We start from the raw sequence: 56,118 nt of genomic DNA on the forward strand, positions 1-56,118 counted from the left end.
CCCTTGTCCGGGACGCTGCGGCCGCCGACGCGGACGACGAGCTCCTTGTGCTCGCCGCCGACCTGGGCGGAGCCGTACACGTAGCCGTCGGCGCCGAGCTCCTCGACGACGTTGACCGAGACCGCGAGGCCGGCCGGCGCGTCCTTGGAGAGGGTGCCCGCGGCGGTGCCGCCGTGCTCGACGACGTCGAAGTGCTCGGGGCGGACGCCGACCGTGACGGTCTTGTCGCCGCGCTCGGTGGCGGCGGTCAGGGCGTCACGGGTGACCGGGACGACGCTGTTGCCGAACTTGACGCCACCGTCGGTGATCGGGACCTCGACCAGGTTCATGGCGGGGGAGCCGATGAAGCCGGCGACGAAGAGGTTGGCCGGGCGGTCGTACATGTTGCGCGGCGAGTCGACCTGCTGGAGCAGACCGTCCTTGAGGACCGCCACACGGTCGCCCATCGTCATGGCCTCGACCTGGTCGTGGGTGACGTAGACGGTGGTGATGCCGAGGCGGCGCTGCAGGGACGCGATCTGCGTACGCGTCGAGACACGGAGCTTGGCGTCGAGGTTCGACAGCGGCTCGTCCATGAGGAAGACCTGCGGCTCACGCACGATGGCGCGGCCCATGGCCACACGCTGACGCTGACCACCGGAGAGCGCCTTGGGCTTGCGGTCCAGGTACTCGGTGAGGTCGAGGATCTTCGCGGCCTCTTCGACCTTCTTGCGGATCTCGGCCTTGTTGACGCCGGCGATCTTCAGCGCGAAGCCCATGTTGTCCGCGACGGACATGTGCGGGTAGAGCGCGTAGTTCTGGAACACCATGGCGATGTCCCGGTCCTTCGGCGGCAGGTGCGTGACGTCGCGGTCACCGATGCGGATGGCACCGCCGTTGACGTCCTCGAGCCCGGCGAGCATGCGCAGGGAGGTGGACTTTCCACAGCCGGAGGGGCCGACGAGGACGAGGAACTCGCCGTCCTCGATCGCGATCTCGAGCTGGTCGACGGCGGGCTTCTCGGAACCCGGGTAGACACGGGTCGCCTTGTCGAACGTGACTGTAGCCATGCTGATGCTGCTCCTTCACCGGCAGGAACGTGCCGGACGATCCGAGTAAGAGGAGTGGTGTAGTCCAACGGAGTGAACCTGCCGTGACGCTACCTGGCGAACCGGGTTCTGTCAGCAGTTGCCGGCCGTCGAAATTTTCGGCCGGCGCGGGGTGGGGGTTGGTTACACTGCTCTCGCTGCCTCCTTAGCTCAGCTGGCCAGAGCACCGCTCTTGTAAAGCGGGGGTCGTCGGTTCGAACCCGACAGGGGGCTCCAGCGCGAAAGGCCCCCGGCCGTGAAGGCCGGGGGCCTTTGACATGCCGTGTTGCCGGCGTCTCCGGCCGGACAGCGACGGCAGCGCTCGGGGACGTCCGGGCCCGAGGGGGCGGGCGGCGGTGCCGCTGCCGGTTGGGTCTCCTTGTGTCCGGAGTCGGTGAAAGTGTGACCAACATCCCGTCCTTCCGGGAGACTTGAGTGCTACGGGGGTGTTTCGGAGGACCTGGGGAGAGGTGCGTCGGATGGGGCGGCGTTCGGGTGGGTTGATTTCGTCGTGGGCTGAGGCGCAGCGCCAGCAGCAGCGACAGCGCGAGGCCCAGCAACTGGCGGTGTTGCGGCAGCAGCGTGAGCACGACCGGAGGCAGCGGGAGCATGCCCGCGACATGGCGCGGATGCACCGGGAGCAGCGGGCCGCGTACCGCAGTCGGCGGGAGCAGGAGGTACTGGTCCGTACACAGGAGATCGACGCGCAGGTCGCCGCGCTGGAGGGGCTGCTGGCCGAGGGGTGTGCGGCGGCTCCGTTCAGAACGGAGACCCTGCGGCGTGAGGAGACCATCGAGCCGTTCGCGCCGGGTGCGCTGGCCCAGCCCGTGGTGATGCCGGACCCCTCCCGGTACCAGGCTCACGGGGGCGCCTGGACCGCCGCCGGCAGGGCGCAGGCTCAGCAGGAGGCGCGGGCGCGCTACGAGCACGACTGGTACGCGGCGCAGGCGGCCGAGTCCCGGCGGCTCGCGGACCTGGAGACTTATCGCCGGCAGTACGACGCATGGGCCTCGGCCCGTCTCGCGGAGATACGGACGCACAACGCCGGAATCGCGGAGATGGTGCGGGCGCTGCGTGCGGGCGAGCCGGACACCGTCGTCGAGTACTTCTCGGCCGCCCTCTGCGCGTCGGCTGCCTGGCCGGACGGGTTTCCGCGCCAGGTCTCGGCCGCGTACGACCGTGCGGCCCGCCAGCTCGTCCTCGACTGGGAGCTGCCGGCCTACCAGGCGGTCCCCGAGGCGAAGGGCGTGCGCTACCTGGTGGGGACGGACCAGGAGAAGGTGGTGCCGCGACCGGTCGCCCAGCGCCGCGCGCTCTACCGCGACGTCCTCGCCCAGAGCGTGCTGCTGGCCGTGCGGGAGCTGTTCGCGGCGGACGAGCACGGCGTGCTGGACGGGATCGTGCTCAACGGCTTCGTCGACGACGTGGATCCGGCGACCGGACGGGCGGGGCGGGTCGTGGTCGCGTCCCTGTCGGTCGGCCGGGCGGAGTTCCAGGCCGTGAACCTCGCCCTGGTCAGCGCGGTGGACTGCCTCACCGGCGGACTGGGCGGGCACCTCTCGGCCCGCCCCGATCAGCGCGCCGCCGTCCGTCCCGTCCGCTCCCCGGCGCAGGTCGGGTCCGGGGTGGTGTCCCACGGGGACGGGGAGGAGCCGGATCTTCTGGCGATGGACCCGATCGCCTTCGAGGGCCTGGTGGCCGAGCTGTTCCGCGCGCGGGGCTTCCAGGCGATGACGACGCAGCGGTCGAACGACGGCGGAGTCGACGTGGACGCCGTCGATCCCGATCCCATCAGCGGCGGAAAGATCTTCGTGCAGGTGAAGCGGTACCGCAGGACGGTGCCGGTGGCGGCGGTCCGGGAACTGTTCGGCACGGTGCAGGCGGGTGGCGCCAACAAGGGCGTGCTGGTGACGACGTCGGGTTTCGGGCCGGGGGCCTACACCTTCGCCAACGGCAAGCCGCTGACCCTGGTCTCGGGTGCGGAGCTGGTGGAGCTGCTGCACACGCACGGCCTGCGCGGACGGCTCGGGGACGGTACGGGCCCGGCTCCCTCCACCGTTGCGGTGCCGGATCCGGACGTGCCGGATGTCTCCGACGGCTCCGACGACGCGGGTGAGGGGGACTTCGACGAGGACTTCAACGTCCTCGGGATGTCCTGGCAGGGCGGCGTCGCACTGGACGTGTGTGCGCTGGTCTGCGCGGGCGGACGGGTGCTCGGGGACGAGCACTTCGTGTTCTTCAACAACCACGCGACGCCCGAGGGTTCGGTGCGCATGATGCGGTCCTTCGCCGGGGACCGGGCGGCTATCCGGGTCGCCTTCGACCGACTGCCCGCCGCCGCGGACCGGCTGGTGCTGGTCGCGGCGATAGACCCCGAGGTGAATCCGGAGGCCGACCTCGCGAGTTTCACGGATGCCGGGATCCGGCTGCGGGACGCTTCGGGTGCCGAGCTGGACCGGCTGGTCGTGTCGGACGGGCGGCCCGGTGAGACGGCCCTGGTGCTGGGTTCGTTCCGGCGCCGCGCGAGCGGGGACTGGGACTTCGTGCTCGGCGGCAAGGGGTACGGCGGAGGGCTGGAGGAACTCGTGGGGGACTTCGGCATCGAGGTGGCGTGACACCCGCCTGAGCGGGCCGGGCGGCTGCGGCAGGGTACTTCCGCGCCGCCCGGCGGTCCCTCGGTCAGTGGCGTCCCGAGATGCGGTCGGCCCAGGTCGCGAGGCGCGGGGTGGTCGGGGTGTGGGTGGTGGATTCGCGGTGGTCGGCGTGGCGGTAGGCGGTGTAGAGGGTGCGGACGCCGAGCCAGCGCAGGGGTTCGGGTTCCCAGGTGCGGACCTTGTGGCCGACCCAGGGGAGGGCGGTGAGGTCGGTGGGGCCGGACTGGCCTGAGTCCTGCTGGATGAGGTCGCGCAGGGTGCGGGCGGCGAGGTTGGCCGTGGCGACGCCGGAGCCGACGTAGCCGCCGGCCCAGCCGAGGCCGGTGGAGCGGTCCAGGGTGACGGTGGCGCACCAGTCGCGGGGGACGCCGAGGACGCCCGACCAGGCGTGGTCGACGGCCGTGCCGGCGAGGCGGGGGAAGAAACGGACGAGGATCTCGCGCAGTTCGGCGACGGTCGCCGGGTGGGTGCGGCCGTCGTTGTCGGTGCGGGAGCCGTAGCGGTAGGGGACGCCCCGGCCGCCGACGGCGATGCGGTCGTCCGCGGTGCGCTGGGCGTACATGTAGGCGTGGGCCATGTCGCCGAGGGCCTCGCGGCCCTCCCAGCCGATCTCCGCCCACACGGACTCGGGCAGCGGCTCGGTGACGATCATGGAGGAGTTCATGGGGAGCCAGGTGCGGCGGTGGCCCTTGAGGGAGGCGGTGAACCCCTCGGTGCAGCGCAGGACGTAGGGCGCGCGGACGGTGCCGTACGGGGTGACGGCGTGCTTCGGGCGGATCTCGGTGACCGGCGTGGACTCGTGGACCGTGACGCCGAGCGCCTCGACGGCCGCCGCGAGGCCCTTGACGAGTTTGGCGGGGTGCAGCCGGGCGCCGTGCGGGGTCCAGCTCGACGCCACCGCGCCGGTGACGCGGATGCGCTCGGCGGTCTCGCGGGCGCCGAGGAGCCGGCGTTCCTTCTCCCCGAAGGCGATCTCCACCGCGTGGAAGGCCTTGAGGCGGGCGAGCTGGGCCGGGGTCTGTGCGATCTCCAGGACGCCGCCCCGGTGGATGTCGGCGTCGATGCCCTCGGCGTCGGCGACGCGGACGACCTCGCCGACGGTGTCGTTCATGGCCTGCTGGAGGCGGACCGCCGCCTCGTGGCCGTGCAGCTTGGCGTAGCGGTCGCGCCCGGCGATGCCGTTGTAGAGCCAGCCGCCGTTGCGGCCGGAGGCGCCGTACCCGCAGAACCGGGCTTCGAGGACGGTGATGTTGAGGAAGGGGACGGCCTTCTTCAGGTAGTACGCCGTCCACAGGCCCGTGTATCCGCCGCCGACGATGCAGACGTCCGCCGAGGTGTCGCCGGGGAGGGGTTCGCGGGGAGCGGGTGTGCCGTCCTGCGCGTACCAGAACGATATGCCGCCGTTGACGGTGTTCATGTGGATCGCCGCTTCCCCTGCCGGTCCGTTGCCGCCGGGTGGCGGCGCGCGTGTGCGCGTGGCGGGAATGTACTGCTCCCGCCCGCGGCCCGCGACAGGTGGTCCGTACGATCGGCGGGTGATCGAGATCCCCCGTGAGCTGGTCGCCTCCCTGCTGTCGTACGGCGAGGAGTCCGGGCGCGCGCTGCTGGAGGTGCTGCCCGGCCGGGCGGAGGAGTTCCTGGCGCGGTGGGGCCTGCGGGTGGACGGGCGGCCGCTGTGCGGGCGGGTGTCGCTGGTGCTGCCGGTGGTCCGCGCCGACGGCACGCGCGCGATGCTCAAGCTCCAGGGGCGGGACGAGGAGACCGAGGGCGAGTGGCTGGCGCTGCGGACCTGGGCGGGCGACGGGGCGGCGCTGCTGCTGGAGCACGACGCGGACACCGGGACGCTGCTGCTGGAGCGGGTGGTTCCGGGGCGGCACCTGTCGTCGGTGGCCGACGCCCGCGCGGCGACCCGGACGCTCGCGGGGCTGCTGGCGCGGCTGTCGGCGGTGCCGGCGCCCGAGGGGCTGCGGCGGCTTTCGGACGTCATGGACCGGATGCTGGCGCAGGTGGCCGACCGGGTGCCGCTGCTCGCGGAGGAGGCGGAGCGGCGACTGCTCCTGGACTGCGCGGCGGCCGTGCGGGAGGTCGCGGGGGAGCCGGGGGACCGGCTGCTCCACTGGGACCTGCACTTCGACAACGTGCTGGCGGGGGAGCGGGAGCCGTGGCTGGTCATCGATCCGAAGCCGCTCGCCGGTGACCCGGGGTTCGAGCTGATGCCGGCGCTGTGGAACCGCTTCGCGCCCGGGGAGGTGCTCTGGCGTTTCGACCTGCTGACCGAGGCGCTCGGTCTCGACCGGGGGCGTGCGCGGGCGTGGACGCTGGGCCGGGTGCTCCAGAACGGGCTGTGGGCGTGCGAGGGCGCGGAGGCGGAGGCGCCGGTCCGGCTGGACGCCGCCCAGGTGGGCATCGCCCGGACGCTGCTGGAGAGGTAGCGGGGGTGCGCCGGGCGGGGCGGCTGTCGACCGGCCGGGGGCTGCCCGGGCGGGTGGCCGCGGACCGGGTGAGTGGCCGTCGACCGGGAATGCGCCGGTGCGCCGGGCGGGTGTCCACCGGGCGGAACGCGCTGGCACCGCGGGCGGGGCGCGGGGCAGGCTGTGGCCATGATTCGCACCGCGACCCCCGCCGATGTCCCCGTGATCCACGAGATGGTCCGGGAGCTGGCCGATTACGAGAAGGCCCTGGACGAGGTCCGGGCGACCGAGGACGACCTGCGCGAGGCGCTGTTCGGCGAGCGGCCGGCCGCCTTCGCGCACATCGCGGAGACGGACGAGGGGGAGGTCGCCGGATTCGCCCTGTGGTTCCTCAACTTCTCGACGTGGCGCGGTGTCCACGGCATCTACCTGGAGGACCTGTACGTGCGCCCCGATGTGCGGGGCGGCGGTCACGGGAGGGCGCTGCTGACGGAGCTGGCGCGGATCTGCGTGGCGCGCGGCTACGAGCGCCTGGAGTGGTCGGTGCTGGACTGGAACGCCCCGTCCATCGCGTTCTACGAGTCCCTCGGCGCGCGGCCGCAGGACGAGTGGACGGTGTACCGGCTGACGGACGGGGCGCTCGCGTCGCTGGGGAGCCCGGAGGCGTAGCGGCGCAGGAGGGGCAGGGCGCGCCGGCGGCCGGGAACGGCGGGCGCGGCGGACGCGGGGCGTGCGTCGCGCGCGGCCGTGCGCGGGTTCACGCGGGCGCGTGCTCCGGGACGAGGACGACCTTGCCCACGGTGCCGCGCGTCTGGAGTGCGCGGTGGGCGTCGGCGGCCCGTGCCAGCGGGAAGCGGGTGACGGCCGGACGCAGTCGGCCTGACGCGGCCTCCTCCAGGGCGCGGGTCTCCAGGGCCCGCAGGCCGCCCGCGCGCTCCAGCATCGCGGGCCCGAGGACGCTCTCGGAGGTGATGCCGCGGGCGGCGAGCTCCTCGTCGGTGAAGACCGGCGGGGCCTCCTCGAAGCCCTGGCTGGACCAGCCGAAGACGATGATCCGACCGCCCTTGCCGAGCAGGTCGCCCGCCGTGCGGGCGACCTCGCCGCCGACGGAGTCGTACAGGACGGTGGCCCCGCGGCCGCCGAGGTGGGCCCGGACCTCCGCGGCCCAGTCGTCGCGGGTGTAGTCCACGGCCAGGTCGGCGCCGCCCGCGCGGACCCGGGCGACCTTCTCAGGTCCGCCCGCCAGGCCGATGACCTCGGCGCCCGCGTGCTTGGCCCACTGCACGACCAGGGTGCCGATGCCGCCCGCCGCCGCGGGGACGAGCACGGTGTCGGCGGGGCCGAGTTCGGTGAACTGGAGGATGCCGAGGGCGGTGCGGCCGGTGCCGATCATGGCGACGGCCTCCGCCGGGTCGAGGGCGCCGGGGATCGCGTGCAGCCGCTCGGCCCCGGTGACGGCGAGTTCCGCGTAGCCGCCGGGGTTCATGCCGATGTGGGCGACGACGCGCCGGCCGAGCCAGGCGGGGTCGGTGCCCTCGCCGAGGGCGTCCACCGTGCCGGCGACCTCGCGGCCCGGGATCGTGGGCAGGTCGATCCGGGTCGGGTAGGGGCCCGGCAGACCTTCCCGCAGGGCGGCGTCGAGCAGGTGGACACCGGCCGCGGCGACGGAGATCCGTACCTGGCCGGGGCCCGGTACGGGGTCCTCGACGGTCTCGTGGACGAGGTTCTCGGCCGGGCCGAAGGCGTGCAGACGGACGGCGTGCATGGGCGGGCTCCCTCGGGTGGTGGCGGGCGCCGGTGGTGGCCGGGCCCGTGGTGCCGGGTACGCGCCCACTGTTCTTCCTCAAGTGCGCTTGAGGTCAAGGGGCCGGCCGGCACGGCCGTCCCGGCCGTCGCGCAGGGCGAGGGAGACCGCCTCCAGGCCGCTGTTGAACGCCACCTCGGAGAGCAGTCCGGGTGCCGCGACCTGGTCGCCCGCGAGGTAGACGCCGCCGCCGCGGTTGATCGCCGGCCGGTCCCGCCAGGTGGTCCCGGGCAGGTCGACCGCCCCCGTCCGGCCGGTCGCGAGGGACGCGCGCCGCCATTCGGTCCGCTCGCGCCAGCCGGGGAACCCGAGGTCGAGAAGGGTTTCGGCATGGGCCACGCCGTCGGCCTTCGCGGCGTCGGGGCCGATGGGCAACTGGCACTGGAGCAGCGACCGTCCGGACGGGGCGAGCGAGGGGTCCTGCGCGGTGAAGCGCTCCACCCAGCCCGGCGCGTCGAGGTCGCTGATCACGAACGGGTCGCCCCGGCGCGGACGGAGTGCGAGGTCGACGAGGGTGGTGCGCCCGCTCGTCCAGCGCAGGCTCTCGTCCCCGAGGAGCACCCGGGCCGCGTCGAGGGAGGTCGCGACGACGACCGGGCCGTGGTCCTCCGGGAGGGCGTCGACCCGTGACGTGGTCTCGATGCGCACGCCCAGGTCCCAGGCGCGGGCCGCCATCCGGTCGACCAGCGTTCCCCAGCCGCCGCGGGGGTAGTGCGCCTCGGGAGGCAGGGCGGTCGCGCGCCGGAGCCGCTCCTGGACGAACCGGGCGGACAGCGCGCCGGGGTCGTGGTGGAAGAGCGCGACGCCCGAGTAGTGCGCCGCGGCGCGCGCCGCGGCGGGACCGGCCACGCCGGTGGCCCAGCTCAGGAAGTCCGCGTCGACGGGCGCCTCGGCGACGGGGCGGCGGGCGATCCTCAGCATGCCGAGCGGCGGGACCCTGCGCAGCGCGCCGTCGCGGCGGAAGCGGAACCGGGCGCCGTCGAGCGGCGGTACGGAGGCCATGGGGCCGAGCAGCCCCCGCTGCCGCAGCCAGGTCCAGAGCGGGCCGCCGCTGTAGAGGGCGTGGGGGCCTTCGTTGGTGTGGTAGGGGCCCTCCGCGGTCCGGGCCCGGCCGCCGAGGGTGTGGTGCGCCTCGTAGAGCGTCACCCGTGCCCCGGACTCCGCGGCGGTGACGGCCGCGGTGAGTCCGGCGAGGCCGCCGCCGACGACCGTGATCCTCTGCATGCTGCTCTCCTCCGTGTCCAGAACGTGTCCGAAACGTCCGCCCTCGGGCTCCCGGACCTCCCGGGTGCCCCGGCCGGTCCTTCGCTGCCGGGCGGTCCGCGGGCGCCGGCCGGTGCGACCGGTGCCCGCGGGCTCCTGGTGACGGGGCGGTGTCCCGCCCCGTCCCGTCACAGGGAGGACGGATCGCGGGTGGGCGGATGTGACATCGGCCGGCCCGGAGGGCGTTGTCAGTGGTGCACGTCACCATGGAGGGCATGGCGAACGCGCGGGGCAGGACGAAGCGGGCGGCGGTGGCGGCCGCCCGGATCGCGGAGGTGCGGCTGCCGCCGCTCACGGCCTTCGACGGCGGTGAGCTGGAGCCGGACGGGGACTACGACGGGGTGGAGTTCGCCGGGCTGGACCTCGGCGGGCAGCAGGGGGCGGGCGCCCGGTTCATCGACTGCGCCCTGCGGGAGTGCGCGCTCGACGGCACGGGGCTCGCGGGGGCCCGGTTCGTGGACAGCGTGCTGGAGGGCGTACGGGGCGTGGGGACGGACCTGGCGGGGGCGTCGCTGCGGGACGTGGAGGTGCGGGAGGCCCGGCTGGGCGGGGCGCAGTTGCACGGAGCGGTGCTCACGGGCGTGGTGCTGAAGGGAGGGAAGATCGACTATCTGAATCTGCGGGAGGCGCGGCTGAAGGATGTGGTGTTCGACGGGTGCGTGCTGGCGGAGGCGGACTTCGCGGGGGCGCAGCTGGAGCGGGTGGCGTTCCGGGACTGTGTGCTGCGGCGCGTGGATTTCAGCGCCGTGCGGATGAAGGACGTGGATCTGCGGGCCGTCGCCGAGCTGGACATCGCGCGGGGGGTGGAGCGGCTGGCGGGGGCGGTGATCAGCCCGGGCCAACTGCTCGACCTGGCTCCGGCGTTCGCGGCGCAGATCGGGGTGCGGGTGGAGGACGCGGCGCCCTGAGCCCGTGCGGCGCGAGGGCTCCGGCGGCGCCGGGGCTCCGGGGCCGTCGCGACCCCGGGCAGCGCGGGACTGCGCCCGACGCGGGACTCCCCCCGGGGCGGGGGAGGGCCGGGCGAGGGGGAGGGGCTGCTTCCGGGGCGGGGAGGGTCAGGCGGGGCGGGTCAGGCGATGCGGGGGAAGCGTGCCTGGAGGTCCCAGACGACGGGGTTGTCGGCGAGGCCCCCGTGCATGTCGGTGAGGTCGGCGATCACGTCGTGGAGGAAGTCCCGTGCCTCGCGGCGCAGCGCGGTGTGCCCGAAGGTCAGGGGAGGTTCGTCGCCCGGCATCCAGTCGGCCTCGACGTCCACCCAGCCGAAGCGGCGCTCGAAGAGCATGCGGTCGGTGGACTCGGTGAAGTCGATCTCCGCGTACTGCGGCTTCGACGCACGGCTGCCGAGGGGGTCGCGGTCGAGCTGCTCGACGATGTCGCAGAGCGCCCAGGCGAAGTCGAGCACGGGCACCCATCCCCAGGCTGTGGACACCTCCCGGTCCTCCTTGGTGTCCGCGAGGTAGACGTCACCGCAGAAGAGGTCGTGCCGCAGCGCGTGGACGTCCGCGCGCCGGTAGTCGGTCTGCGGGGGGTCGGGGAAGCGGCGCGAGAGGGAGTAGCCGATGTCGAGCACGGGACCGATGGTGTCATGCCGGGCGGGCGGCCCGTCGGCCCGTACCGGGGCGGCGGCCGTGGGAGGGGCTGAGGGCGGCCGGCAGGGAGGGGGACGGCATCGGGGGCGCCGGGTGGGGCGGGCGGTCAGGGGAGGAGGCGTTGTTCCTTGGCCACGGCCACCGCTCCCGCGCGGGTGTCGACGCCGAGCTTGGCGTAGATGCGCCCCAGGTGCGTCTTCACCGTCGCCTCGCTGATGAAGAGCGCGCGGGCGATCTCCCGGTTGCCGAGGCCGTGGGCGAGCTGGCTGAGGATGTCGCGCTCCCGCTCGGTGAGGGTCGGGCCGGCCGCGCCGCGCATCCGGTCCATGACCCGCCCGGCGACGGGTGCGGACAGCGCGGTGCGCCCCTCGGCGGCGGCACGGATCGCGGCGAAGAGCTCCTCGGGGCGCTCCGCCTTCAGCAGATAGCCGGTCGCCCCCGCCTCGATGGCGCGGGTGATGTCGGCGTCGGTGTCGTAGGTGGTGAGCACCAGGACGTGCACCCGGGGCGAGGCGATCCGCCGGGTGGCCTCCACGCCGTCGATGCCGGAGCCGAGCTGGAGGTCCATCAGGACAACGTCGGGCTCCAGCTTGGCGGCCATCGCCACGGCCTCCTCCCCGCTGCCCGCCTCGCCCACGACCTCGATGCCGTCGACGCTGCCCAGCAGCGCGAGCAGCCCGGCGCGCACCACGGCGTGGTCGTCGCAGAGCAGGATCCGTACGGTCATCACGTCTCCAGGGAGAGGGGGATCGCGGCGGACAGGACCGTGCCCTCGCCGGGCGCGGACTCGATGGTGAGGGTGCCGCCGAGCTGCTGCACCCGGGCCCGGATCGCCGGCAGGCCGTGCCCGCGTACCCCGGCGGGCGCGGTGGCGGCCGGCTCGAAGCCGCGGCCGTCGTCGGCGACGTCCAGCACGACCTGGTCGTCCAGGTAGGTCAGGGTCACCGCCGCGGCGGTGGCGCCCGCGTGCTCGCGGACGTTGGCCAGCGCGCCCTGCGCGATGCGCAGCAGCGCCGACTGGACGCGCTCGGGGAGCGGGGCCGCTGTGCCGTCGACCCGGAAACCGGCCGACTCGCGGAGCGCGACCGTGCGCAGCGCCTCTTCGAGGCTGCCGCCCTCGGCGAGATCGGCGGGGGCGAGGTCGTGCACGAAGCGGCGGGCCTCGGCGAGGTTGTGCTCGGCGATCGACGCCGCCGTGCGGACGTGGCGGCGGGCGGTGGCCGGGTCGCCCTCCCAGGTGCGGTCGGCCGCCTGGAGCAGCATCCGCTGGCTGGACAGGCCCTGCGCGAGGGTGTCGTGGATCTCCATGGCGAGCCGCTGGCGCTCCGCGAGGGTGCCCTCGCGGCGCTCGGTGGCGGCCAGTTCGCGTCGGGTCCTGATGAGGTCGTCGATCAGGGCGCGCTGGCGTGCGGCGAGCCGTTCGGCGTGGACGAAGACGGCGGTGGCGACGGCGGCGACCGCGGGCGGGGCGATGACGAGGTTGGGGTCGAAGCCGCCGTGCGCCAGCCGTAGCTGGGCGGCGACGACGAACAGGGTGAGCAGCGCGACCAGCACGATCGCGGCGCGGGGCGGCAGGGTGCGCATCCCGGTGTAGAAGAGCGGCACCGCGCACCAGGCGAAGCTGGGCGCGAGCACGACGAGGACCATCCACACGGCGACCACGCCGGCCAGCCAGAACAGCCGCCGGGGGGTGGCGCGGCGGGCCCGCTGGGCGAACGCGGGGCCGAGCACGTAGAGCACGGCGAGCGCGGCCGAGAGCCCGATGATCCAGGGCGACCGCGGCTCCCAGGGGTGCCGCAGCAGATAGCGGCTGAGGGAGGCGCCGAGCAGCAGGAAGAAGGCGATGTGCATGACGCGGGCCAACCAGTGGGCGTCGGGGTCGCGCTCGTGTTCCACCGTGCACCGTCTCCTTCCCGACGCGGCCGTGACCAGCCATGACGCATCCATCCTGACCCGGCGGGACCACATCGGCATCAACCGATCGGCTGACACGCCCGTCGGCCGTCCCGCGCGGCGGACGCAGCCGCTCCGGCGACGGTGCGGCCCGGTGCGGGGCCGGAGGATCGATGTCAGAGCGAGACGCCCTCCCGGCCCGCTCGACCGCGATCCCCGATCCATCCGTCTGTTCGACATGCGCGAACGGTCCGGATCCCCCGACGACCTCCCCGGTCCCAAGGAGTGCACACCATGAAGAAGGTCCTGATCGGCAGTGCCGCAGCCGTCGCCGTCGCCGTCGGCGCGTTCGGAGCCGTCTCCGCCAACGCCGCGGCTCCGGCCGCGGAGACCCGTGCGGCGGTCACCGCGGACGTCTCGAACCGCAACCTCCAGCAGACCACCCACCTCACGGTCGAGGCCGCCACCAAGGCCGCGCAGGCGACGCTGAAGGCCGCCGAGAAGGAGAACCAGCGGATCACCGTCTCCGTGGTCGACCGCAACGGCAACACCATCGTGACGCTGCGCGGCGACGGCGCCGGGCCGCAGTCCTTCGAGTCGGCCGAGCGCAAGGCGTACACCGCCGTGTCGTGGAACGCCCCGACCTCCGAGCTGGTGAAGCGTCTGGAGAACGCCCCCAACCTGAAGGACATCCCCGGCACCCTCTTCCTCGGCGGCGGTGCTCCGGTGCAGGTCAAGGGTGCGCCGATCGCCGGTATCGGTGTCGCGGGCGCGCCCAGCGGCGACCTGGACGAGAAGTTCGCGAAGGCGGGCGTCGCGGCGCTCAACCGCTGAGGCTCTCGTCCCGATCGTGACGGGCCCGGAGGCATCCGCCTCCGGGCCCGCTCCCGTACAGGCCCGCGCCGGGGCCCGCAGACGGCGCCGAGCGCCCGGGCCCGCAGACCACGCCGGGCCGCCCTGTGCCCGGGCACGCCCCGCCCCGCCCCGCCCCGCACCCCGTGCCGGGCTGCCCGCCCCGCCCTCGGCGGAAGCCCGCCCCCGCCGCGCCCCGGGGCGACGTGCCCGGCGGGGGGTGGGCGGGGAATCTAGGATCGGCGTGTGGACCTGCGCTTTTCCTCCCGTGCCGCCGCCGTCGTCGTCTGCGCCGTCGTGGTGGCCGCGGCGGGGTGTACGCCGGCGGGCGGGGGCGTGCGGGGGCAGCCCGGGGCCGCGGGGCTGCGGGATCCGTACTTCCCGAAGCTCGGGAACGGCGGGTACGACGTCGGCCACTACGCGCTGACCCTGGACTGGGACCCGGCGAGCGGCCGTCTCACCGGCAGCGCCGAGGTCACCGCGCGGGCGACGCAGGATCTCAGCGCCTTCCATCTGGACCTGCACGGCATGACGGTCGGTTCCGTGACCGTCGACGGCCGGGCCGCCGCAGCGAACCGGGCCGGTGACGAACTGGTCGTCCGCCCGCGCCGCGACATCGCCGAGGGCACCGTCTTCCGGACCGTGGTGCGGTACGCGGGCGTCCCGCGGGCGGTCACGGACGCCGACAGCTCGCGCGAGGGATGGCTGAGGACACCGGGCGGGGCGATCGCCGTCGGGGAGCCCGCCGGCTCCGCCGCCTGGTTCCCCGGCAACCACCACCCGTCGGACAAGGCCACCTACGACATCACGGTCACCGTGCCCGAGGGGCTGCGGGCGGTCTCCAACGGGGTGCGGACCGGCGAGCACACCGCCGGCGGGCGCACGACGTCGGTCTGGCGGTCGGCCGAGCCGATGGCCGCCTATCTGGCGACCCTGGCCGTCGGCGATCTGCGGGTGACCTCGTCCCGTGCCGAGTCCGGGCTGCCGGTGGTGACCGCGGCGGATCCGGCGGTGGAGGCGGGGGCGAGCCGGCTGCTGCGCCGGGTGCCGGAGTTCCTGGCGTGGTGCGCGGAGCGCTTCGGCCCGTACCCGTTCTCCTCGACCGGCGCCGTCGTGGTGCCCGACGACCGGCTCGGCTACGCGCTGGAGACGCAGTCCCGCCCGGTCTTCCCGCTGGGGCAGTTCGACGAGGCGACGCTCGTGCACGAGATGGCGCACCAGTGGTTCGGCAACTCGGTGTCCCCCGAGTCCTGGCGGGACATCTGGCTGAACGAGGGCTTCGCGACCTACGCGGAGTGGCTGTGGCACGAGGACGCCGACGGCGTGTCCGTGGCGGAGAGCTTCCGAGAGGCGTACGCGTCGGACGCCAACTGGGCCTTCCCGCCCGCCGATCCGCCGGGCCCGGCCGATCTGTTCGGGCCGCCGGTGTACGAGCGGGGCGCGATGGTGCTGCACCGGGTGCGCGCGGCCGTGGGCGACGAGACCTTCTTCCGGATCGTGCGGGGGTGGGCGGCGGAGCACCGCCACGGCAACGCGTCCACCGCGCAGTTCACCGCGTACGTGGAGGAGAAGTCCGGGCGGGACCTGGACGCGGTGTGGGACGCCTGGCTGTACGGCGGCACCCGCCCGCCCCTCCCCTGACCCGCCCGCCCGCCGCCGAGCAGCACCCACGGCGCCCGGGTCCGCCCCGCCCCCGCCCCACCCGTCCGCGCAGGCCGACCGCGCACGGCGAAGGCACCGGCCGCCCCCGCCCCCGCCCGCGGCCCGCACACGGCGAAGGCCCCGGCCGGGAGCGGCCGGGGCCCTGCGCGGTGTCGCGGGGGTGGGCGCGACGAGGTGCGGACGGCTCAGATGCTGACGCCGAAGTCGCGGGCGATGCCCTCCAGGCCGGCGGCGTAACCCTGGCCGACCGCGCGGAACTTCCACTCCGCGCCGTTGCGGTAGAGCTCGCCGAAGACCATGGCGGTCTCCACGGCGGCGTCCTCGCTCAGGTCGTAGCGGGCGATCTCGGCGCCGCCGGCCTGGTTGACGATGCGGATGTAGGCGTTGCGCACCTGGCCGAAGTTCTGCGAGCGGGCGACCGCGTCGTAGATGGAGACCGGGAAGACGATCTTGTCGACGTCGGCGGGGAGGCCCGCGAGGTTGACGTTGATCTGCTCGTCGTCGCCGCCGCCCTCACCGGTGCGGTTGTCGCCGGTGTGGACGATGGTCTGGTCCGGCGTCGACTTGTTGTTGAAGAAGACGAAGTGCGCGTCGGACGCGACCTTGCCCGCGGGGTTGACCCCGATCGCGGAGGCGTCCAGGTCGAAGTCGGTGCCGGTGGTGGTGCGGACGTCCCAGCCGAGGCCGACGGTGACCGCGGTCAGGCCGGGCGCCTCCTTGGTGAGCGAGACGTTTCCGCCCTTGGACAGGCTTACTGCCATTGGGAAGTCCCCTTCGGTTCGTGAGTGCGGGCTTCGCACTGTCTGCGAAGCTACCGTCATCCGTCATAACGCGGGCAGGGCTCCGGCAGGTTCCGCGAACCGGCGGAAAAGCGGATGACGGGCCCCCGTGGGCGCGGGACCATGGGTGTCATGTCCGGGCCCTACATCATCCGCGGTTCGGTCTCCCTGCCGGAGGCCGAGCTCCAGTGGCGTTTCTCGCGGTCCTCGGGACCGGGCGGCCAGCACGTCAACACCAGTGACTCCCAGGTGGAGCTGCGCTTCGACCTGGCGGCGACCGATGCCCTGCCGCCGGTGTGGAAGGAGCGGGCGCTGGAACGGCTCGCGGGCCGGCTGGTGGGCGGGGTGATCGCCGTTCGCGCTTCGGAGCACCGCTCGCAGTGGCGCAACCGCGAGACGGCGGCCGTGCGTCTGGCGTCCCTGCTCGCCGAGGCGACGGCGCCCCCGCCGAGGCCGCGCCGGGCGACCCGGATCCCCCGGGGCATCAACGAGCGGCGGCTGCGCGAGAAGAAGCAGCGCGCGGAGACGAAGCGCGGGCGCTCGGGCCGCGACTGGTCCTGACACAGGGCGCGCCCCCGCGAACCGGGTCCGCCCCCGAAGCTCGCGCCCGCCCTCCGGGCTGGTCCACGGGACCCGCCCCGAAGCCCGGTCCCGACCCACAGGGCGCGCCCCCGCGAGCCGAATCCCTCCGGGAGAGCCCGGCGGCCTCACCCCAGGTGCCGGTACCGCCCCTTGAAGTACGTCAGCGGACCGCCGTCGCCGCCGGCCGACGCCGTCAGGACCCGGCCCACCACCAGCGTGTGGTCGCCCGCCTCGACGCGCTGCTCGGTGCGGCACTCCAGCGTCGCGAGCGCGTCCCCGATGAGCGGTGCGCCGCACACCCCGCCGCGTTCGTACGCCAGGTCCTCGAAGAGGAGCCGGTCGCTGACCCGTCCCTTCATCGCGAACCGTCCGGCGATCTGCCGCTGGTTTTCGGCCAGCACGGAGACGCCCCACAGCGGCTGCTCCGCCAGCAGGTCGTCCATCCGGGACCCGTTGCGCAGGCTCACCAGGACCAGCGGCGGGTCGAGGGAGACCGACATGAACGCCGTCGCCGTCATGCCCACGTCCTCGCCGCGCGGTCCGTGGTCGGCGTCGCGGGCGGTGATCAGCACCACTCCGGCTGCCAGTCTCGCCATCGCGGCGCGGAACTCGTCGTTGCTCACCCCCTCAGGATGGGGGACGGCGGGGGCGGTGCTGGTGGCGATCGTCGTAGGGAACACACCCGGCACGCTAGCCGGGGCGCCGCGCGGAGCGCATCGGGCCCTGGGACCAGCCGAGTCCTAGGACTTCCGGCCATCGGGGAGGTACATTTCCGGCACGGTTGCCCGTGGTTCACCCGTACGTTCCCGAAATGCCGTGTGCCGTACGCCGGGTCGTCTCCCCGGAAGGGGTCGGTCGGGGGTGAGGGGAGGCCGCGGAGGCGGCCGGGGGAAGTCCCTGACATGGTTGTGTGTTCAAGAAGATGACGGCGGGAGGCCGTCGCGCTGATCTGATCCTTCATCACCTGTTGTGACTTGAGTCACAGAGCCGACTATTTGTTGACCCTGTGTACCGAGGGGACAGCTCGCTGTGATTCAGTGGCTGGAACACCCGCTACGAGGAAGCCGATCAGAATCCTGGAGTTTGCTGTCGAGGTCTCGGGGAGAGCGAGCGATGGAGACCGAGTCGGAGCCCTACGTCCGTCTTGCGACCTTGCGACAGCTGCACCAGGTGGTCGCGGAGCTGAACACCGCCCGCAGCCTGGCGGACACCCTGCAGACCGTCGCCGACGGCATCGTCACCGGGCTCGGCTACGAGCTGGCGTGTGTGAATCTCGTCCGCCCCGACGGTGACCTGGTCGTCGCCGCGTTCGCCGGGAGCGCCGCCGCCGAGGCCCTGATCACCGGCCGGGTCGGCTCCCGTGCCTCCTGGGACCGCCGGCTGACCATGGGCGAGGGCTGGGGCGACCTGCGGTTCATACCCCACACCGAGGGCTGGGTGCTGATCGAGGACGACGTCCCGCAGTGGCACACCGACGGTCCCGAGCCGCGGTTCGAGGACGAATGGCACCCCCACGACCGCCTCTACGCGCCGATGTACGCCTCGGGCGGCGGGCGCGAACTGCTCGGCGTCATCTCCGTGGACCGGCCGCGCAACGGCCGCCGGCCCGGCCCCTGGGGCCAGGAGGCGCTCCAGATGTACGCCTCGCAGTCCGGCATCGCCATCAGCAACGCCCGGCTGCGCGCCAACATGCAGCGCGCCCTGGTCCGCCTGGAGCGCGAGCAGCAGGCGCTGCGCGCCAGCGAGGAATCATTCCGGCAGGCCTTCGAGTACGCGCCCAGCGGTATGGCCATCGCCGAGATGGGCGGTGACCAGCACGGACGGCTGCTGCGCACCAATGACGCGCTGTGCCGGCTGCTGGGCCGGCCCGCCTCCGCCATGCGGCGCTACTCCTTCGCCGACCTCGTTCACCCCGAGGACGTCGGCACCCTGCTGCGCACCTCCGCGGAGGGCGGCCGGGCGGAGATCAGGCTCGGCCGCAGGGACGGCGCCTACATCTGGGTCTCGCTGCGCAACTCCGTCGTCGCGGACACCGCCGACGGCCCCCGCTTCCTCCTCACCCACGTCGAGGACATCGAGGACCGCAAGCGCCACGAGCTCGCGCTCGCCCACCGCGCCTCGCACGACGCCCTCACCGGGCTGCCCAACAGCGCCGAGCTCCGGGCCCGGCTGAGCGCCCGGCTCTGCGAGCGGCCGAACGCCCCTTACACGTCCGACATCGAGGCCCTCGACGCCGCCTACGACGGCGACGGGTACTCCGGGGACGGCTTCGGCTTCGACGCCCTCGGCGGCCGCCCCTACGACCACCACGTCCACATGGTGGCGCCGGACGGTGACATCGACGACGGCACCAAGGGCATGGCGGTCCTCTTCTGCGACTTGGACGGTTTCAAGTCGATCAACGACCGGTTCGGGCACCAGACCGGTGACGCGGTGCTGGTCGAGGTCGCGCGCCGGCTCACCACCGGCGTGCGGGACGGGGACACCGTCGCCCGGCTCGGCGGCGACGAATTCGTGGTCCTCGCCGACGGCCTGGGCGCCGCGGACGCCGCCGACCTCGCCGTACGCCTGCGGAACGCGATCATCCTCCCGATCCGGGTCGGCGGCCGGGGTGTCCGGGTCGGTGCGAGCTTCGGCATCGGCTGGGCGGAGTGCGGGATGTCCGTCGAGGAGGTCCTCCAGTCCGCCGACCAGCGGATGTACGTGGAGAAGCGGTCCCGTGCCAAGGTCCACCGCCGGGCCGGATGAGGCGCAGGACACCCGATGGGGTGAGTGGAACCGGGTAGGCTCGCCTGGCGTCAGCATTGTGCTGACGAGATGGTGAGGAGTGACTGGATGACGGCCGCGAACAACGGCGCAGGCACGCCCGAGAACGACGACCCGTTCGGCTACCTGTACGAGGACGGTCAGGCGGCGGGTGCCACCCCGCCCGGCCAGGGGCGCGGTTACGGCTACCCCGGTCCGGCCGCGCAGCCCGGTGTGCCGCGCACCTCGTACAACCAGGTCCGCACGGTCGGCGAGCGCCGTCAGTACACCCAGCCGCAGGTCCCGCCGCAGCAGGGCCACGGTCAGCAGGGCGGCTACGGTCAGCAGCAGCAGGGCTACGGCCAGCCGACCGCCGCCTACGCGGCTCCGGAGACCTACCCGGGCGGCCCGCAGACGCGGCAGACGTCCGTGTCCCCGCAGGGCGGCCACGGCCGCGGCGGCGGCCCGAACACCCGGGGTCTGCTGATCGGCGCCATCGCGGTGGTCGCGGTCGTGGTGATAGGCATCGGCGCCGCGCTGATGACGAGCGGTGACGAGAAGGACAAGGCGAACGGCGAGCCCGGCACCGGCGGTTCCCCCACGGCGGCGGAGTCCGTGAAGCCGAGCGAGCAGCCGTCGAAGGACCCCGAGGGCCCGGTCGAGCTGCCCAAGCAGGACGCCGCCACCCTCTCGCTGGGCGGCCCGGCGACCGCGGCGAACACCGTCCCCGGCGCCAAGGGCACCGGCGGCGGCTATGTGATGTTCAACGGTGAGGGCGGCTCGGCGAGCTGGTCCGTGGACGTGCCGGAGGCCGGCGCGTACACGATGTACCTCACCTACAGCGTGCCCGGCAAGGACGCGAAGACCTCGCTCACGATCAACGGGCAGACGCCCCGCGAGCTGAACATGGCGAACTTCGCGAAGGCCGGAGAGGGCGACTGGGAGAAGGGGTGGACCAACACCTACGCCTACGTCAACCTCAACAAGGGCAAGAACGACCTGAAGATCTCCTGCGAGGCGGGCAACCAGTGCGACGCCTACCTGGACCAGGTCTGGCTGGAGGCCGGCCAGAAGGGCTGACGCCCCTTGGGCCCGCGGCGCCTCCCGGTGCCGCGCCCGGCGAACGTGTCACGGAGCCCCTCGCGCGAGCGGGGGGCTCCGCGGCGTTCGGGGGCGGCGCGCTCCCGGGGGCGGGCGCGGGGTCGGGGCGGATCGCGACGAAGGGGGCGCGGGGCGCGACCGGATGCGGGGGCGGTTCCGGCGGGTCAGCCGGTGGCGGATCGTTCCGTCACCGTGACGCGCCCCAGCAGCTCCTCGTAGGCCGCGGTGTCGTACTCGCCCGCGGCCGGTGCGAGGACGGTCGCCGCCGACAGGGCGACCGCGCGCGCCAGGCGCTCCGGCCAGGGCAGGCCCTCCACCAGGCCGGAGAGCAGTCCCGCGACCGCGGAGTCGCCCGCGCCGGTCGGGTTGCCCGCCACCGGGGCCGGCGGCGCGGCCTGCCAGAGGCCGTCGGGGGTGGCGGCGAGCAGGCCGTCGGGGCCCAGTGAGCCGACGACGGCGTGGGCGCCGCGGCGCCGGGCGTCCCGCACCGCGCGCCGCGGCTCGCGGGAGCCGGTGAGACGGGCGAGTTCCTCGGCGTTGGGCTTGACCAGGTCGGGCCGGGCGGCGACGCCCCGGAGGAGCGGCTCCCCGCTGGTGTCCAGCAGCACCGGGACGTCCGCGGCGCGGGCGCGGCGGACGAGGTCGGCGTAGGCGCCGACGTGGACGCCTGGCGGGAGGCTGCCGCAGAGGGCGACCGCGGCGGCGTCCGCCAGCAGGCCCTCGTAGGCGCCGAGGAAGGCGGACCACTCGGCGGCGGTGACGGCCGGACCGGGCTCGTTGAGCTGGGTGGTGTCGCCGCTGGTGCCGTCGACGACCGCGAGGGTGCGGCGGGTGGTGCCGGCGACGGGCACCAGGGCGTCGCGCAGGGGCAGCGGGGCGAGCATCTCGCGCAGCGCGTCGCCGGTGCGGCCGCCGGCGAAGCCGGTGACGACGGTGTCGTGGCCCAGGGCCGCGAGGACCCGTGCCACGTTGAGGCCCTTGCCGCCGGGGCGCTCCTCGACGCCGGCCACCCGGTGGGTGGCGTGCGGGGTGAGGGCCGGGACCCGGTAGGTGATGTCCAGGGCGGCGTTGAGCGTGACCGTCAGGATCACCCGTACACCTCTTTGGGAAGCGTCTGCTGTGCTCGTACGGGTCCTGATCATGCCAAACGGAGGGCGGTCGGCCCAAGAGCCGCCGTCCGGCCCGGGGCCGGCCGCCCTCCGTCGCGTCGCTGTTCCGCGCCGTGCTGTCGCTGCCTCGGGCGCCTGCCCGGGGCGCCTCAGCCGGCCTGCGGGTCGACCACCCAGGCGCCCCGGCGCATCACGCCCTTGAGCCGGAAGTCCTCGTCCAGGACGACGAGGTCGGCGTCCTTGCCCGGCTCCAGGGAGCCGATCCGGTCCCAGGCGCCGAGCAGCTTCGCCGGGTTGGCGGAGATCGCCCGGACGACGTCCTCCACGGGGATCCGGTCGACGGTGACCGCACGGCGGAACGCGGTGTCCTGGGTGAGCGTGGAGCCGGCGATCGAGTCGCCCTCGACCAGCCGGGCCACCCCGTCCCTGACCTCGACGGCCAGCGGCCCGAGCTGGTAGCGGCCGTCGCCGAAGCCCGCCGCGTCCATGGCGTCGGTGATGAACGCGACGCGGCCGGCGCCCGCGGCGTTGAAGGCGAGCTCCAGCGCGGCGGGGTGCAGGTGGACGCCGTCGTTGATCAGCTCGACGGTGACCCGCTCGTCCTCCAGCAGGGCGGCGATCGGCCCGGGCGCGCGGTGGCCGAGGGCGGGCATCGCGTTGAAGAGGTGGGTGGCGACGGTGGCGCCGGCGTCGATCGCCTCGGCGGTCTGCTCGTAGGTGGCGTCCGTGTGGCCGATCGCGGCGATCACGCCGTGCTCGGCCAGCAGCCGCACCGAGTCGATGCCGCCGGGCAGTTCGGTGGCGAGGGTGACCATCTTCGCGGTGCCGCGGGCGGCGTCGAGCAGCTTGCGGACCTCGGCCGGGTCGGGGTCGCGCAGCAGGGACTCGCTGTGGGCGCCCTTGCGGCAGGGCGAGATGAACGGGCCCTCGAAGTGGATGCCGGCGAGGTCGCCCTGCTCGACGAGTTCGGAGAGGAACCCGGCTCGGTGGGCGAGGAAGTCCATCTCGCCGGTGACCGTGGAGGCGACCAGGGTGGTCGTGCCGTGCCGGCGGTGGGTGTCGACGCCCTTGAGCACCTCCTCGGCCGTGCCGGAGGTGAAGGAGGCGCCGCCGCCGCCGTGGTTGTGGATGTCGACGAAGCCGGGGACGAGCCAGTGGCCGGACAGGTCGGTCACGGGGGCGTCGGCGCCCGCTGCGCCGGCGATCCTCGTGCCCTCGACGACGACCCGTCCGTTCTCGACGGTCCCGGTCGGAAGCACCACGCGGGCTCCGGCCAGAACGGTGGCTGTGGCGCGAGCGGCCATCAGTCGGTTACCTCCGTGGCGAGTAGATCCCAGGCGAGCAGCCCTGCGCCCAGGCATCCGGCGGTGTCCCCGAGGGCCGCCGGGACGATCGCGGGCAGTTTCTGGAAGGTGACGCGTTCCTCGACCGCCGCCCGCAGCGGTGTGAACAAGGTTTCCCCCGCTTCGGCGAGCCCGCCACCGATGATCAGGGTCCGGGGGTCCAGCAGGGTGAGCGCGGTGACCAGGCCGTCGGCGAGGGCGTCGACCGCCTCCTGCCAGACGGCGACCGCCCGTTCGTCGCCCGACGCGACGGCCTTCGCGCAGTCGGCGGCGTCGGCCGCCGGGTCGCCGGACGCGGCGGCCCAGGCGCGGGTGACGGCGGCGGCGGAGGCCAGGGTCTCCAGACAGCCGCGGCGGCCGCAGCCGCACTCGGGGCCGTCGGGGCGCACGGTGATGTGCCCGATCTCGCCCGCGCTGCCGTGCGCCCCGGCCTCGATGGCGCCGTCGATCCCGATGGCGCCCGCGATGCCGGTGCCGAGGGGGACGAAGAAGAAGCGGTCGGCGCCCCGGCCGGCCCCGATGCGGCCTTCGGCGAGACCGCCGGTGCGGACGTCGTGGCCGAGCGCGACGGGGATGGCGCCGAGCCGGTCGCTCAGCAGCTTCCGCAGCGGTACGTCGCGCCAGCCGAGGTTCGCGGCGTAGACGGCGACGCCCGCCTCGGCGTCGACGATGCCCGGCACGGCCACGCCGGCGGCCTCCGCGGGCTGCCCGAGGTGGGTGACGCCGTGCGCGCGGAGGTCCTCGGCGAAACCGAGGATCGACTCCACGACGGCGTCGGCGCCGCGCTCCCGCCCGGTCGCCCGCCGCGCCTCGTGCAGCAGGGTCCCGTCCGCGCCGACGAGGGCGGCCTTCATACCGGTGCCGCCCACATCGAGGGCGATGACATGTCTCACGGGGACAGTGTTCCCCCTGGACGGGGAATAGGTCTAGTCCACTTACCGAGATTGTTACCAGTGCATACAAACGGGGGAACCGAGCGCCCCTCGTGCGCCGGGGCGCACGTTGCCGAAGCGAGACCGACAGTGGTGTAGACCTCATGGGGCCGCATGGGAGAATCTACGTTCGTTCCGCAGGGCGTCACGGGGGATGACTCGTACCGAACGGGGCATGTCACGCAACCAACGGCAGAGGGTGGGGAGAACCGTGAAGCGGCCCTTCATAGGTCTGACCGCGGCGGCCGCCGCACTTGGCATGACGGTCTCGCTGGCCGGCTGCGGCGGTGACAGCGGATCGGACGCCGTCACCCTCCGGCTGGTCGCCGCCGACTACGACGTCGCGGGCGGCGAGAGCAGCAAGAAGTACTGGGCGGACCTCACCGCGGCGTTCGAGGCCGAGCACCCCGGCATCGAGGTCGACGTCCGCATCGAGTCCTGGAACGACGTCGACCGCACGGTCGCCGAGATGGTCGAGGCCGGGGACGCCCCCGACATCGCGCAGATCGGCGCCTACGCCGACTACGCGGCGGACGACCTGCTCTACTCCGCGGACGAACTGCTCTCCATCCCCGTCCAGTCTAACTTCCTCGTCCCGCTGACCGACGCCGGCGAGCAGCAGCGCACCCAGTACGGGCTGCCGTTCGCCGCCTCCACGCGGCTGCTCTTCTACAACAAGGAACTGTTCGCGGAGGCGGGCATCGACGAGGCCCCGCAGACCTGGACCGAACTCGCCGCGGACGCCCGCAGGCTCAAGTCCCGCACCGACGCGGAGTACCCCTTCGCGCTGCCGCTCGGCCCGGAGGAGGCCCAGGCGGAGACGATGATGTGGCTGCTCAGCGGGGGCGCGGGCTACACCGACGCGGTCGACACCTACCAGATCGACTCCAAGGCCAACATCGCCACCTTCGAGTGGCTCCGGGACAACCTGGTCGAGCCCGGGCTGACCGGTCCGGTCGCCCCCGCCGAGCTCAACCGCAAGGACGCGTTCGCGGCGTTCACCCGGGGCGAGGTCGGCATGCTCAACGGCCACCCCTCGCTGATGCAGGCCGCGCGGAACAAGGGCGTCGAGGTCGGAGCCGTCGCCCTGCCGGGGCGGGACGGCCAGGCCAAGGCGTCCATGGGCGTCGCCGACTGGATCATGGGCTTCAAGGAGAACGGGCACCGCGAGGAGATCGGCGAGTTCCTGGACTTCGTCTTCAGCGACGAGAACGTCCTCGCCTTCGCGGGCCAGAACGACCTGCTGCCGGTGACGGTGTCCGCCTCCGAGGCGATGGAGCAGGACCCGGAGCACCGGGACCTGCGGGAGTTCCTCGCGGAGCTGCCGGAGTCGGTCCTGCCGCCGGTCGGCAAGACGTCGTGGGCGGCGGTCAGCGAGAGCGTGAAGAAGAAGGTCGGCACCGCGGTCGCGCCCGGCGGGAGCCCGGCGGCGACGCTCGGGGCGATCCAGCGGGACGCGTCGGCCGCGGAGGCGGCGGAGTAGGCCGGGGCGTGCCGCGGTGCAGGCCGGGGCGTGCCCCGGAGTAGGCCGCGGAGGCGGCGGAGCAGGCCGGGGCGTGCCGCGGTGGGCCCCGGGTGGCGGCTTCCGGCCGGTTCGGCGGCCTCGGCGCGGGCCGGGCGGGGCCGTTCCGTGCCGGGTGTCGGGGGGCGGGGCTAGGTTGGTGGGATGACCGAGGAGTCCGGCGGCGGCGCGGGGAACGGGGCGCTCAGTGAGCGGGAGAGCGCTGTTCTCGCCATGGAGCAGCGCTCGTGGCCGGGGCCCGGGGCCAAGGAGCGGGCGATCAGGGAGCAGCTCGGGATGTCGCCCGTGCGCTACTACCAGCTGCTCAACGCCCTGCTCGACGACCGGCGGGCCCTCGCCCACGACCCGGTGACCGTCAACCGGCTTCGCCGTGTGAGGGACGCGAGGAGAAGTCGCCGATAGGGTCGGTGACATGGGCAGCTCCCCGTACGCACACACCATGCCGACGCCGTCCACTCCCGAGGGCCGTGACGGCCTGGCGGCGATCCTCGACCGGCCGGCCGGCACCGTCGTCGCCCTCGACTTCGACGGCACCCTCGCCGACATCGTCCCCGACCCCGAACAGGCCCGCGCCCACGAGCGCGCCGTCCCCGCGCTGGCCGCGCTCGCGCCCCGGGTGGGCTCGGTCGTCGTCATCACCGGCCGGCCCGCCGGGGTCGCCGTGCGCTACGGCGGCTTCGCCGGGGTCGAGGGCCTCGACGGCCTGGTGGTCCTCGGCCACTACGGCGCCGAACGCTGGGACGCGGCCACCGGCACCGTGACCGCGCCCGCGCCGCACCCCGGGGTCGCCGCCGTCCGCGCGGAACTGCCCGGGTTCCTGGACGCGATCGGGGCGTGGCAGGGCACCTGGATCGAGGAGAAGGGCCGCGCGGTCGCGGTCCACACCCGCCGCGCGGAGGACCCGCAGGCGGCGTTCGACGCGCTGCGGGAGCCGCTGGCGTCGCTGGCGTCCCGCCACGGGCTGGTCCTGGAGCCGGGCCGCATGGTCCTCGAACTGCGGCCCCCGGGCATGGACAAGGGCGTGGCGCTCGCCGAGTACGTGCGAGAGGTGGGGGCGACGTCCGTCCTCTACGCCGGGGACGACCTCGGCGACCTCGCGGCGTACACGGCGGTCGACAAGCTGCGCTCGGACGGGACGCCGGGGGTGCTGGTGTGCAGCGGCGACGAGGTGCCGGAGCTGGGGGAGCGGGCGGACGTGGTGGTGGCGGGACCGGGGGCGGTCGCCGACCTCTTGTCGGCCCTCGCCGAACGCCTCCCCTAGCGGGGTCTCCCGCCTCGGGGGCGCTGCCCCCGAGCCCCCGCGCCTCAATCTCCCCCTACGGCCTGGCGGCCGTGGGAGGTGCCCCCATGCGGGGCTGGGATGGTGTGGCCGCCCCTGTACCGCCGGCGGGTCTGACTTGAGCCTGCGCTGCCGGGGAGCGCGGCGTCTTTGCGGGGGCGCTGCCCCCGGACCCCCGCGCCTCAAGCGCCGGCGGGGCTGACAATGTCAGCCCCGCCGGCGCTTGAGGCGACCGCGCGGAGCGCGGTGCGGGATCACGGGCGGACGCCCGGGACGGGACGGCGGGTGACACGCACCGGCCCGAAGGCCGGACGGCGCCGGCACTCGACGGACCCCGGCTGCCCGGGTAACGCTCCCGGTGCGGGACCGGTCACCTTGGGCAGCCCCCCGTGCGAGACGCCTCACCCCACCGCAAGCGCCCCGGCGCGGGACCCCGGTCACTCCGAGCGAGCGCGCCCCCGGCGCGCCCCCCTCACAGCGCGCGCAGCGCCTCCAGCTGGTCCAGGAACCAGCGGCGGGGTGGGAGGGCGGTGGCGGCGGCGGCGAGGTGTTCGGTGCGGTCGGCGCGGTCGGCGGGGGGCATGGTCAGGGCGCGATGGAGGGCGTCCGCCGTGGCCGTGACGTCGTACGGGTTGACGGTGATCGCGAACTCGCCCAGCTCCTCGTGGGCGCCCGCCTCGCGGGAGAGGACGAGGGCGCAGCCGGCGTCGGAGACGACGGGGACCTCCTTGGCGACCAGGTTCATGCCGTCGCGGATCGGGTTGACCAGGGCGACGTCGGCCATCCGGTACGCAGCGAGGGACCGGGCGAAGTCGTCCTTGACGTGCACCAGGACGGGCTGCCACCCGGGCGTCCCCCAGGTGTCGTTGATCTCCGCCGCCAGGCGGGACACCTCGGCGGTGTAGTCGCGGTAGACGGCGAGGTCCTGCCGGGACGGGTAGGCGAGGGCGATGTGCACGACGCGCTCGCGCCACTCGGGGCGGCTTTCGAGCAGCTCCCGGTAGGCGAGCAGCCCGCGCACGATGTTCTTGGACAGCTCGGTGCGGTCGACGCGGACGACGGTGCGGCGGTCGGGGCCGACGGCTTCGCGCAGTTCGGCGAGGCGCTCGTCGACGTCGGGGCGGTGGGCGCGTTCGCGCAGGAAGTCGGCGTCGGCGCCGAGGCCGTGCACGCCGGTCGCGGTGCGGCCGGTCCCGCCGACGACGTGGTCGCAGCAGGCGGTGAAGGCGTCGGCCCAGCGCCGGGTGAGGAAGCCGAGCCGGTCGGCGCCGAGCATGCCGCGCAGCAGTTCCCCGGCGATGTCGTCGGGCAGCAGGCCGAAGTACTCGGGCGGCGCCCACGGCGTGTGCGAGAAATGGCCGATTCGCAGGTCCGGGCGGAGCTCGCGCAGCATCCCGGGCGTCAGGGCCAGGTGGTAGTCCTGGACGAGGACGGCCGCTTCGGGGGCGGCCGCCTGGGCCAGGGCCTCGGCGAAGGCGCGGTTGTAGGCGCGGTAGGAGTCCCACTGGCGGCGGAACTCCTGGTCGAAGGCCGGTTCCAGCGGGGTCTGGTAGAGCATGTGGTGCACGAACCACAGGACCGAGTTCGCGATGCCGTTGTAGGCGTCGGTGTGGACCTGAGGGTCGATGTCGAGCATCCGGACGCCCGGCTCGCCCACCCCGCGCCGCACGGCCTCGCGGTCGCCGTCGCCGAGGGCGGCGCACACCCACAGGGACTGTTCGCCGGAGCCGATGGCGGAGAGGCCGGAGACGAGGCCGCCGCCCCCGCGGCGTGCTTCGAGTTCCCCGGCCTCGGTCGCCGTGTAGGAGACCGGGCCGCGGTTGGACGCGACGAGGATCTGGGCAAGGTCGGTGACCATGTGGCGAACCTAGCCCGTGCCGGGTCCCCTCAAACGTGCGTGCGGCTGCGCCGCAGGTCAGTGGTCCCGTTTCCGGCCACGGGACGCCGCGACGGCGACCACGCCGGCGGCGGTGAGGCTGAGCGCGACCCCGCCCAGCAGCCAGAGCTGCTCGGCGGTGGACCCGGTCCGCGCGAGCTCGGCGGGGGCGGCGTGGGCGGTCTGCCCGCCCGAGGCGCCCGAGGCGGCCGAGGTGCCTGAAACACCCGATGCGCCCGAAGCGGCCGATGCGCCCGGGGCGGCCTGCGCGTCCGGAGCGGTGAGGGCGGTAAGGGCGGTCCCGGCCGCCGCGTCCTCCGCGCCGGCGGGCGCGGCCACCGGCACCGGCCCCGGGGCGTCCACCGGGACGGGCACGGGCGCGGCGGCGGCCGGGGCGGGGGCGGCCGCGCCGAGGAGGGCGGTCGCGGTCACCGTGAGGGTGCCGAGGAGCCGGGCCGCCCGGGCGGGCGCGCGGCGGGCACGGGAGCGGCGGACGTCAGGGGTGAGGGCGTGCAGCACGGCGTACATACATCGGAAAGGTAGACAAAATGCCCGGCGGTGCCGGGTTATGCCGCGCGACGCGCCGCGTACTCACCGATCTCGCGCATCGGCGGGCGTTCCTCCGTGTCCACCGGGTGGGTGCGCGGGACGAAGCCCTGTGCGGAACGCTCGAACTGGGTGAGCGCCGGGCGGACCAAGTGACCGCGCGCCAGTCTCAGTTGGGCGGTGCGGTAGATGGTCGCGGCCATCCGGCCGAGGGCCTGGCCGTCCTGGTGGCGGTGCAGGCGGGTGCCCACGTCGACCTGGGCGAGGGCGTCCATGCCGACCAGGTTCAGCGCGTCGACGAGCAGGCCCAGCTCGACGCCGTAGCCGACGGGGAACGGCAGTTGTTCGAGCAGCGTGCGCCGGGCCGCGTACTCGCCGCCGAGCGGCTGGACGAATCCGGCCAGTTGCGGCCAGTGCAGGTTGAGCAGCGGGCGGGCCACCAGCTCCGTCACCCGGCCGCCCTGGCCGGGTTCGTTGCCGTACGGGCGGTCGTACATCGCCTTGACGAACTGCACGTCGGGCTCGGTGAGCAGCGGGCCGACGATGCCGGAGACGAAGTCCGCGGAGAACTCGCGCAGGTCCGCGTCGACGAAGCAGACGATGTCGCCGCCGGTCGCCAGCAGCGAGCGCCACAGCACCTCGCCCTTGCCCGGCACGGCGGGCAGCCGCGGGAGGATCGCGTCGCGGTGCACCACCCGGGCGCCCGCCTCCCGCGCGACCTCGGCCGTCCGGTCCGTGGACCCGGAGTCCACGACCACCAGCTCGTCGACGAGCGGCACCGCGTCCGTCATCAGCTCGTCGCGGATCACGGTGACGATCTCGCCGACGGTGGCCTCCTCGTTCAGGGCGGGGAGGACCACGCTGACCGTGGTGTTCTGCTTGGCGGCGAGCAGCCGGCCCAGGGGGCGGTCGGCCACCGACCAGGACCGCCGGGCCAGCCAGCGCTCCACCTCATCCAGCACGTGATCTCCATCTCGCGGATCGGACGACCAGCTCAAACCGTCCGGGGGTTCGGTTACAGTCTTGAACAACGCGGACGGCCGTTGCATGTCGGGGTCGTCACGCGGACAAGCCCAACAATCGAATACCGCTCATCCAGAGGGGCAGAGGGATACGGCCCGTTGAAGCCCCGGCAACCCTCCAGCCGGTCTCGTTCTCATCAGAAGCGAGGCTCCCGGCTAGGGAAGGTGCCAAATCCGTCTCATGGCGAGATGCGCCATGAGGAAGATGAGGAGAAAGGGCCTCGCCTCCATGGCTTCACAGACTGTCGTGACCACTGCCGACACCGTCGACCTCGGACCCGCCGCCGGCCTCTCGTGCCGCGAGTGCGGCGAGCGCTTCGCCCTCGGTCCGATCTTCGCCTGCGAGATCTGTTTCGGGCCGCTCGAAGTGGCCTACGACTTCCCGAGCGGCGACCCCGAGGGCCTGCGCAAGCGGATCGAGAACGGTCCCGAGAACATCTGGCGCTACGCCCCGCTGCTGCCCGTCCCCGCCGACGTGGCCGACAAGCCGAACCTGAACCCGGGCTGGACCAAGCTCGTCAAGGCGGACAACCTCGCCCGCGAGCTGGGCGTCGAGACGGGGAAGCTCTTCGTCAAGGACGACTCCGGCAACCCGACGCACTCCTTCAAGGACCGCGTCGTCGCCCAGGCCATCGAGGCCGCGCGCGCCTTCGGCTTCACCACCCTGTCCTGCTCGTCCACGGGCAACCTGGCCGGCGCGGTGGGCGCCGCCGCCGCCCGGGCCGGGTTCCGCTCCTGCGTCTTCATCCCGCACGACCTGGAGCAGGGCAAGGTCGTCATGGCCGCGGTGTACGGCGGCGAGCTCGTCGGCATCGAGGGCAACTACGACGACGTGAACCGTTTCTGCTCGGAGCTCATCGGCGACCCGGCGGGCGAGGGCTGGGGCTTCGTCAACGTCAACCTCCGCCCGTACTACGGCGAGGGCTCCAAGACGCTGGCGTACGAGATCTGCGAGCAGCTCGGCTGGCGGATCCCGGACCAGATCGTCATCCCGATCGCCTCCGGCTCCCAGCTCACCAAGATCGACAAGGGCATCCAGGAGCTGATCAAGCTCGGGCTCGTCGAGGACCGGCCGTACAAGATCTTCGGCGCGCAGGCCGAGGGCTGCTCCCCGGTGTCGGTGGCCTTCAAGGCCGGCCACGACGTGGTGCGCCCGCAGAAGCCGGACACCATCGCCAAGTCCCTGGCGATCGGCAACCCGGCCGACGGCCCGTACGTCCTGGACATCTGCCGCCGCACCGGCGGCGCCGTCGAGGACGTCACGGACGAGCAGATCGTGGACGCGATCAAGCTGCTGGCCCGCACCGAGGGCATCTTCACGGAGACCGCGGGCGGCACCACCCTCGGTGTGGCGAAGAAGCTGATCGAGGCCGGCGCCATCGACCCGTCCCTGACCACGGTCGTCATCAACACGGGTGACGGCCTGAAGACCCTCGACGCGGTGGCCCCCACAGCGGGTATGTCCGCAGTCATCCGCCCCAACCTGGACTCTTTCCGAGAGGCTGGCCTCGCATGAGCGTCAACGTCCGCATCCCCACCATCCTGCGCACCTACACGGGCGGCCGGGCCGAGGTGAGTGCCGAGGGCGCGACCCTCGCGCAGGTCATCGAGGACCTGGAGAAGAACCACACCGGGATCGCCGCCCGCGTCCTGGACGACCAGGGCAAGCTGCGCCGCTTCGTGAACGTGTACGTGAACGACGACGACGTGCGCTTCGAGCAGGGCCTCGACACCGCGACGCCGGACGGCGCGGGCGTCTCGATCATCCCCGCCGTGGCCGGCGGCTGCTGATCCTTTCCCGCGTTTCTCGCCCGGTTCGGGGGCGAGTTACCCAGAGTTACCGAATTGCCCCCTCCGCTCGAGAAGCGGAGGGGGCAATTCTGCATGGTTAGACGCGATAGAGTCTGGGAAGCCCCCTCCGCCGACCCGGCTCGAATGCGCCCCGCACCGTAAGAATGCGGCCAAAGTCTGCGGTCGAATTGCCTTAAAAGTGCCGCTATGTCGGGCCCGACTTGCCCGGGAATTCAGCGGATTCGCAGGGATCGGCCGATCGGCCGTGCCCGGATTTCTCGTCCGACTGACCTGTTGCAGAGGGCAGTTGGGCAGATACATTCAGCCGCGGTCGACGCGTTCCGGCGCACACCCCTCCTGTCGGGGGTGAGGTCTACCCAGGGTCCGCGAAGTGCGGTCCTGCGCAAGGGCCAGTAATAGGGGAGTTAGGCATGGCTCAGGGCACCGTCAAGTGGTTCAACGCGGAGAAGGGGTACGGCTTCATCGCGGTCGACGGTGGTGCGGATGTTTTCGTCCACTACAGCGCGATCCAGATGGACGGGTACCGCACCCTTGAAGAAGGTCAGCGAGTCGAATTCGAGATCTCGCAGGGCCAGAAGGGTCCGCAGGCGGACATGGTCAAGCTCGCCGTCTGATCCGACTGATCCAGGCGCGTTCGGCCACCGACGCACTCACGCACGAGGGGCTCGCATCCCACCCGGGACGCGGGCCCCTCGTGCGTGCGCGCGTGCGCGCGGAGGCAAGCGGCCGTTCCCCGGCGGCGCTTGCGCCCTCCCGCCGCCCGGCCACCGCCCCTCACCGGGCCTTCTTCGAAGGCGCTTGCACTCTCAGGGGTCGAGTGCTAATCATTGGCGTTAGCACTCTCCCAGTGAGAGTGACAGAACTTGGATCGTTCAGGTGAGGTCGGCGAGCCGGGTGGGGCAAGGAACCACCGGGCTCGCGGACCGTCCGTCGCGGGCACCTGACGCGATCCGAAGCAATCCACCCCAGTCCGGGAGGACCACTTCACATGGCCAAGATCATCGCGTTCGACGAGGAGGCACGGCGCGGTCTCGAGCGCGGGATGAACCAGCTCGCCGACGCCGTCAAGGTCACCCTTGGCCCCAAGGGTCGCAACGTCGTCCTCGAGAAGAAGTGGGGCGCCCCCACGATCACCAACGATGGTGTGTCCATCGCCAAGGAGATCGAGCTCGAGGACCCGTACGAGAAGATCGGCGCCGAGCTGGTCAAGGAAGTCGCGAAGAAGACGGACGACGTCGCCGGTGACGGCACGACGACCGCGACGGTCCTGGCCCAGGCGCTGGTCCGCGAGGGCCTGCGCAACGTAGCCGCCGGCGCCAACCCGATGGCCCTCAAGCGCGGCATCGAGAAGGCCGTCGAGGCCGTCTCCGGTGCGCTGCTGGAGCAGGCGAAGGATGTCGAGACCAAGGAGCAGATCGCTTCCACGGCCTCCATCTCCGCCGCCGACACCCAGATCGGCGAGCTCATCGCCGAGGCCATGGACAAGGTCGGCAAGGAAGGCGTCATCACCGTCGAGGAGTCCCAGACCTTCGGTCTGGAGCTGGAGCTCACCGAGGGTATGCGCTTCGACAAGGGCTACATCTCGGCGTACTTCGCCACCGACATGGAGCGCATGGAGGCGTCGCTCGACGACCCGTACCTCCTGATCGTCAACTCCAAGGTCAGCAACGTGAAGGACCTCCTTCCGCTGCTGGAGAAGGTCATGCAGTCGGGCAAGCCCCTGCTGATCATCGCCGAGGACGTCGAGGGCGAGGCCCTGTCGACCCTGGTCGTCAACAAGATCCGCGGCACCTTCAAGTCCGTCGCCGTCAAGGCCCCGGGCTTCGGCGACCGCCGCAAGGCCATGCTGAACGACATCGCCATCCTCACGGGCGGCACGGTCATCTCCGAGGAGGTCGGCCTCAAGCTCGAGAACGCCGGCCTGGACCTGCTGGGCCGCGCCCGCAAGGTCGTCATCACCAAGGACGAGACCACCATCGTCGACGGCGCCGGTGACAGCGACCAGGTCGCCGGCCGGGTCAACCAGATCCGCGCCGAGATCGAGAACAGCGACTCGGACTACGACCGCGAGAAGCTCCAGGAGCGCCTCGCGAAGCTGGCCGGCGGCGTGGCCGTCATCAAGGCCGGTGCCGCGACCGAGGTCGAGCTCAAGGAGCGCAAGCACCGCATCGAGGACGCCGTTCGCAACGCGAAGGCGGCCGTCGAGGAGGGCATCGTCGCCGGTGGTGGCGTGGCCCTGCTCCAGGCCTCCGCGGTCTTCGAGAAGCTGGAGCTGGACGGCGACGAGGCGACCGGCGCCAACGCCGTGAAGCTCGCGCTGGAGGCCCCGCTGAAGCAGATCGCCGTCAACGGTGGTCTCGAGGGCGGCGTCGTCGTCGAGAAGGTGCGCAACCTGGCCGTCGGCCACGGTCTGAACGCCGCGACCGGCGAGTACGTCGACATGATCGCCGAGGGCATCATCGACCCCGCGAAGGTCACCCGTTCCGCTCTGCAGAACGCGGCCTCCATCGCGGCGCTGTTCCTCACCACCGAGGCCGTCATCGCCGACAAGCCGGAGAAGGCCGCCGCGCCCGCCGGCGGCGGCATGCCGGGCGGTGACATGGACTTCTGATCCGGCTCCCCGGATCGGACCCAGTCCGTCTCGTTCCGAGGGCGGCACCCCACTCCCAGGGGGTGCCGCCCTCGGGCGTTTCCGTACAACGGCGGCGCGCGGCCCGCCCGCGGGCGGGGTGGCGCGGCGCGGGTGGTGCAGCCGCCGGGGCGGGGTGGCTCAGCGCTCGTAGTGGTAGCGGCAGGCGGCGACCCGGATCTCGTCGTCGACGATCTTGTAGACGAGACGGTGCTCGTCGGTGATCCGGCGCGACCAGTAGCCCTGGAAGCCGTGCTTGAGAGGCTCTGGCTTCCCGATGCCCTCGTTGCCGTTGCGCGCGATGTCCTGGAGCAGGGTGTTGATGCGCTTCAGGACCTTGCGGTCCTGGGCCTGCCACCAGACGTAGTCGGCCCAGCTCGACTCGTCCCAGACGAACTTCACTCGGCGAGCTCCCTGATCGTCCCGCCGCCGTTCTCCAGGCGGTCGATGGAGGCCAGCAGCCGCCGTGCGTTCTCCGGGCTGCGCAGCAGATAGGCGGTCTCCTTCAGGGACTCGTACTCGGCGAGCGCGACGATCACCACGGGCTCGCGTCCGGCCCTGGTCACTATGACCTCCTCGCGGTCGTCGACCACCGCGTTCAAGGTCTCGGCGTACTTCGCGCGGGACTCGGTGTAGGTCATGGTGCGCATGGTCTGCTCCCGATAGGTACAACATCCTGTACGTACAGAAAACTGTACGTCTCGGGGGCAGTGGGCAGCAAGCCCGTCGTAAGGGCCCGGGCGGCCGATTCAGGTCGCGGGAGCCGGGTGGCTCAGCGGGGGTGGTGCAGGTCGCGCCAGGTGCGGGGGGAGATGCCGTAGGCGCGTTTGAACACCTTGCTGAAGTGGGTCGCGTCCACGAAGCCCCAGCGGCGGCCCGTCGCGGCGATGGTGCGCAGGCGGCCGTGGGGGCCGGCCAGTTCCCTGCGGCACTCGGCCAGGCGCCGTGCGCGGACATGGTCGCCGAGGCTGATGCCCGAGCGGGACAGCACGGCGTAGAGGTGCCGTACGGAGATGCCGTGCGCGGCCGCGATCCGGGCCGCCGAGAGGTCGCGGTCGGCCAGGTGCTCGCGGATCCAGGCGGTGATCCGCAGGCTCAGGGTCGCCTCCAGCGGCGCCCTGGCCCGGGCCGTGTCGCCGTGCTGGGACGTCAGGACGGCACGCAGGAGTTCGACGCTCGGCTCCACGACGGCCTCGGCGGGCGCGCCCCCGTGCAGCGCGTCGTCGTCGGCCAGCCGGGAGAAGTAGTCGAAGGCGAGCCGCGCGACGGGGTTGCCGGGGCCCAGGGCGAGCGCGCCGGTCTCCCGCAGCAGCCGGTCGGGCAGCGCGAGCGCCGCCCGGGGGAAGCGCAGGAAGTGGTGGTCCACGCCCTCGTCGAAGAGCAGGGTGTAGGGGGAGACCGACTCGTAGAGCGCGAACTCGCCCGGCCGCAGCACGCATTCGCGGCCGTTCTGCGCCACCAGGCTGGTGCCCGAGACCTGGAGGCCGAGGAAGACGGCCGGTTCCTCGTCGTCCCGGCGGGCCTGCCGTGCCGTGCGGTGGATGGTGACGGCGGTCGCCCGCGCCGAGCAGATCCGCAAGGGGCCGACGGTGCCGAGCCCGATGCGGACGGACATGTCCTCGGCGGGCGGCCCGTGGTCGATGTCGACCGCCACCACGGACTCCCACACCGCGTGCCGGACCACTTCCTCCCGGTCCCGCGGCGGTACGAAGGCGGTGTCCAGCACGGGGCTCATGCGGCCGTCCCCCGCGCGCTCGGACGGTGGGGCCGATCCGGCACCACCGCGGCCCGCTCTCTCATCCGTCCCCCTCGACGCGTACGTCTCCCGGCGCGGGACCGCCGGGATCACTGCTCGTCGGGGCGCCGGCGCCGGGCCGGCACCACCGACAACGTTTCCTGCACGGACGACACAGTCCACGACCCGCGGCATGCCTAAGGTCCGAGCCGGGACAGTCGCTGAGACGACGCCACCGACCAGAAGGGTTGCACCGTGCAACGAGAAATGACCAGACGCCGCACGCGGATGGGCGTGCTGGGTGCCGCGGCGATGCTGTTCGCCGCCGGCCTGACGGCCAGTCCGGTGATGACCACCCCGGCCCACGCGGCCTACGGCCCGTGCAACACGACGGTGAAGCGCACCGACGGGGTGGCCGTCCACAACTACTACGTGGTGCCCGCGCGCTCCGGCAACGGCCTGAGCTGCTACATGCGGTACGCGACGGGGAGCGCGAACGCGGTGACGGCTTTGCAGAAGGCCATTCTGCGTTGCTACGGCACCACTGCCGCGGCCCAGAAGATCCGCGACAGCGGCGGGGCGGACGGGTCCTACGGCACCGGCACGGTGGAGGCCGTCCGGTGGCTCCAGGCCAACCGCCTCGGCGTGAGCGCCGACGGCGTCTACGGACCGGCGACCCGTGCGGCGATGAAGTGGCCGGACTACTGGCGCGACCCGTCCAACGGGCAGATCCGGTTCATCGACTGCTACAACCCGCCGTTCTGAGCGGCTGTCACGGCCGGCCGTCCCGGCCGTGACCCCGGCTCCGACCGCCCGCCACGACCGGCCCTCCCCGGCCGTGACCCGGGCGCCCACGCGGGGCCGCCGGACCTCCTCCCTGGGGCAAACCCCCCTGGGAAGAGGCCGGTTGGCCCCGTGGGGCGATACGGCGGGACGCGAAAGGGTCGTGGCATGACGATCACACGCCCCTTCCGGCACCCCGCCGTCACCGTCGCCCTCACGCTGCCCGCGCTCGCCACCGCGCTCGTCGCGCTGCCACCCGGCCCGGCCGCCGCGGCGGCTCCCGCCCGTGCCACCGCGATCCAGTGGGGCCCGTGCACCGGCATGAGCGGGCTCGACCCGCGCCAGCAGTGCGGCACCGTCTCCGTGCCGCTCGACCACGCCGACCCGTCCGGCCCCCGGATCGACCTCGCCGTCTCCCGCATCGCCAGTGAGAAGCCCGCCGCACGCCGCGGCACCCTGCTGATCATCCCCGGCGGCCCGGGGAACGCCGGGCTGCACGAGCCCTCCCGGCGCGGACGGCAGCTCCCGCAGTCGGTGCGCGACGCCTACGACGTCGTCAGCTTCGACCCGCGCGGCACCGGACGCTCCGCCCCCGTCTCCTGCGAACTCCCGCACGAGGACCTGGCGATGGAGCGGCTGCGCCCCTGGCCCGCCGCCGACGGCTCGATCGACGCCCCCATGGCCACCGCCCGCCGGCTCGCCGACACCTGCGAGGCCGGCGACACCACGGTGCTGCGCACCGTCAGCACCCGCAACGAGGCCCGCGACATCGACCGCATCCGCGAGGCTCTCGGCGAGCGGAAGCTGTCCGCGTGGGGCGTCTCCTACGGCACGTACGCGGGGGCCGTCTACGCGCAGATGTTCCCGCACCGGACCGACCGCTGGGTCCTGGACAGCAGCGGCGACCCCGATCCGGAGCGGGTGGCGCGCGGCTGGCTCGCCAACTACGCCGTCGGCGTCGAGGACGCCTTCCCCGACTTCGCCGCCTGGGCCGCCGACCCGGCCAACCCCGACCGTCTCGCCGAGCGCGCCGAGGACGTCCGGCCGATGCTCCTGGCGCTCGCCGCCCGGCTCGACCGGGAGCCGCTCCCCTGGCCGGGCGCCAACCCCGAGGAGCTGAACGGCAACGTCCTGCGGCAGACCCTGCTCGACAGCCTCTACTCCGCGAAGCGCTTCCCGGCCCTCGCCGCGCTGATCACCGCCGCCCGGGACGGCGGCCCGCTGCCCGCGCCGAACACCCCGCCGGACGGGGCGATGCAGAACACCGTCGCCGCCTCCCTGGCCACCATCTGCAACGACGTGGACGCCTGGTCGGGCGACGGGCAGGCCGTCTACGAGAAGGACGTCGCCGACAGCCGCGCCCGTCATCCCCTGACGGCAGGCATGCCGGTCAACGTCATGCCGTGCGCCTTCTGGGACCTCGGCCCCACCGAGCCCACGACGCGCATCACCCCGCACGGCCCGTCCAACGTGCTGATGATCCAGAACGCGCGGGACGTGTCCACCCCGCTGGCCGGCGCCCGGAAGATGCGCGGTGCCTTCGGCGACCGGGCCAGGATGGTGGTCGTGGACGCGGTCGGCCACGCCGCCTACGTGGACAACGGGAACGCGTGCGGCGACGCGAAGGTCACCCGCTTCCTGCTGACGGGGGAGCGGCCGGCGCGGGACGCGTACTGCGCGGCGTAGGGCGTTTCCCGGTCGGACTCGGGGCGGCCGTCCCGCAGGTCATGACTCCTCGGGCCTGCGGGAGTTGAGTGGGAACGGGCCTCCGTCCGGAGCCCGCTCACCGCGCAGAAGAGGACACCGGAGTGACGTACGGGGGACAGGGGCCGTACGGCCCCTCGTGGCAGCCGCAGACACCGGCTCCGCCGGGACTTCCGCCGCAACCGGGGCCGTATCCGGGGCCGCGTCCGGGGCCCTACGGGCCGTATCCCGGGCCGTACGGGCCCCTTCCGCCGAATCTCCCGCCCGTCCGGCCCCCCTCGCTGTGGCGGCAGTTCCGGGACGGGGAGTGGCCGACGCTGCGCGAGCTGCTGTCGCACCTCGGGCGCGTCCACGGCTGTCTCTGGGTCCCGCTGCTCTTCTGCTTCCTGGGGCCGGTCCTGACCGTGATGGCGAGCTATCCGGTGATCCGCTCGGCCCGCCACCGCGCGCGGCTCAGCTTCCCTCCGCACCGGGGCCACGGCCCGGACGCCTCCGTCCTGCGGGTGCAGACGATCCGGGCCTGGCTGGCGGTGGGCGCGTCACTCGCGATCCTGGCCGTCTTCGGCACGTCGGAGGACTGGAACGAGGCGCAGCAGCAGTACTACCTGCGCCTGATCGCCACCCCGTGGCTGCTACTGCTCACGGCGCCGGTGGTGATGGCCCTGCTGTTCCGGAAGGCCACCCCGGCCAGGCGCACCGAGATGCGGGCACGGCTGCGTCCGGTGCTCCGGTCCGCGCTCCGGTTCTTCGGCGCGTTCACCGCCTTCGTCGTCCTGGCCGGTCTGCTGGTGCTGGTCTTCCAGGAGACGATCTCCGGCGACGGCTCGGGCGGGTCACCGGACGCGGTCCTCGTCGTGGCCGGGCTGGTGACGTACGTGGCGGTGGTGTGGCTGGGGTTCTTCCTCTGGTTCGCCTCGGGGACCGTCGTCCGCACCGCCTTCGGGACCGCCGACGTCCACCCGGCACTGCCCGCGCTGCTGACCGGCGTGCTGGTGTGGGAACTGTCCCTGATCAGCTTTGTCGTCTCCGACCTGCCGCCCGGCCCCCTGGCCGTCCAGCTCCTGGCCGTCCTGGGCGGTCCCCTGTCGGTGACCGCCGTGGCGTGGTGGGAGATCGGCCGGCTGCGACGGGCCCGGTGAGGGGGGCAGGGAGTGGCGCCGCGGGCGTGAGCGGCCCGGCGGTCAGCCGCTGTAGTCCTTCAGCTTCTCGGTGTCGAGGGTGATGGCGACTGGGGCCGGGAGGTCGACGGTGGCCCCGTAGTCGTGGACGCGCATCGACCGGTAGGTGCCGTCGCTCGGGTCCGCGTGCACCACGAGCCGGTCGGCGTCCCGGTCCACAAGGAGGTAGACGGGGATTCCGGCCTGCGCGTAGGCGTCGCGCTTCTCGACCCGGTCGCGGAGATCGGTGTCTGCGTCGTGCGAGGTCACCTCGACCGCCATCAGGACACCGGTCGGCTCCGGCCACATGCCGTCGTGCGTCACGAAGTGGTCGACAGGCGCGAGAACGGCGTCCGCGACGGCACGCCCCCGGCGGTAGGCGGAGACGCGCAGGTCCTGCTCGGGATAGAGGAGTGTGTCCGGTCGCTGCTGCATGCACTGGGTGAGCAGCCACATCACGATGGCCCGGTGGAGCTGGTCCGGCACCGGCTTGACCTGCAACTTTCCGTTGATGAGTTCGAGCTTGACCCCCTCGGGGGCCTTCGCGGCGAGTTCTTCGAAGTCCTCGACGGACATCTGGGGGTGCTCGGCGGAAATGCGGGTCATGGCGTCGCCTCCTCCCCTCCATCGTGCCCCGGTTCGGGGGCGGGTGAGCGGAAGGCTCATGAGGGTGTTCCCTCCGGGGATCGCTCCGGTGTTCGTGCCGGGGTGCGGCAGGCCGCGGCGAGGGCGTGGACGCGGGCGGCCGGGAGCGCGGGCGGGGGACCGGTGGGCACGCCCCGGCAGGAGGCGCACTTGCCACCGGTCAGCGCCCCCGCCCGGGGCGGACGGCCGCACTCGGCGCATTCGATGACGCGGACCGGGCGGGGCTTCGGCGGGGGAGCGGGCGGCAGCTTGTCGGTCAGCCGCCGGCGGGCGAGGGCCGCGGGGTGGTGGACGGTGCCCGGCAGCCCGGCCGTCAGGGCGTGCAGCACCTGGCGTTCGCCCGTCTCACGGGCGAACCACTCCTCGACGAGCGGGGCGAGGGCGGTGCAGTCCGCGTGCGACAGCGACATCGTGGGGTGCTCGCGCCCGAGGGCGGCGAGCAGGATGTACGCCCGGGAGCGGGTGGGGCGGCGGCGCTCCTCGGCGCGCTCGGCGGGGAGTTCTCCTTTGGCGTACGCGTCCCACCAGGAGTCGTCGCGCGCCGTCCGGGACCACCAGGTGCGGGTGACCCACTGCGAGGTGCCGTCCGGCGCGACCACCGACTCCAGCCCGTGCCGCAGGTGCCCGGCACGGACGAGCGCCCGCAGCACGGTGGTGATCGCCGTCTGCCCGTACGGGGTGTGCTTGGCGAGCGTCTTGATGGAGATGTCGCTGGTGTCGGGAAGCCGGTCGACGTAAGCGGCGACGGCGGCCTCGCGGGGCGTCAGATGTGCGAAGTCGTCGCCCGCGAGGGGGCCTTCCGCGGACACGGAGCGCTTGCCGTAGCCGGGATTGGCGAGGGGGTGCGGGGCATCACTAAAGTGGCTGTCAGCCATGGATCGCCTCTTGCTCGATCTCGATGGTCAGGCCCTCGTCCGGTGTTGGCGCACCGGCGGGGGCTGTTCGTTTATCGGAACCGTAGAGCGTGATGACGCTGCGTGGCAAGTCGGTCGCGGAACGTCCGCGAGCATGTCAACGGGCAGGGTGGGAGGGTGGGTTGAGGTCCCTCCCACCCCTTCCCTGAAGAAGGGTCTCGACTCTCGGCACCCGAGATCCGGGCCGCCGGTTACGGCTGCTTCAGCCCGGCGAGGAAGGTCTGCCAGACGGGCCCCGGGAAGGTGAGACGGGGCCCGTCGGGGACCTTGGAGTCGCGCACGGGGACGGTGTGCGGGGCGGGGGCGTCGGCGACTTCGAGGCAGTTGCCGCCGCTGCCATCGCTGTAGCTGGACTTGCGCCAGGAAGCGGCGACTTCGACGCAGTTGCCTCCCTCGCCGCCGCTGTAGCTGGACTTGCGCCAGATCGCCGAGGTGCGGTCGTGCTCAGGGCTGCTGCTCGTCATGCGCGTAATCCTCTGCCACTGAGGTGATCAGGGCCAAGGATGATTCCGGCGACAGCGCGCTGGCCCCGATCAGATCGTAGGCCAACTGATGCCGGGCGACGGAGGCCGGGGAGTCCTCCAACTGGCCTGTTCCCGGGCCCTCCAGGTAGGTGAGCGGAGGTGCGTCGACGAAGCTCATCAACTTGAGCGCGCCGCCCATCGAAGCGTGCGCCCCCGCGTCGAACGGCAGCACCTGCACGATGACGCGGTGGCGCCGGGCGAGGTCCGCCACGTGTCTCAGCGCCTCCGCCATGACGGCGTCGCTCCCCACGCGCCGCCGCAGCACCGCCTCGTCCAGTACAGCCCACAACAGCGGCCGTGTTGGATCCGCGAGGAGCCGCGCGCGGTCGAGCCTCGCCTCCACGAGGGCGTCGATGACGTCCTCCGTGGCCGTCGGCTGGTACGCGCGGAACACCGCCCGCGCGTACCCCTCCGTCTGGAGCAGCCCCGGGATGAGCAGGGGCGCGTACTCGCGGATGCTCTCCGCCGTCGCCTCCGCCTCCGCGGCCTCCGCGAAGTGGTCGGGGTAGCGGGACCTGCCGGACGCCTCGCAGTTGCGGGTGAAGAAGTCCGTCGTGCCCAACACCTCGTCCAGTCGGACCGCGTGCTCGCGCAGGATGCGGCGGGTGCCTGCCTCCATCTGGCCGATGTACGACCCGCTGACGAACAGCGGATCGCCGAGATCGTCCTGGGTGAGGCCGGCCTTTATGCGGGCGTGGCGCAGTTCGGCGCCGAGGAGTGCCCTCGGGGAGGTGGACGGGTCGAGATCCTTCGGTCCGGGCATGGCGCAACTCCAGGGACAGCAGGTCGCGTTGTTGGGCGTCGACTCTTCCCAGGCTAGCGGCGTGACGGACACGCTGGGTGAGGAAAGTGAACACTCAGTGGTGGAGGAATCCGGTCATGGGACAGGTTGTGCGTTCGGGGGAGCGGCTGCGGGCCGCGGAGGAGGTGGTGGCCCGGCTGAAGGACGGGCTGGACGTGGTGTCGGTGACGCTGCCGTCGTTGCGCGTCGACGTCGTCCCGCTGGCGAGTGACGCGCCGTATCCGCTCATCGAGCTGGGGCGCTGCAACCTCGACACGGCGCTGCGGCTCGCGTGCGTGCTGAAGGGGCTGGAGAAGTGAGGGCGGCGCCCGGGGCCCCGGAGCCCGGGACGTGGGCCGTCGACCGGCGGGACGGCCGCGTGGGCCGGGTGATGGCGTACTTCGGCGCGTACGGCTATCTGCGCCCGGTGGGCGGCGGGCGGGAGTGGGACTGTCCGCCGGCCGAACTGCGCCCCGCCGAGCCCTCCGAGGTGCTGCGGGCCCGGGTGCGGGTGCGCAACGCGGAGGGGCGGCTGCCGTAGCGGGTGCCGCGCGGTCAGCCGGCCCAGAGCTGGGACTGCTGGGTCGCGTCGCAGGCAGCCTTGGCGAATCCGACGTTGCTCGTCATCGCGAGGCACATGCCGTCGGCGCGGCTCTTCAGCGTGTGTCCCCCGGCCCCCCGTGCGCCGATCTGCCAGAGCTGGGCCTCCGAGCCGTTGCAGGCTTCGACCGCGAGGCCGTAGAAGGCGTTGGACTTCAGGCACTTGCCGGTCTCGCCGACCAGTTTGAACGTGGTGGACGACACCGGCTGGTAGGTCCATGTGTAGTACCGCTTGGTGCCGTTGGCCCCCGGTTCGCCGCACACCGCGTTCATGACGGAGGAGCTGCCCGAGTAGGCGTTCTTGTTCTCCGCGACGCACCGGCCGAGGGCGAGGCCCTTGAGCCGCCCGCTGGTGGAGGGGGCCGGGGGCGGCGCCGGGGCCTGGCCGCCGCCACCGGAGCCGGACCCGCCCGAGGCGCCGGAGCTGCTCGAACCGCCGGACCCGTTGCCGCCGCCTCCGTCGGAGGCGCCCGGGTCCTGGCCGTCGCCGGAGCCGCCTGCTCCCGCGCCGCCCGCGCCGCCGTCTCCGGGGACCCCGCCCGGGGCGCCGGTCGAGGGCGACGCGCTCCCGGCCGGTGACGCTCCGGGACGGGTGGGCGACGGGGAGACCCCGTCGGGCGAGGGGGCGGACGAGGCGCTTCCGGACGGCGTCGGCGAGGGCTTCGCCGAGACGCCGGGGTCCTTGCCGAGGCCCGGGATGTCGTACGGGGAGAGCGCCACGGTCAGGGTGGTGCCGGTGACCACGACGATCGGCAGCACCAGCAGCATCGTCCGCCTGCGCCGCTCGCGCGGCTTCTTCGCCGGGGGCGTGCCGGGAGTCGGGGGCACGACGGGCGGGGGCGGGACCACGGCCGGTTCGTCGTCCTCCTCCGTATCGGGGCCGAAGGCATCCTCGGGCGACCTCGCGGCGAACGCCGCGCGCTCCGCGATGCGTTCCGCGACCTGGCGCGGCCACGGGGCGGGCGAGGCGGGGGTCAGCGGGAGGGTGTGGTCGCCCGCGAGGTCGTACAGCTCCTGGGCGGTGGGCCGGTCCGCCGGGGCCTTGGCGAGGCAGCGGGTGACGATCTCGGCCAGACCGGGCACGGCCTCGGCGAGGTCGCCCATGTCGGGCTCCTCGTGCACGATGCGGTAGAGCAGTTCGAGCCCGGAGCCGTCGCCGAAGGGCGGGCGTCCGTTCGCCGCGTACAGCAGCAGGCTGCCGAGGGCGAAGACGTCGGCGGCCCCGGTGATCTGCTTGCCGGCGGTGGCCTGTTCGGGCGCCATGTAGGCGGGGGTGCCGATGACCATGCCCGTCTTGGTCAGCCGGCTCTGGTCGGCGGCGCGGGCGACGCCGAAGTCGATGAGAGTGGCGCCGGCGGTGGTCAGCATGACGTTGGACGGCTTGAGGTCGCGGTGCACCATCTCCGCCGCGTGCACCTTGCGCAGCCCGGCGGAGGCGTCCCGGAGCAGTCGCCACAGGCTCTCGGGCGGGAGCGCGCCGCCGTGCAGGCGCAGCGCCTCGCTGAGGGTGATGCCGGGGATGTACTCGGTGGCGAACCACGGGGGCCGTGCCGTGCGGTCGGACGCCAGCAGCTTGGCGCTGACACCACCGGGGAGCCGGGCGAGGTTGTCGAGCTCGTGCCCGAAGTGGCGGAGGAAGTCCTCGTCCTCGGCGAGCACCGGGAGCACCCGCTTCACGGCGGCGTACCGGCCCTCGGCCGTCCCGAGGTAGACCCGCCCCATGCCGCCGGAGCCCAGCACGCCCCGGAGACGGAACGCACCGATGCGCTGCGGGTCACCCGGGGTGAGCGGAGTGGCCCCACTGCCCTGCAAACCTGAAATGTTGTCCGGCTCCCCCTGCATGGGCGAAGCGTAACCGAGTCGCCGCGCGCGTCGGCGGAGCCGCAAACCCGTTGTTGTAGAGGACATGTGACGGTGTGTCGGATCACGCGGAAGCCGCCCTGGAGCCGCCCTGATTCCGACCGGATCCGGCCCGGGGGCATCTGGCAGATTCGAGGCTGAACGCGGCCAATGCGGGGCAGAGTGTCCGAGGCCGGATGAATCGTGGGGGCGGGGGAGTCGGCGTGGGGGAGCAGCGGTATCGGCGGTACGACCTGGACGGACTGGAGCGGGACGTCCGGCGGGCCGTCCGGCAGGGCGTGAGCAGCGCGGAGGACCTGGCGCGCATCGCGTCGTTGATCACGGACAGGCTCGGTGCCGGCACGCCGGACGAGGCGTGGACGCGGCTGTGTGCAGACTTCAGGGCGGGCACCCGAGGGACGCCCCGGTCCGGCATACGTGCCGGACAGATTCTGCGGATGATGCCCTACCTGGGGTTCGCGGGCCCGCTGTCCGACGACGAGGCACGTGTCGACCTGTGCGAGGAGGCCGTCGACCACGGTCCGGACGACCCTGGCTGGAAGTCGTGGGTCGTGCTCCTCTCGGCGTCGCACGGCATGCGCATCGGGACGTCACGTCCGGACGCCCTGGAGAGGGAGCTCGCCACCGTCGAACGGGTGCGCGGAACGGTGCCCGCCGGGACCGACGATCGGTACGGCCTCGACCTGGTGCGGGCGTTCATCCGGTTCCAGCTCGGTGTGCTCGGCGGCGAGGACGACCTCGACGCCGCGGTGGAGGAGATCGCCGCGCTGCGGCAGGCGCCCGTGGCGGACGCCGAGACGGGTCGGATCCTGCGTGGATCCCTCGCGACGCTCCGGGTGCAGCAGGCGCTGCGGAGGGCGGACGAGAAGGCTCTCGCACAGCAGGTGGACGAACTGGACGCCGTGCAGGCCACGTTGCCCTTCGACCATCCGGCCCGGCTCCGGTTCGAGATCGCGCGCGAGATGTCCTGGGAGATCCTTCAGACGCTTCGGGCCGCGCGGGGCGCGGTGCGCCTTCCCGGCGGGGACCGCCCCGTGCGCACGGCCGACGCGGTGCGCGCCCAGGCACGGAGCTTCGCCGGACACGTGCGGCTGGCCGTGCTGTGCGAAGCAGGTGTGGCGCGCCTGCACCGCGCGGTGGCGACCGATGATCCGGCCGGTGCGCGGGAAGCCCTCTCCCTGCTCGGCGACGGTCTCGGCCTCCTCGCACCGGACGACCTGCGCTGGGCGCCCTACGCCTACCAGTTCGGGTGGGGCCACTGCTGGATCGCGGAGCGGGACGGCCTCGGTCCCCTGGGCTCGCGGGGGTCCGCCGACCAGGGGATCGACTGGCTCACGCGCGCCGTCGGGGTGGCAGGAGGGCCCGATCATCCGCTGTGGGCCGGTATGTGTTTCACCCTCGCCGAGGCCCTGCACACCCGGGCCGAGGCGTTCCCGCGCGAACCGTCCGCCCCCGGGGATCTCGACGCCGCCCGGCGGACGGGAGCAGCCGCCGTGGACGGCGCCTTGTGGAACGTCCTGCTCCAGTCGGGCACGGACCACGCGGCGGAGAGCGCCCGGATGGTCGGTCGGCGGGCCGTCGACATCGCCGGCTGGTGCCTGGCCGCCGGCGCGCACACCGGCGCCCTCCGCACACTGGAAGCAGGCCGGGGCCTCACCCTGCACGCCGCGACGGTGGGTGCGTCGGTGCCGGAGATGCTGGACGCGGTCGGCAGGCCGGACCTCGCGGGCGAGTGGCGTACGTCGGGTGCCCTCATGTCCGGATCGGCGTGGAGCGTCGCGCTTCCCCTGGCGGGGACCGGCACGGCAGGACCGTCGAGCCGTCTGCGCAGGCGAGTGCTGGAGGTGCTGGAGAACAGCCCGTACCGCGCGCGGCTGCGGGACGTGCCCTCGCCCGACGGGATGGCCGGTGCGCTGCGGGCCATGGGTCGCACGGCGCTCGTCTACCTGCTGCCGGGAAGCGGCGGGCGCCCCGGGGCCGCACTGGTGATCACGTGCGACGGTGACGTCCGGCCCGTGCCGCTGCCGAACCTGGACCTCGCCGCACCGGAACTCGTCGGCTACGGCGTCACCGGGGATGCGAAGCGGCTCGCCGGAGGACCGCCCGGGCAGGACGCGACACCGTCCGGTGATCCCGGGGCGCTCGACCGGCTGAGCGACTGGGCCGGGCGGACGGTCATGGCCCCGCTGCTCGATGCCGTGTCCCGACCCGATGGGCGGACTCCCTCGCTCGTGCTGGTCCCGATGGGCGAGCTGGGGGCCGTGCCCTGGCATGCCGCGCGGCTGCCGTCGGGGCGGTACGCGTGTCAGGAGGCGGAGATCTCGTACATGCCCTCGGCGCGACTGCTGTGCGAGGTGGCCGGGCGGCGGCCGACGGGGGTGCGGCGGGCGGTGGTGGTCGGCGATCCGACCGGGGACCTGGTTCACGCGGGCGCTGAGGCGCGGGCGATCCACCGGGCGTCCTACCCGGAGGGCACCTTGCTCGGCACGGCCACGGCGACACCCGCCACCGTGGCGGGGAGGGTCGCACGGCAGGGCGGAGGAGTGCTGCACCTCGCCTGCCACGGCACGGTGGAGGCAGGGCGCCGGCACAGCTCGTACCTGGAGCTCTCCGGGGGCCGTCTGCCCGCCGAGGAGTTGACGGAGGGGGCGTCGCGGCTGCGGGACCTGGAGCTGGTGGTGCTGGCCGCGTGCCGGACGAACGTCTCGGGGCACGGCTACGACGAGGCGTACAGCCTGTCGACCGCGTTCCTGGTCGCGGGCGCGCGGTCCGTCGTCGGGTCGCTGTGGCCGGTGCCTGACGACGCCACGTCCCTGCTGATGTACATGACGCACCACTACCTGAGCCGGGAGGGCCTGCCGCCCGGATCGGCCCTGCGCCGTGCCCAGTTGTGGATGCTGGACACCGGGCGGCAGGCCCCGCCCGGGATGCCGACGGACATGGTGGCCCGGGTGGGGGACATCAAGGCGGACGATCTGGTCGGCTGGGCGGGGTTCACCCACCTCGGGTGGTGAGCGGCACGGGCCCGCCGACCCGGAATCGACCCGTTCCCGCCCCGGCGCGGGCCGGGGCGGCGGGGGTCCGGCGTCGTTAGCCTGACGGAAGACGGCCGGAACGGCCTTGTGAGAGCCCTGTCACGCGCACAATCATGGCTTCATGTCACCTCGCGCTGGACAGTTCGACGTCGCGTCGGTCCTCCGGGAGGTGAAGACGGTGCGTTTGGAGGGGCTGGTCCGGATCCGGGACCTCGAACTGCCGCTGCTGCGACGGGCGGCCGTGTCCGTGCCCGGGGCGGTGACGGACGCCTGGCCCGTCGAGGTCGAGAACCTCTTACGCGCGGCCGTCTCCCGGCTCGGCGGGGGCGAGCTCCAGGACGCCGCCGAGCTGACCCTCGGACTGGCCCACGGCATGCGCGACCGGCCCCCCGCCGACCGGCGCAGACTCGCCGCACAGGTCTACAGCATCAGCGTCGAGCGCTTCCGCAAGAGCCAGGAGGAGATGATCCTCGGGCAGATCGCCGAGCAGGTGTGCTGGCTCGCCGGAACCGGTGCGCGGGCCACCGCGCCGAACGACGTCGGCCTGCTGCCACCCCGGCTCCAGCACCGGACGCTCCACGTCCCGAGACCCGGGCGCCCGCCCGCCGTCCTGACGCTCCACGTCCACCCCGTCGAACTGCTCCGGGACATGGACGTCGTCGTCTCGCCGAGCAACATCCACTTCGGGCTCCCGGAGATGTACAAGTCCTCCGTCGCCGCCTCGCTGCGCCGCGCCGGGGCCGTGCGGGACGACGCGGGCGACGTCGTCGCCGACCCCGTGCACGACGAACTCCTCGCCTGGCGCGCCCACCACGGGGTCCTCCACCGGCCGGTGCGGCCGGGCACCGTCGCGCCGACCGGGCCCGGCGCGCTCGCCGCCCGCGGCATCCGGCGGCTGCACCACGCGGCCGTCGCCGTCCCGAGACCCGGGACCAACGACTACGACGCCACCCCGCAGGACGTCGCCGCCGCCGCGGCCCGCGTCCTGGTGCTCACCGCCCAGGAGAGCGCCGCGTACGACCCGCCGCTGCGCACGGTGTGCTTCCCGCTGCTCGGCTCCGGGCGGGGCGGGCTGCCGGTCGAGAGCAGCGTCAGCGCGCTGTGGTCGGCGCTCGCGCCGGCCGCCGGCCAGGGGCGCGAACTGCACCTGGTGGTGCGCCGTCCGCTGATCGCGGACCTGGTGACCGAGGTGCTCGGGGCGCGTACCGCCGCCGGCGACGACGAGAAGGGGCGGGACTGCGGGTGAACCCCCAGGTGAATCCCCAGGTGATGCTGGGCGCCGTCGCGGCCGACTGGCCCCGGCTGTCCCTGCTGATGGCCCCCGCCGCGCTGGACACGCTCGGCGAACGCCTGGAGCGGCTTCGCGCCGAAGGCGGCGCCGGTGCCCCGGGCGGGGGCGCCGTCGAGGAGGCGGCACGGGCCGTGCTCGACGCGCTGCCCGACGAGGAGGCGTCCCGGCTGCGGCACGGCGCCGCGGACGCGGGACGGTTCACGGGGGCCGGGGCGGCGACCGTGTCCGGCTACGGCGTCCAGGACCTGTGCATGCTGGTGCTCGACGGCAACCCCATGGTGGGGCCGGTCCTCGGCCCCGTCCGCGACCGGCTGCTCGCCGCGCCCGCGCTGCCGGTGGAGGGCCCGGCGGACTCGCGCCTCATCGTGCTGACCGGGGTGGACGGGGCGCGCCGGGCCCCGGCGTTCCAGTACGAGGCGGGCAGCATGCCGTGGCCCGTCGTGCTGGAGGTCAACGACCTGCTCGGGGCGCGGACCGACCCGTGGGGCGCCGCCGACTGGTGGCTCTCCGCCAACGCCTGGACCGGCACCACCCCCGCCGGGCTGCTCGGGCGTGCCCGCGACCCCGAACTGCTGGGCGCGGCCCGCGCCCTCGGGGAGTGGTGAGGCGCCGCGTGCCCAAGTACCCGCCGCCCGAGGCCCTGCCGGGCGAGCCCGTCCGCGCCGTGCTCCCCGCCGGGACGCCGGTCTACCGCGTCCACGGCACGCACCGGGACGCCACCGCCTTCAACACCCGGCAGGCGCACCCCTTCTACTACGGGGGCCGCTTCGACAGCACCGTGTACGAGCCGTACGGCTACGCGTACATCGGGCTCAGTGTGGGAGCGGCGGTCTGCGAGGTGCTGCTGAGATCCGTCCCCTTCGAGGGGGACGGATCGGTGCGGCTGCTGCCGCGCGCCTCGTTCGAGCGGCGCTGCCTGTCGTTCCTGCGGCTGGCCGCCGACGTGGAGGTCGTCTCGCTGATGGCGGGCGCGGAACTGGCCGCCGTGGCGCAGGACTCGTGGCTCGTCCACGCCGAGGGCGCGGAGTATCCGCAGACGCGGGACTGGGGCCACTGGATCCGCCGCGGGACGGCGCCGTGGGCGCAGGGCTTCGTCTGGCCGTCGAAGCGCGAGCCGTCGGACCGGGTGGCGGTGCTCTTCGAGGACCGCTTCGGGGGTGCCGCCGCGCTGGAGCCGGCGGGGCCGGAACGTGTCGACTTCGGGACGGGGGAGGGGGAGCGGTGGCTGAACGGGGTGCTGGCGGCGTACTGGGCGCGGGGGGCGCCGAGGGTGGGGGGAGTGGGGTGAGCTGGAAGCCGTACGACTTGCAGGTGGTGCTGCTCGAATTGGAGCAGATGGGTGCCGGAGGGCTGGTCAGCGGAGCGGACGTCGCGCGGCTGGTCTCGTTGGTCCTCGACCGTCTGGGCTGCGACACCGCGGCGTCCGCCTACGACAGGCTGTACCGCGACTGGTGCGCACTTCCCGAGGGAACACCACTCCGTGGCTTCCGAGCCGGGCAGATCCTGAGCGTGCTGCCGGTGTTGCGACTCGGCGGGCTTCAAACCACCGGAGACGAGGCCGAACTCCTCCACGCAGTCCGGGCCCAAGGACCGGCCGACCCGCGATGGCAGGCGAACGTGGCCGTGCTCGCGAGCACATCGGGCGTCCTGGATTTCGGTCAGGACGTCTCCGAAATGGAGGCGGCCATGGCCCGGATCGAGGAGGCGCGGGCGGTCCTGCCCGAGGACGCCCCGGAACGCGAGGCCTTCGACGTCGCCCATGCCGCGTTGCGAGTGCATCTGTCACAGCGTGGCGGTGGGGAGGACGAGATGGACTCGGCGGTCGCGGATCTGGAACGGTTGCGGGACTCTCCGATGTTCAGCGCCGAGCAGCGGGCCGTGGTCCAGGGCCAGATCGCCGTATTCCGTTCCCACCAGGCCGCGCGGGCAGAGGACGAGGAATCTCTCGTGAACGAGATCCGCGTCATCGAAGGCGTCGTCGCCCACTTGGCGACCGATCACATGGACCGGCCGACCCTGGAGTCCGGCCTGGAGAACGCGCGGGGCAATCTGGCGTACCTGCGAGCGCGGCGGACCGGCCGCTTCGAACCGGTGGGCGAGAGGGGCGGGGCGAGGACGGCGGAGGACGTCCGCAGCAATGCGGCTGCGATGCCGAGCGGAGTGAGAGCCACCGTCCTGATCGAGGCGGGGGTCAGCCGCGGCGGTCAGGCGTTCCTGCGCCGTGACCCGGCGGGGATTCTGGACGCCGCGACGTTGCTCGAGGACGCTCTGGAGCTGCTCGAACCCGATGACGAACAGTGGCTGCGCTGCACCTGCATGCTCGGAGTCGCCCACTGCTCGGTCGCGGGCCTTGCCGGTACGCCGCTCCAGGACCGGCCGCGTCACCTCGACCAGGGCATCTCCTGGCTGAAGCACACTCTGCGCCTGATGGGAGGGCCGGAGCATCCGCTGTGGGGCGGCACGGGACACTCACTGGCGAGGGCGTACCGCACGCGAGGTGACGCGGAGGCGGTGGGCACCCGCGCAGCCCGCCTCAACCACGAAGAGGCGCGCCGCCTCGGTCTGGAAGCCCTACGGGCCGCTTCCTGGGACGTGCTGCTCCAGAGCGGTACGGTCCACGCGGCCGAGGTGGGCGGACTCGCGGCGGAACGTGCGGTCGACGTGGCGCGCTGGTGCGTCGCCGACGGCGCCTACGAGGATGCGGTGCGGGCCCTGGACTCCGGGCGCGGGCTGGTCCTGCACGCGGCGACCGTGGCCACGGGTGTGCCCGACATGCTCACTGCCCTCGGCCAGGAGGAGCTCGCCGGGGAATGGCGGCAGGCGGGTGAGTCCGCCCCCGAGGCGGGCACCTTGCCCGAGGCGGGCACCTTGCCCGGGGCGCGGCCCGCGGGCCCTTCGAGCCGGCTGCGTCGTCGCGTCCTCCAGGCGCTGGCGGCCACACCGCAGCGGCGACGACTGCTCCACGTTCCTTCCGTTGACGAGATCCGACAGGCTCTCCGAGCCCTCGGGCGCGACGCCGTCGTCTATCTCGTGCCGGGCGACGAGGAAGGTATCGGTACGGCACTCGCCGTGCCGGTGGAGGGCGAGGTTCTGCCAGTGCCCCTGCCCGAACTCACTTACCAAGCTGCCGAGTTGCGGGCGTACCTGGAGGTGGGAGCAGCCGACTCGGGGCCCGCACGGCTCCCTGGCGGGCCGCCCGGGCCGAGCGTGCCCGCATCCGGGAACGCCTCCGCCGGGCCGGCGGGGCGTGACAGAGCGTCGCTCGACCGCCTGAGCGAGTGGGCGGGACGCGCCGTCATGGAGCCACTGCTGAAGGCGGTGCCCCGCAAGCCCGGGCTGGTGCCTTCCCTCGTCCTCGTGCCCATGGCCGAGGCGGGAGTCGTTCCGTGGCACGCCGCCAGGCTGCCCGCGACGTTCGGAGGGCGTCGATACGCCTGCGAGGTGGCGGAGGTCTCCTATCTGCCGTCGGCTCGGCTGATGTGCGAAGTGGCCTCTCGCCCTCCCGCGGGGACACGCGAATCGCTCGTCGTCGGCGATCCGACCGGGGAACTGTTCCACGCGGGGGTGGAGGCGAAGGCCATCCACCGGACCTTCCATCGCGACGGAACGCTGCTGGCGGCAGGCACCGGGACACCGGCGGCAGTCACCGCATGGCTCGGACGGCAGAGAGGGGGGATGCTGCACCTGGCGTGTCACGGAGTGGCGGAACAGGGCCGCCGACGCACCGCGTATCTGCAACTGTCGGGCGGCGACCTCTCGGCCGAGGACCTGACCGAGGGGTCGGCCCGGTACCACCATCTGGAGCTGGTGGTGCTTGCCGCGTGCAGCAGCAACGTCTCCGTGCACGGCCACGACGAGGCGTACGGCTTGTCCACGGCGTTCCTGGTCGCGGGCGCCAGGTCGGTCCTGGGGTCCCTCTGGCCGGTACCGGACGAGGCGACCTCGCTCCTGATGTACATGACGCACCACTACCTGGTGCGTGAGGGGCTGTCACCCGGGCAGGCCCTGCGGCAGGCGCAGTTGTGGATGCTCCGGGACAGGCGAACACGTCGTGCGCCGGACGGGATGCCCCCGGAACTCGTGGCGCGGCTGCCCGACCTCGACGGTCGGGACCTGACCGGCTGGGCGGGATTCACTCATCTCGGGTGGTGAGGCCCAGGATGGAGATCAGGGTACTTCGGTGCGGATCACCACCGAGGCAGTGCCCCACAGGCCCACGCGGTCGGCAGGGCCACCCGGCAGCCGTGTGCTGCGCGGAGGAGTGAGCCGCAGCGGCCCGGCGATGTCCGTTCCTCGGTGGTGCCGCCATCCGTCCACAGACCAGGCGGGAAGCCTGAACGGCTCGGTGTTGAGCTCGTTCTGCGCGACGACGAGCTTCAGCACGTCCCGGGTGTGTGCACCGGGTGACACCGGTCGGCCGGGCGGTAGGCGCAGCCAGACGGGCTCTCCTCGTCGTGCCACGCCAGGGTGGCCCGGTGCGACGAAGTCGCCTTCGAACAGTGCTGGGGAGCACTCATAGTTGTCCGCCAGATACAGCAGGACGCACCACAGCTCGCCCTCCCCCAGATTGTGGATCCGTACCCGCACCTGCGGCTCGCGCCCGTCGGGTGTGTACGAGCAGACGATCTCGCCCTCACCGGTGTGCCGCAGGTCGCCGACGAGCGGCTCGACGCTCACGCGGATCAGGGAGGACAGGGAGGCGTCCGGGTTGGCGAGATCGAGCAGGTGGTGCCAGCGGGCGATGTGCGCGCAGCAGTCCGCGACGCGGGCGGCGTCCGCCGGGGAGCGCAGTGGGAGCGGGGCGACGGGGTGGCCGGCGCCCCCGGAGACGCGGGCCCACCCGCCGCCCGTCTCGACCAGCAGCGGCAGCCCTGGGCCGCCCGCCGCCAGCATCGGTGAGGCCCCGACGGCGTCCTCGACGAGGCGGACGTCTCCCGGGCGCCCGGTGACGGTCACCGCGGCGGGCGGGAAGGCGAGGGCGGACGGGGTGACGGGATGCACGGCCTCGACGTCTTCCGTGCTCGGCTGCCAGCCCACGGTCCTGGCGAGCGACGTCTCCGGTCCGACCTCGTGCACGGCCACCACTCGTGGCCCTCGGGCGTCCGGCCCGGACGGTGTGAGGAGGGTGAACTCGGCTCCCGGGGAGCGCAGCCCGTGAGCCGCGCCGCAGTTCACCTCCCAGCCGCGAGCCGTGTGCCGCAGCAGGTAGGGCGAGTCGCCCGTCTCCTCGCCGTGCAGGAAGCGCCGGGTGGCCGGGCCCCGCAGTTCGGGCCGCTGGAGGTGGGTGCTGTCGCGGACGCGTTCCTCGGCGAGGGCGTGGACCCTGCCGTAGGTCGAGCGGGGGCCGAGGCGGTCGAGGGCGTGGAGCAGGGAATGGGACCACCAGCCGCGGCTCTCACCGCCGATGACTTCTTCGTACGCGCTCTCGTGGGGGCGGCAGGCGGCGAGCAGGACGTGTTCGGGGGCGGCCTCCGGTGCGGTGCCCCGGAGGCCCCGCGCGCCCGGGGTGTGCCACCACGGCCGCCACTCGACCCCGCGTGCGGTCGCCCCGCGCCTGGTCGCCCCGCCCGAGTGGCAGCAGTCCAGCACGGCCACGACGTGCACGCCCCGCCGCGCGATGCCGTCGAGCATGTCCCCCAGATCGGTGTCCTGGAGCAGCGGCTGCCCGCCCTCGGTGAGGCTGTCGTGGCACACCAGGGCCTGGGTGTGGCCGGTGGACGCGAGCGGGTCCTCGGTGCGGCGTTCGCTGCCGTGGCCGCTGTACCAGAGCAGGGCCGTGTCGCCGGGGCCCGCGCTGCCGAGGTGGCGGTCGATGCCCGTGACCAGGGCGTCCCGGGTGGCCTCCGCGTTCCGTAAGCGCAGGACGTCGGGCTGTAACCCGGGTTGGCGCCGCAGCCAGTCCTCGGCCGCCGCCACGTCGTTCACACACCCCCTCAGAGGGGAGTCCGGATAGGTGTCGATGCCCACGAAAAGCGCGTACACGGTCCGCATACCGAAATTTTGCCACCGCCCGAGGGTGCCGCCGGGGCGGATTCCGGTTGTTTGCGGGGCAGATCGCGGGTGCACCGTGTACGGATCCGTGCGCGGAGCGTCGATGTCCTGGAATGATCGGTCGCTGCGCCGTGACGGGTTCCGCGTGGACCGGCGCCGCACGACAGCGAGTTGCGTGGGAAGGGAATCGGCGTGACGTTCGGGGGACACAATCCGTACGGGCCTCAGCCCGGCAATCCGTACGGCGGCGGGCAGCCGCCGGGCGGTGGGAATCCGTACGGGCCGCAGCCCGGCAATCCGTACGGCGGCGGGCCGCCGCCGGGCAGCCCGTACGTGCCGCCGCAGCCCGTGCCGCCGTACGTCCCGCCGCGGCCGCCGTCCCTGTGGCAGCAGTTCCGGCACGAGGAGTGGCCGCCGCTGCGCGAGGTCATGGGGCGGCTGCGGGGCGGCTGGCTGGTGTCGCTGCTCTTCTGCTGCATGCCCGTCTGGATCCTCGTGCTCTACCCGCTCGCGCGGTCGGCGCGGAGGCAGGCGCGCGTCAAGTTCCCGCCTGACCTGCACCGGCGGATCCACGATCCCGAGGTGTGGCGGGCGCAGAAGACGCGGGCCTACGTGGCCCTGGGCGC

Annotated in this window: 51 protein-coding genes, 1 tRNA gene and 1 riboswitch (2 of these 53 cut by a window edge); of the genes, 28 read left to right on the plus strand and 24 right to left on the minus strand. The window is 73.5% G+C overall.

The features are described from left to right. A protein-coding gene (locus JE024_RS19070; RefSeq protein WP_205374738.1) for an ABC transporter ATP-binding protein crosses the window boundary here: on the minus strand, positions 1-1,049 show its 5' portion. The gene continues 79 nt to the left of window position 1, outside the view; the window shows 1,049 of its 1,128 coding nt (coding positions 1-1,049); its start codon is at positions 1,047-1,049; its stop codon lies beyond the left edge, outside the window. A gap of 178 nt (positions 1,050-1,227) precedes the next feature. Between JE024_RS19070 and JE024_RS19075 the strand changes: the two genes are divergently transcribed. Together JE024_RS19075 and JE024_RS19080 are read left to right on the plus strand one after the other, a co-directional pair. Beyond that, a tRNA-Thr gene (locus tag JE024_RS19075) sits at positions 1,228-1,304 on the plus strand. A gap of 242 nt (positions 1,305-1,546) precedes the next feature. Further along, positions 1,547-3,682 (plus strand): restriction endonuclease, encoded by a 2,136-nt coding sequence (locus JE024_RS19080; protein ID WP_205374739.1) that lies wholly within the window; start codon positions 1,547-1,549, stop codon positions 3,680-3,682. A 64-nt stretch (positions 3,683-3,746) separates the two neighbouring features. On the opposite strand, the gene JE024_RS19085 is transcribed toward JE024_RS19080, so the two are convergent. Then, entirely contained in the window at positions 3,747-5,138 is a 1,392-nt protein-coding gene (locus tag JE024_RS19085) for an NAD(P)/FAD-dependent oxidoreductase (protein ID WP_205374740.1), read from the minus strand. Positions 5,139-5,205: 67 nt separating this feature from the next. On the opposite strand from JE024_RS19085, the gene JE024_RS19090 reads away from it, so the two are divergent. Together JE024_RS19090 and JE024_RS19095 are read left to right on the plus strand one after the other, a co-directional pair. Next, positions 5,206-6,153 carry an aminoglycoside phosphotransferase family protein gene (locus JE024_RS19090; RefSeq protein ID WP_205376610.1) on the plus strand — a complete coding sequence of 316 codons (948 nt, stop codon included), beginning with the start codon at positions 5,206-5,208 and terminating at the stop codon, positions 6,151-6,153. Positions 6,154-6,321: 168 nt separating this feature from the next. Then, the gene (locus tag JE024_RS19095; RefSeq protein ID WP_205374741.1) at positions 6,322-6,801 is read left to right on the plus strand and encodes a GNAT family N-acetyltransferase; all 480 of its coding nucleotides are present in this window, start codon (positions 6,322-6,324) and stop codon (positions 6,799-6,801) included. An 88-nt stretch (positions 6,802-6,889) separates the two neighbouring features. On the opposite strand, the gene JE024_RS19100 is transcribed toward JE024_RS19095, so the two are convergent. Continuing rightward, entirely contained in the window at positions 6,890-7,897 is a 1,008-nt protein-coding gene (locus tag JE024_RS19100) for a zinc-binding dehydrogenase (RefSeq protein ID WP_205374742.1), read from the minus strand. Positions 7,898-7,975: 78 nt separating this feature from the next. Then, on the minus strand, positions 7,976-9,160 hold the full coding sequence (locus tag JE024_RS19105; protein WP_205374743.1) for a phytoene desaturase family protein: 1,185 nt from the start codon (positions 9,158-9,160) through the stop codon (positions 7,976-7,978). A 245-nt stretch (positions 9,161-9,405) separates the two neighbouring features. On the opposite strand from JE024_RS19105, the gene JE024_RS19110 reads away from it, so the two are divergent. Continuing rightward, entirely contained in the window at positions 9,406-10,107 is a 702-nt protein-coding gene (locus JE024_RS19110) for a pentapeptide repeat-containing protein (RefSeq protein WP_372449869.1), read from the plus strand. 161 nt (positions 10,108-10,268) lie between these two features. Here JE024_RS19110 and JE024_RS19115 read toward each other — a convergent pair whose 3' ends face one another. The 3 genes from JE024_RS19115 to JE024_RS19125 all read right to left on the minus strand — a co-directional run bounded on the left by JE024_RS19115 (position 10,269) and on the right by JE024_RS19125 (position 12,639). Beyond that, a complete protein-coding gene (locus JE024_RS19115; protein ID WP_205374745.1) occupies positions 10,269-10,769 on the minus strand; it encodes a hypothetical protein in 501 nt (166 codons plus the stop codon). A 125-nt stretch (positions 10,770-10,894) separates the two neighbouring features. After that, entirely contained in the window at positions 10,895-11,515 is a 621-nt protein-coding gene (locus JE024_RS19120; protein ID WP_205374746.1) for a response regulator, read from the minus strand. Then, complete coding sequence (locus JE024_RS19125; protein WP_244883191.1) at positions 11,515-12,639, minus strand: sensor histidine kinase; 1,125 nt, start codon at positions 12,637-12,639, stop codon at positions 11,515-11,517. The genes JE024_RS19120 and JE024_RS19125 overlap by 1 nt, the downstream gene beginning before the upstream one ends. A gap of 336 nt (positions 12,640-12,975) precedes the next feature. Between JE024_RS19125 and JE024_RS19130 the strand changes: the two genes are divergently transcribed. Further along, positions 12,976-13,515, plus strand: a complete 540-nt coding sequence (locus JE024_RS19130) for a GlcG/HbpS family heme-binding protein (RefSeq protein ID WP_205374747.1) — start codon at positions 12,976-12,978, stop codon at positions 13,513-13,515. 264 nt (positions 13,516-13,779) lie between these two features. Further along, the gene (locus tag JE024_RS19135) at positions 13,780-15,174 is read left to right on the plus strand and encodes a M1 family metallopeptidase (protein WP_205374748.1); all 1,395 of its coding nucleotides are present in this window, start codon (positions 13,780-13,782) and stop codon (positions 15,172-15,174) included. A gap of 206 nt (positions 15,175-15,380) precedes the next feature. On the opposite strand, the gene JE024_RS19140 is transcribed toward JE024_RS19135, so the two are convergent. Beyond that, positions 15,381-15,956, minus strand: a complete 576-nt coding sequence (locus tag JE024_RS19140; protein ID WP_205374749.1) for a TerD family protein — start codon at positions 15,954-15,956, stop codon at positions 15,381-15,383. Between the two features lie 141 nt (positions 15,957-16,097). On the opposite strand from JE024_RS19140, the gene arfB reads away from it, so the two are divergent. Continuing rightward, positions 16,098-16,535, plus strand: a complete 438-nt coding sequence (arfB, locus tag JE024_RS19145) for an alternative ribosome rescue aminoacyl-tRNA hydrolase ArfB (RefSeq protein WP_147987012.1) — start codon at positions 16,098-16,100, stop codon at positions 16,533-16,535. A 146-nt stretch (positions 16,536-16,681) separates the two neighbouring features. Here arfB and JE024_RS19150 read toward each other — a convergent pair whose 3' ends face one another. Then, the gene (locus JE024_RS19150; protein ID WP_244882969.1) at positions 16,682-17,236 is read right to left on the minus strand and encodes a flavin reductase family protein; all 555 of its coding nucleotides are present in this window, start codon (positions 17,234-17,236) and stop codon (positions 16,682-16,684) included. A 433-nt stretch (positions 17,237-17,669) separates the two neighbouring features. On the opposite strand from JE024_RS19150, the gene cdgB reads away from it, so the two are divergent. Both cdgB and JE024_RS19160 read left to right on the plus strand, forming a co-directional pair. Then, a complete protein-coding gene (cdgB, locus tag JE024_RS19155; protein ID WP_205374750.1) occupies positions 17,670-19,304 on the plus strand; it encodes a diguanylate cyclase CdgB in 1,635 nt (544 codons plus the stop codon). 87 nt (positions 19,305-19,391) lie between these two features. Beyond that, entirely contained in the window at positions 19,392-20,381 is a 990-nt protein-coding gene (locus JE024_RS19160; protein WP_205374751.1) for a carbohydrate-binding protein, read from the plus strand. A 185-nt stretch (positions 20,382-20,566) separates the two neighbouring features. On the opposite strand, the gene JE024_RS19165 is transcribed toward JE024_RS19160, so the two are convergent. The 3 genes from JE024_RS19165 to JE024_RS19175 form a co-directional block, all read right to left on the minus strand. After that, complete coding sequence (locus JE024_RS19165; RefSeq protein WP_205374752.1) at positions 20,567-21,493, minus strand: 1-phosphofructokinase family hexose kinase; 927 nt, start codon at positions 21,491-21,493, stop codon at positions 20,567-20,569. Positions 21,494-21,660: 167 nt separating this feature from the next. Further along, positions 21,661-22,815: an N-acetylglucosamine-6-phosphate deacetylase gene (nagA, locus tag JE024_RS19170; RefSeq protein ID WP_205374753.1), complete on the minus strand. Its 1,155-nt coding sequence runs from the start codon at positions 22,813-22,815 to the stop codon at positions 21,661-21,663. After that, on the minus strand, positions 22,815-23,747 hold the full coding sequence (locus JE024_RS19175) for an ROK family protein (protein ID WP_205374754.1): 933 nt from the start codon (positions 23,745-23,747) through the stop codon (positions 22,815-22,817). The genes nagA and JE024_RS19175 overlap by 1 nt, the downstream gene beginning before the upstream one ends. Positions 23,748-23,985: 238 nt before the next feature. On the opposite strand from JE024_RS19175, the gene JE024_RS19180 reads away from it, so the two are divergent. From JE024_RS19180 to otsB, 3 genes are all read left to right on the plus strand, one after another. Beyond that, positions 23,986-25,269 (plus strand): extracellular solute-binding protein, encoded by a 1,284-nt coding sequence (locus JE024_RS19180; protein WP_205376613.1) that lies wholly within the window; start codon positions 23,986-23,988, stop codon positions 25,267-25,269. 183 nt (positions 25,270-25,452) lie between these two features. Next, positions 25,453-25,710, plus strand: coding sequence for a DUF3263 domain-containing protein (locus JE024_RS19185; RefSeq protein WP_205374755.1), 258 nt, complete (start codon positions 25,453-25,455; stop codon positions 25,708-25,710). A gap of 10 nt (positions 25,711-25,720) precedes the next feature. Further along, on the plus strand, positions 25,721-26,569 hold the full coding sequence (gene otsB / locus JE024_RS19190; protein ID WP_205374756.1) for a trehalose-phosphatase: 849 nt from the start codon (positions 25,721-25,723) through the stop codon (positions 26,567-26,569). A gap of 490 nt (positions 26,570-27,059) precedes the next feature. Here the strand turns inward: otsB and JE024_RS19195 are convergent, their stop codons facing one another. From JE024_RS19195 to JE024_RS19205, 3 genes are read right to left on the minus strand one after another with little or no spacing between them, the layout of a single operon-like run. Then, on the minus strand, positions 27,060-28,445 hold the full coding sequence (locus JE024_RS19195; protein ID WP_205374757.1) for an alpha,alpha-trehalose-phosphate synthase (UDP-forming): 1,386 nt from the start codon (positions 28,443-28,445) through the stop codon (positions 27,060-27,062). A 57-nt stretch (positions 28,446-28,502) separates the two neighbouring features. Beyond that, complete coding sequence (locus JE024_RS19200) at positions 28,503-28,991, minus strand: hypothetical protein (RefSeq protein ID WP_205374758.1); 489 nt, start codon at positions 28,989-28,991, stop codon at positions 28,503-28,505. Between the two features lie 38 nt (positions 28,992-29,029). Then, positions 29,030-29,971 (minus strand): glucosyl-3-phosphoglycerate synthase, encoded by a 942-nt coding sequence (locus JE024_RS19205; RefSeq protein ID WP_205374759.1) that lies wholly within the window; start codon positions 29,969-29,971, stop codon positions 29,030-29,032. Positions 29,972-30,097: 126 nt separating this feature from the next. Beyond that, a riboswitch (SAM riboswitch) is annotated at positions 30,098-30,243 on the plus strand. Between JE024_RS19205 and thrC the strand changes: the two genes are divergently transcribed. The 4 genes from thrC (at position 30,237) to groL (ending at position 34,454) form a co-directional block, all read left to right on the plus strand. Continuing rightward, complete coding sequence (gene thrC, locus JE024_RS19210; protein WP_372449817.1) at positions 30,237-31,547, plus strand: threonine synthase; 1,311 nt, start codon at positions 30,237-30,239, stop codon at positions 31,545-31,547. It overlaps the preceding riboswitch by 7 nt. Then, positions 31,544-31,822 (plus strand): MoaD/ThiS family protein, encoded by a 279-nt coding sequence (locus JE024_RS19215; RefSeq protein ID WP_205374761.1) that lies wholly within the window; start codon positions 31,544-31,546, stop codon positions 31,820-31,822. The genes thrC and JE024_RS19215 overlap by 4 nt, the downstream gene beginning before the upstream one ends. Before the next feature lie 431 nt (positions 31,823-32,253). Continuing rightward, complete coding sequence (locus JE024_RS19220) at positions 32,254-32,457, plus strand: cold-shock protein (RefSeq protein ID WP_005315736.1); 204 nt, start codon at positions 32,254-32,256, stop codon at positions 32,455-32,457. Positions 32,458-32,831: 374 nt separating this feature from the next. After that, the gene (gene groL, locus JE024_RS19225) at positions 32,832-34,454 is read left to right on the plus strand and encodes a chaperonin GroEL (protein WP_205374762.1); all 1,623 of its coding nucleotides are present in this window, start codon (positions 32,832-32,834) and stop codon (positions 34,452-34,454) included. 159 nt (positions 34,455-34,613) lie between these two features. Here the strand turns inward: groL and JE024_RS19230 are convergent, their stop codons facing one another. From JE024_RS19230 to JE024_RS19240, 3 genes are all read right to left on the minus strand, one after another. Further along, complete coding sequence (locus tag JE024_RS19230) at positions 34,614-34,874, minus strand: Txe/YoeB family addiction module toxin (RefSeq protein ID WP_205374763.1); 261 nt, start codon at positions 34,872-34,874, stop codon at positions 34,614-34,616. Further along, positions 34,871-35,122, minus strand: coding sequence for a type II toxin-antitoxin system Phd/YefM family antitoxin (locus JE024_RS19235; RefSeq protein WP_205374764.1), 252 nt, complete (start codon positions 35,120-35,122; stop codon positions 34,871-34,873). Before JE024_RS19235 ends, JE024_RS19230 begins: the two co-directional genes overlap by 4 nt. 122 nt (positions 35,123-35,244) lie before the next feature. After that, positions 35,245-36,207 carry an AraC-like ligand-binding domain-containing protein gene (locus JE024_RS19240; RefSeq protein WP_205374765.1) on the minus strand — a complete coding sequence of 321 codons (963 nt, stop codon included), beginning with the start codon at positions 36,205-36,207 and terminating at the stop codon, positions 35,245-35,247. Between the two features lie 267 nt (positions 36,208-36,474). Here JE024_RS19240 and JE024_RS19245 point away from each other — a divergent pair, with 267 nt between their 5' ends. The 3 genes from JE024_RS19245 (at position 36,475) to JE024_RS19255 (ending at position 39,833) form a co-directional block, all read left to right on the plus strand. Beyond that, entirely contained in the window at positions 36,475-36,972 is a 498-nt protein-coding gene (locus JE024_RS19245) for a peptidoglycan-binding domain-containing protein (RefSeq protein ID WP_205374766.1), read from the plus strand. A 186-nt stretch (positions 36,973-37,158) separates the two neighbouring features. After that, complete coding sequence (locus JE024_RS19250) at positions 37,159-38,676, plus strand: alpha/beta hydrolase (protein WP_205374767.1); 1,518 nt, start codon at positions 37,159-37,161, stop codon at positions 38,674-38,676. A gap of 122 nt (positions 38,677-38,798) precedes the next feature. Then, positions 38,799-39,833, plus strand: coding sequence for a hypothetical protein (locus JE024_RS19255; RefSeq protein ID WP_244882970.1), 1,035 nt, complete (start codon positions 38,799-38,801; stop codon positions 39,831-39,833). Between the two features lie 42 nt (positions 39,834-39,875). Here JE024_RS19255 and JE024_RS19260 read toward each other — a convergent pair whose 3' ends face one another. The 4 genes from JE024_RS19260 to JE024_RS19275 form a co-directional block, all read right to left on the minus strand. After that, positions 39,876-40,457: a Uma2 family endonuclease gene (locus JE024_RS19260; RefSeq protein ID WP_205374768.1), complete on the minus strand. Its 582-nt coding sequence runs from the start codon at positions 40,455-40,457 to the stop codon at positions 39,876-39,878. 56 nt (positions 40,458-40,513) lie between these two features. Beyond that, positions 40,514-41,371 carry a hypothetical protein gene (locus JE024_RS19265; protein WP_205374769.1) on the minus strand — a complete coding sequence of 286 codons (858 nt, stop codon included), beginning with the start codon at positions 41,369-41,371 and terminating at the stop codon, positions 40,514-40,516. 230 nt (positions 41,372-41,601) lie between these two features. Beyond that, positions 41,602-41,874: a DUF397 domain-containing protein gene (locus tag JE024_RS19270; protein WP_205374770.1), complete on the minus strand. Its 273-nt coding sequence runs from the start codon at positions 41,872-41,874 to the stop codon at positions 41,602-41,604. Beyond that, on the minus strand, positions 41,855-42,697 hold the full coding sequence (locus JE024_RS19275) for a helix-turn-helix domain-containing protein (protein WP_205374771.1): 843 nt from the start codon (positions 42,695-42,697) through the stop codon (positions 41,855-41,857). Before JE024_RS19275 ends, JE024_RS19270 begins: the two co-directional genes overlap by 20 nt. A 116-nt stretch (positions 42,698-42,813) precedes the next feature. Here JE024_RS19275 and JE024_RS19280 point away from each other — a divergent pair, with 116 nt between their 5' ends. Continuing rightward, entirely contained in the window at positions 42,814-43,035 is a 222-nt protein-coding gene (locus tag JE024_RS19280; RefSeq protein ID WP_205374772.1) for a hypothetical protein, read from the plus strand. After that, positions 43,032-43,256 (plus strand): hypothetical protein, encoded by a 225-nt coding sequence (locus tag JE024_RS19285; RefSeq protein ID WP_205374773.1) that lies wholly within the window; start codon positions 43,032-43,034, stop codon positions 43,254-43,256. The genes JE024_RS19280 and JE024_RS19285 overlap by 4 nt, the downstream gene beginning before the upstream one ends. Before the next feature lie 14 nt (positions 43,257-43,270). Here the strand turns inward: JE024_RS19285 and JE024_RS19290 are convergent, their stop codons facing one another. After that, positions 43,271-45,157 (minus strand): serine/threonine protein kinase, encoded by a 1,887-nt coding sequence (locus tag JE024_RS19290; RefSeq protein WP_205374774.1) that lies wholly within the window; start codon positions 45,155-45,157, stop codon positions 43,271-43,273. Between the two features lie 221 nt (positions 45,158-45,378). Between JE024_RS19290 and JE024_RS19295 the strand changes: the two genes are divergently transcribed. The 5 genes from JE024_RS19295 to JE024_RS19315 all read left to right on the plus strand — a co-directional run bounded on the left by JE024_RS19295 (position 45,379) and on the right by JE024_RS19315 (position 53,653). Next, positions 45,379-48,189 carry a CHAT domain-containing protein gene (locus JE024_RS19295; RefSeq protein WP_244882972.1) on the plus strand — a complete coding sequence of 937 codons (2,811 nt, stop codon included), beginning with the start codon at positions 45,379-45,381 and terminating at the stop codon, positions 48,187-48,189. Between the two features lie 142 nt (positions 48,190-48,331). Next, positions 48,332-49,456 (plus strand): macro domain-containing protein, encoded by a 1,125-nt coding sequence (locus JE024_RS19300; RefSeq protein WP_205374776.1) that lies wholly within the window; start codon positions 48,332-48,334, stop codon positions 49,454-49,456. After that, complete coding sequence (locus tag JE024_RS19305) at positions 49,453-50,106, plus strand: hypothetical protein (protein WP_244882974.1); 654 nt, start codon at positions 49,453-49,455, stop codon at positions 50,104-50,106. Before JE024_RS19300 ends, JE024_RS19305 begins: the two co-directional genes overlap by 4 nt. 8 nt (positions 50,107-50,114) lie before the next feature. Further along, positions 50,115-50,789 (plus strand): RES family NAD+ phosphorylase, encoded by a 675-nt coding sequence (locus JE024_RS19310; RefSeq protein WP_205374777.1) that lies wholly within the window; start codon positions 50,115-50,117, stop codon positions 50,787-50,789. Continuing rightward, on the plus strand, positions 50,786-53,653 hold the full coding sequence (locus JE024_RS19315; RefSeq protein WP_244882976.1) for a CHAT domain-containing protein: 2,868 nt from the start codon (positions 50,786-50,788) through the stop codon (positions 53,651-53,653). The genes JE024_RS19310 and JE024_RS19315 overlap by 4 nt, the downstream gene beginning before the upstream one ends. 15 nt (positions 53,654-53,668) lie before the next feature. Here JE024_RS19315 and JE024_RS19320 read toward each other — a convergent pair whose 3' ends face one another. Continuing rightward, the gene (locus JE024_RS19320; protein ID WP_205374778.1) at positions 53,669-55,492 is read right to left on the minus strand and encodes a caspase family protein; all 1,824 of its coding nucleotides are present in this window, start codon (positions 55,490-55,492) and stop codon (positions 53,669-53,671) included. 192 nt (positions 55,493-55,684) lie between these two features. On the opposite strand from JE024_RS19320, the gene JE024_RS19325 reads away from it, so the two are divergent. Further along, positions 55,685-56,118, plus strand: partial view of a hypothetical protein gene (locus JE024_RS19325; RefSeq protein ID WP_205374779.1) — the beginning only. The gene runs 595 nt beyond the window's last position; the window shows 434 of its 1,029 coding nt (coding positions 1-434); the start codon lies at positions 55,685-55,687; its stop codon lies off the right edge, out of view.

Origin of the sequence: Streptomyces zhihengii, assembly GCF_016919245.1 — a bacterium.
In the GTDB taxonomy this organism is placed as follows: domain Bacteria; phylum Actinomycetota; class Actinomycetes; order Streptomycetales; family Streptomycetaceae; genus Streptomyces; species Streptomyces zhihengii.

Coding starts and splice junctions, on each gene's coding strand:
- JE024_RS19080 (WP_205374739.1), top strand. CDS start 1,547: ATGGGGCGGCGTTCGGGTGGGTTGATTTCGTCGTGGGCTGAGGCGCAG.
- JE024_RS19085 (WP_205374740.1), bottom strand. CDS start 5,138: ATGAACACCGTCAACGGCGGCATATCGTTCTGGTACGCGCAGGACGGC.
- JE024_RS19090 (WP_205376610.1), top strand. CDS start 5,206: ATGTACTGCTCCCGCCCGCGGCCCGCGACAGGTGGTCCGTACGATCGG.
- JE024_RS19095 (WP_205374741.1), top strand. CDS start 6,322: ATGATTCGCACCGCGACCCCCGCCGATGTCCCCGTGATCCACGAGATG.
- JE024_RS19100 (WP_205374742.1), bottom strand. CDS start 7,897: ATGCACGCCGTCCGTCTGCACGCCTTCGGCCCGGCCGAGAACCTCGTC.
- JE024_RS19105 (WP_205374743.1), bottom strand. CDS start 9,160: ATGCAGAGGATCACGGTCGTCGGCGGCGGCCTCGCCGGACTCACCGCG.
- JE024_RS19110 (WP_372449869.1), top strand. CDS start 9,406: ATGGAGGGCATGGCGAACGCGCGGGGCAGGACGAAGCGGGCGGCGGTG.
- JE024_RS19120 (WP_205374746.1), bottom strand. CDS start 11,515: ATGACCGTACGGATCCTGCTCTGCGACGACCACGCCGTGGTGCGCGCC.
- JE024_RS19125 (WP_244883191.1), bottom strand. CDS start 12,639: ATGCACATCGCCTTCTTCCTGCTGCTCGGCGCCTCCCTCAGCCGCTAT.
- JE024_RS19130 (WP_205374747.1), top strand. CDS start 12,976: ATGAAGAAGGTCCTGATCGGCAGTGCCGCAGCCGTCGCCGTCGCCGTC.
- JE024_RS19140 (WP_205374749.1), bottom strand. CDS start 15,956: ATGGCAGTAAGCCTGTCCAAGGGCGGAAACGTCTCGCTCACCAAGGAG.
- arfB (WP_147987012.1), top strand. CDS start 16,098: ATGGGTGTCATGTCCGGGCCCTACATCATCCGCGGTTCGGTCTCCCTG.
- cdgB (WP_205374750.1), top strand. CDS start 17,670: ATGGAGACCGAGTCGGAGCCCTACGTCCGTCTTGCGACCTTGCGACAG.
- JE024_RS19160 (WP_205374751.1), top strand. CDS start 19,392: ATGACGGCCGCGAACAACGGCGCAGGCACGCCCGAGAACGACGACCCG.
- nagA (WP_205374753.1), bottom strand. CDS start 22,815: ATGGCCGCTCGCGCCACAGCCACCGTTCTGGCCGGAGCCCGCGTGGTG.
- JE024_RS19185 (WP_205374755.1), top strand. CDS start 25,453: ATGACCGAGGAGTCCGGCGGCGGCGCGGGGAACGGGGCGCTCAGTGAG.
- otsB (WP_205374756.1), top strand. CDS start 25,721: ATGGGCAGCTCCCCGTACGCACACACCATGCCGACGCCGTCCACTCCC.
- JE024_RS19195 (WP_205374757.1), bottom strand. CDS start 28,445: ATGGTCACCGACCTTGCCCAGATCCTCGTCGCGTCCAACCGCGGCCCG.
- JE024_RS19200 (WP_205374758.1), bottom strand. CDS start 28,991: ATGTACGCCGTGCTGCACGCCCTCACCCCTGACGTCCGCCGCTCCCGT.
- thrC (WP_372449817.1), top strand. CDS start 30,237: ATGAGGAGAAAGGGCCTCGCCTCCATGGCTTCACAGACTGTCGTGACC.
- JE024_RS19215 (WP_205374761.1), top strand. CDS start 31,544: ATGAGCGTCAACGTCCGCATCCCCACCATCCTGCGCACCTACACGGGC.
- JE024_RS19220 (WP_005315736.1), top strand. CDS start 32,254: ATGGCTCAGGGCACCGTCAAGTGGTTCAACGCGGAGAAGGGGTACGGC.
- groL (WP_205374762.1), top strand. CDS start 32,832: ATGGCCAAGATCATCGCGTTCGACGAGGAGGCACGGCGCGGTCTCGAG.
- JE024_RS19235 (WP_205374764.1), bottom strand. CDS start 35,122: ATGCGCACCATGACCTACACCGAGTCCCGCGCGAAGTACGCCGAGACC.
- JE024_RS19240 (WP_205374765.1), bottom strand. CDS start 36,207: ATGAGCCCCGTGCTGGACACCGCCTTCGTACCGCCGCGGGACCGGGAG.
- JE024_RS19245 (WP_205374766.1), top strand. CDS start 36,475: ATGACCAGACGCCGCACGCGGATGGGCGTGCTGGGTGCCGCGGCGATG.
- JE024_RS19250 (WP_205374767.1), top strand. CDS start 37,159: ATGACGATCACACGCCCCTTCCGGCACCCCGCCGTCACCGTCGCCCTC.
- JE024_RS19260 (WP_205374768.1), bottom strand. CDS start 40,457: ATGACCCGCATTTCCGCCGAGCACCCCCAGATGTCCGTCGAGGACTTC.
- JE024_RS19265 (WP_205374769.1), bottom strand. CDS start 41,371: ATGGCTGACAGCCACTTTAGTGATGCCCCGCACCCCCTCGCCAATCCC.
- JE024_RS19270 (WP_205374770.1), bottom strand. CDS start 41,874: ATGACGAGCAGCAGCCCTGAGCACGACCGCACCTCGGCGATCTGGCGC.
- JE024_RS19275 (WP_205374771.1), bottom strand. CDS start 42,697: ATGCCCGGACCGAAGGATCTCGACCCGTCCACCTCCCCGAGGGCACTC.
- JE024_RS19280 (WP_205374772.1), top strand. CDS start 42,814: ATGGGACAGGTTGTGCGTTCGGGGGAGCGGCTGCGGGCCGCGGAGGAG.
- JE024_RS19290 (WP_205374774.1), bottom strand. CDS start 45,157: ATGCAGGGGGAGCCGGACAACATTTCAGGTTTGCAGGGCAGTGGGGCC.
- JE024_RS19300 (WP_205374776.1), top strand. CDS start 48,332: ATGTCACCTCGCGCTGGACAGTTCGACGTCGCGTCGGTCCTCCGGGAG.
- JE024_RS19320 (WP_205374778.1), bottom strand. CDS start 55,492: ATGCGGACCGTGTACGCGCTTTTCGTGGGCATCGACACCTATCCGGAC.